Source organism: Pseudomonas citronellolis, from assembly GCF_900112375.1.
Taxonomy (GTDB): domain Bacteria; phylum Pseudomonadota; class Gammaproteobacteria; order Pseudomonadales; family Pseudomonadaceae; genus Pseudomonas; species Pseudomonas citronellolis.
The window spans coordinates 112,336-170,006 of the sequence record NZ_FOLS01000012.1 but is presented as its reverse complement, the minus strand read 5'-3'; the positions used below and the strand labels follow the sequence as shown (position 1 = coordinate 170,006).

Genomic DNA, 57,671 nt, shown 5'->3' with positions numbered 1-57,671 from the left:
ATGACGAATTCCTGCAACTGGATGTGTCAGTATGGGGCGCAAATCACCACCTGGGAACCGGCGGCTCTCGCCGCTTTCCTACAGACTCGGTAAGCTGGAGCGCCTCTTCCCGAGCGGAGCCTTGAAGTGACCTTGGGCAACCTTTTCGTATTCCTCCTGCTGGCCACGGCCGCCGCCTGGTGGTGGCGCGCCCACGGCATCCGCGAGCGCGCCCTGCAGCTGGCGCGCCAGCATTGCGCGCGGCAGGGGGTGGAGCTGCTCGACGAGAACGTCGCCCTGCGTCGCCTGCGCCTGCGCCGCGGCGCCAACGGCATGCTCTGCCTGGCCCGGGAATACGGCTTCGAGTTCACCGCCAGCGGCCAGGACCGCTACGACGGCAGCATCACCATGCTCGGCCAGCGCCCCGGCCCGATCGAGCTGGAGCCCTTCCGCTTCCACCCCGAGCCCCACGAGGTGCGCGCGGTGGTGGAGATCGCCCAGGCCCTGCCGGCGCCCGCGGCCGAGCCGCAGGCGCCGCGGCACAAGGCCGAGGTGGTGCGACTGGACGAGTGGCGGCGCAACCACGCCGACAAGAAGGTCGGCGACTAGCTACTCGTGCCCGAGCAGGAAGCGCGCCACCCGCTCGGCGCTGTCCTGTGGATATTCCTGCATGAAGCAATGCCCGCCGGCGACGCTCTGCCCGCCGACGTGGGTGTTCTGCGCGCACCAGCGGGCCACCGACCTGGGCACGAAGGGGTAGGTCTGCTCGCCGAACAGCACCAGGGTCGGCGTGCTCACTTTCGCCAGCGACGGCCACAGGCGCTTGGGGAAGGAGCTGAAGATTTCCGCCTCGCGGCTCGGCCGGCATTTCAGCTCGACGCCGTCGTCCACCGCCTTGATGGCGTTCTCCACATAGGCCCATAGCGCCTCGTCGGTCCAGCCCTTGAAGATGCCGCGGCCGTGCAGGCCGGCGTAGGCGGCGGCGCGGTCCGGCCACTGGCTGCGCCGCGCCCTGGCCTTCTGCACCATGGCCCTGCGCTCGTGCAGGCCGAGCACCTCGGACAGCGCCATCACGCCGATCATCGCCGGGGTGAACAGCACCGGGTCGAGCAACGCCGCGCGTTCGAACAGCTGCGGATGGCGCGCCAGGATCAGGCTGCTGAGCACCCCGCCGAAGCTGTGCCCGCAGGCGTAGCGCGGCACCTCGCCGTAGACCGCGCGGCCGGCCTCGAAGGCCTCCACGGCCATCTCGGCGTTGCGGTTCCAGCCATGGAAGCGCCCGCCGTGGTCGCTGTCGCCGTGGCCCTGGACGTCGCACAGCCAGAGGTCGAAGTCCCGCGCCAGGTGCTTGAGCATCGGCTCGTAGGCCCGCCCGCAGAAACCATTGCCATGCAGGAAGTGCAGCAACGGCTTGCCGCTGGGTTCGCTGCGCCAGCCACGCAGGGTGAAGCCGGCGGAACAGGAATGGGACCAGGCGATCAGCTGCATCGGACGTTCTCCTCGAGGGTCGCGCAGTGTAGCGACCCGCGGCCGCGCCGGACCAGTGCCCGGACGTGCTATGGTCGCGCTCCGCCAACCCGCACCGAGCGCCATGAGCCCGAGCCGTCCCCTGCGCCTGATCCTCGCCAGCCTGCTGGTGCTGGCCGGCCTGCTGCTGTCGGTGTACTGGGCCGGGGAGAAGGCGCGGCACCGCTCGCTGCTCGCCGAGGCCGAGGCGGCCCACGAGCAGCTGGGGCTGTACGTCAGCTCGCTGCGCACCCTGCTGGAACGCTACCGCAGCCTGCCGGCGGTGCTGGCCCTGGACCCGGAACTGCGCCAGGCCCTGGCCGGCCCGGTCGCGGGTGAACTGCAGCGGGCGCTGAACCTGAAGCTGGAGCGGATCAACGCCGCGGCGCGCTCCTCCACCCTGGAACTGCTCGACCGCGACGGCCTGGCCGTGGCCGCCAGCAACTGGCGCCTGCCGACCAGCTACGTCGGCCACAACTACGCCTTCCGCCCCTACTTCCGCCAGACCATCGCCCAGGGCACCGGGCGCTTCTACGCGGTGGGCGTGACCACCGGCATCCCCGGCTACTTCCTGGCCAACGCGGTGCGCGACGAGGCCGGGCGCTTCCTCGGCGCCATCGTGGTCAAGCTGGAGTTCCCCGACCTGGAACAGCAGTGGAGCCAGACCCCCGACCTGGTGCTGGTCAGCGACACCAAGGGCATCGTCTTCCTCGCCAACCACCCCGGCTGGCGCTACCGCGAGCTGCAGCCGCTGGACACTTTCGCCCGCCTGGAACTGGCGCAGACCCGCCAGTACGACCGCCAGCCGCTGAGCCCGCTGCGGCACCGCACCCTGCAGCCGCTGGGCGAGGACAGCCGCCTGGTGCGCGTCGGCGCCAAGGACGATGAAACCGACTACCTCTGGCAATCCCTGAGCCTGCCCGACGACGACTGGACCCTGCACCTGCTGCGCGACGCCCGCGGCGTGCAGAGCGACGTCGCCACCGCGCGCCTGGCCGCCGCCGGGGCCTGGCTGACGCTGGTGTTCCTGGCCCTGCTGCTGCAACAGCGCTGGCGCATCGCCCGCCTGCGCCAGCGCAGCCGCGAGGAACTGGAGCAACTGGTGGAACAGCGCACCGCCGCCCTGAAAACCGCCCAGGACGGCCTGGTGCAGGCCGCCAAGCTGGCGGCCCTGGGGCAGATGTCGGCGGCCCTGGCCCATGAGATCAACCAGCCGCTGACCGCCCAGCGCATGCACCTGGCCAGCGTGCGCTTGCTGCTGGACGCCGGGCGCAGCGACGAGGCGCGCGCCGCGCTGGCGCGCCTGGACGACCTGCTGGAACGCATGGCCGCGCTGACCGGCCACCTGAAGACCTTCGCCCGCAAGACCCCCGGCGGCCTGCGCGAACGCATCGAACTGGGCCACGTGCTGGACCAGGCCCTGCAATTGCTGACGCCGCGCATCCGCGCCGAGCAGGTGGAGATCAGCCAGGTGCTCAGCGTGCCGGCCTGGGTGCTGGGCGACGCCATCCGCCTGGAGCAGGTGCTGGTCAACCTGCTGCGCAACGCCCTGGACGCAGTGGCCGGCGCCGAGCGCCCGCACATCGGGGTGGCGCTGCGTCGCGAGGACCCGTACTGGATTCTGGAAGTCGCCGACAACGGCGCGGGCATCGCCGCCGAGCACCTGGGCAACGTCTTCGATCCCTTCTTCACCACCAAGCCGGTGGGCGAGGGACTCGGCCTGGGACTGGCGGTATCCTACGGCATCGTCCACGAACTCGGCGGCCGCCTCGAGGCCGCCAACCGTCCCGAAGGCGGCGCGCTGTTCCGCCTGGTGCTGCCCGCCGCGAGCGAAGAGACATGACCGAACACGTGATTTTCGTCGATGACGAAGCCGCCATCCGCGAAGCCGTGCAGCAGTGGCTGCAGCTGTCCGGCTTCACGGTGCGCCTGTGCAAGAGCGCCGAGGAGTGCCTGAAGAACCTGGAGCGCGGCTTCGCCGGCGTGGTGATCAGCGACGTGCGCATGCCCGGCACGGACGGCCTGGCCCTGCTCGAACGCCTGCAGCAGCTGGACCGCGACCTGCCGGTGATCATGGTCACCGGCCACGGCGACGTGCCCATGGCGGTGCAGGCCATGCGCGACGGCGCCTACGACTTCATCGAGAAGCCCTTCACCCCCGAGCGCCTGCTGGACAGCCTGCGCCGCGCCCTGGAAAAGCGCCGCCTGGTGCTGGAGAACCGCCAGTTGCGTGAACAGGCCACACTCAAGGACCAGGTGGAGTCGCGCCTGCTCGGCGTGTCGAAGCCGATGGAAGCCCTGCGCCGCCAGGTGCTGGCCCTGGCCGGCACGCCGGTGAACGTGCTGATCCGCGGCGAGACCGGCGCCGGCAAGGAGCTGGTCGCCCGCTGCCTGCACGACTTCGGCCCGCGCGCCGACAAGCCCTTCGTCGCGCTGAACTGCGCGGCCATCCCCGAGCAGCTGTTCGAGAGCGAGCTGTTCGGCCACGAGAGCGGCGCCTTCACCGGCGCCCAGGGCAAGCGCATCGGCAAGCTGGAGCACGCCAACGGCGGCAGCCTGTTCCTCGACGAGATCGAGAGCATGCCGCTGGCCCAGCAGGTCAAGCTGCTGCGCGTGCTGCAGGAGCAGCAACTGGAGCGCCTGGGCTCGAACCAGAGCATCCGCGTCGACCTGCGGGTGATCGCCGCGACCAAGCCGGACCTGCTGGAAGAGGCCCGCGCCGGGCGCTTCCGCGAGGACCTGGTGTACCGCCTGAACGTCGCCGAACTGCGCCTGCCGCCGCTGCGCGAAAGGCGCGAGGACATCCCGCTGCTGTTCGAGCATTTCGCCCAGTTGGCCAGCGAGAAGCTCGGCCGCGAGGCGCCGCCGCTGAGCACCGCGGAACTGGCGCGGCTACTGGCCCACGACTGGCCGGGCAACGTGCGCGAACTGGCCAACGCCGCCGAGCGCCACGTGCTCGGCCTGGACCGCGCCGCGCAACTGGAAGCGCCGGCCGGCAGCGGCCTGTTCGAACGCATGGAAGCCTACGAGGCCGAATGCATCCGCCAGGCCCTGAGCCAGTGCAAGGGCGACATCAAGGCGGTGATGGAACTGCTCGGCCTGCCACGCCGCACCCTCAACGAGAAGATGCAGCGGCATGGGTTGAGCCGGGGGGAGTTTCGCGGGGAGGGTTGACGATCGTAATTCCCCGGAACCGTAGGGACGGGAGACACCTCACCGTAGGATGGGTTGAGCGAAGCGATACCCATCGCCATGGCCGCATGGGTTTCGCCAAAGCTCAACCCATCCTACGAAGAGCCCCGCACCGGGGTGCTCTTCGTAGGAGCGAGCTTGCTCGCGAACCGCATGGCACCGCGTTTGTTCGCGAGCAAGCTCGCTCCTACGAGAAGCCATGCTCGCAGCGATCACAACCCTGTTGCCAGCTCGCCGGCCTTGCCGCGCTTGTGCAGCACCGCCAGGTACACCAGGCCCACGGCGATCCAGGCCAGGCCCAGGTACTGGGCGTCGGCGCTCATGCTGACCAGCACGTAGCCGATGATCGCCAGGCCCACCAGCGGGCACAGCAGGTGGCGCACCACCTTGCCGCTCTTCTGGCGGATGAAGTAGTGGTTGATCACCGCCAGGTGCAGCAGGCAGAAGCCGGTGAGCGCGCCGAAGTTGACCAGCGAGGTGAGCACGTCCGGCGCGTCGAGGAAGGCGATGCCGATGCCCAGCGACAGCACCGCCACCAGGTACAGGCTGACGTGGGGCGTCTGGTAGCGCGGGTGGACCTTGGCCAGTACCCGCGGCAGCTTGCCGTCGCGGGCCATCGAGTAGAGCAGTCGCGACACCGCCGCCTGGGAGGTGATCGATACCGTCACGCCCCAGGCCAGCGCGGTGGCCACCGCGGTCAGGGTCGACAGCCACTTGCCGCCGGCGGCCTCGGCTATCTCGTAGAAGGCGGTGTCGGCGGACTGGAAGGTCATGCCCGCGGCCAGGTCGGTGGCCAGCCAGGTCTGCAGGACGAAGATGCCGCCCATGACGAACAGCGCGATCAGCGAGGCGCGGCCGATCTGCTTGGCCGGGTCGCCCTTGACCTCTTCGGCGAGGGTGGAGATGGCGTCGAAGCCGAGGAACGACAGCACGGCGATGGACACCGCCTTCATCACCAGGCCGAGGTCGAAGTGCTCCGGCTGGTACAGCGGCGCCAGGGTCAGCCGGCCGCTGCCCATACCGCCTTCCAGGGCGTGGTAGCCGACCACCAGGAAGATCGCCAGGACGATCATCTCGGCGATCAGGAACAGCAGGTTGAAGCGCGCGGCGAAGGTGATGCCGCGCAGGTTCACCAGGGTCGCCGAGACCAGGAAGGCGAGCATCCACACCAGCTTCGGCACTTCCGGGAACAGGTGGTTGAGCGCCAGCGCGCTGAACACGTAGAGCAGCGGCGGGATCAGCAGGTAGTCCAGCAGCAGCACCCAGCCGGCGAGGAAGCCGACGTGCGGGTGGATGCCGCGCTGGGCGTAGGAATACACCGAGCCGGCGATGGGGAAGGCGCGGGCCATGGCGCCGTAGCTCAGGGCGGTGAAGAGCATCGCCAGCATGCCCACCAGGTAGGCCATGGGCACCATGCCCTGGGAGTCGGCGTGGACCCAGCCATACACGCCGAAGGGCGCGATGGGGATCATGAAGATCATCCCGTAGACGACAAGGTCGGTCAGGGAAAGACTGCGGCGGAGCTGTTGCTGGTAGCCAAACTGTTCGATGGCCATGGGGGAGTCCTCTCGATTCGGCAGCTTTGTCGTTGTTGTCTGCGCCGCGAGCGCGACGGCGTTTCTTGTTCTTGGGCTTACAGCCAGGGCGCCAGGCGCTCGGCCCAGGCCTGGACGGCGGCGGCTTCGCGCAGCCCGTCGTTGCGGATTTCCAGGAGCACGGCGTCGATGCCGCGCTCGTCGCCGTGCACCGGCACGGTCATGTCCTCGGCCGGGTCGATGTCGTAGGGCTGGTTGGCGCCGATCTCGCCGCCGCCCTGGCGCAGGCCGTCGACTATCCGCTGCGCATAGCCTTCGGCGCGGCCATAGAGCACGCCGGCGATCCACGGCCGCGGCACGCCGCGGTAGCTCGGGGTGAAGCTGTGCACGCCGACGATGCGCGTCGGTTGCCCGGCCGCCTGGCGCTGGTCGATCAGCTCGGCCAGGGCACGGTGGAAGGGTTCGAACAGGCGCGCCTGGCGTTCACGGCGGTTCGCCTCGCCCAGCCCCAGGTTGCCGGGGATGGGGTAGACCTCGCTGTGCTCGGGAATGCTGTCCGGCGCCGCCAGCGGGCGGTTCAGGTCGATCAGCAGGCGCGAGTAGCCGGCCGCCAGCAGCGGCGCGTCGAGGCGCTCGGCCAGTGCTTCGGCCAGGGCCAGGGCGCCGATGTCCCAGGCGATGTGCTCCTGCGCCGCGGCGTCGTCCAGGCCGAGCTGCGCCAGTTCCGCCGGGATGTAGCGGCTGGCGTGCTCGCAGACCAGCAGCACCGGGCTCTTGCCCTGCGGGTTGAGCAGGCGGAACGGCGGCTCGCGGTAGATCCCGCTTTCAGTAGAGGCTGGCATAGCGTTGGCACACCTGGTCGTCGGTGAGGTCGCGGGTCAGCGCCAGTTCCTGGCGCTTCATGGCGAAGTAGGTCTGCAGCAGCGCCGGCGGCAGCTGCGCGCAGAGCGTGTGATCGTCCATCAGCAGTTGCAGGGCTTCTTCCAGCGAGCCGGGCAGCGCGCGGATGCCGAGAGCTTCGCGCTCGGCAGCGCTCAGCGAGTCCGGGTCGACGTCGGTGACCGCGCTCAATGCCAGGCGCTCCTGCAGACCCAGGCGGCCGGCGATGAGCACCGCGGCCATGGCCAGGTGCGGCGAGGCGGTGGCGTCCATCGGGCGGAACTCCAGGTTGAACTGGCGCGCCAGCGGCTTGCCGCCGAGGCTCACCACCGGGCAGATGCGCAGCGCCGCCTCGCGGTTGCGCAGGCCCAGGCAGGCATAGGCGGCGCTCCAGTGGTGCGGCTTCAGGCGCAGGTAGGAAACTGCCGTCGGCGCGCTCAACGCGCACAGAGCCGGCAGGTGGCGCAGCACGCCGGCGGCCCAGTGGCGTGCGGTCTGCGAGAGGTTGTCCGGCTGCTCGGCATCGTAGAACAGCGGGGTGCCGTCGAGGCCCTGCAGGCTCAGGTGCAGGTGCACGCCGTTGGTGACCTCGCCCGGCGCGCGCAGCGGCGAGAAGCAGGTGCCCAGGCCCATCTGGCGGGCGATCTCGCGGGTCAGCTCGCGCACGTTCACCGCGCGGTCGGCGGCGGCCACGCCCTGGGTCGGGCGGCAGGTCACCTCGTACTGCAGGCGGCCGTATTCGGGGAGGAACATCTCCGGTTCGGCGCCGGCCTGCTCCAGCGCCGCCATCAGCCAGCCGGGGAAGTTGCCGGCGGCGCGCTGGGCCTGCAGCGAGAAGGCGCCGCCCGGGCCTTCGGGCAGGCCGAGCAGGGTGAATTCGTGTTCGAAGGCGGCGGTGACCTGCAGGCCCAGCGCGCGGTAGCGGGCGATCTCCTCGCGCAGCAGGGTGCGCGGGCACACCGGCCAGGGCGTGCCGTCGGTCTCCACCAGGTCGCCGTGGTAGTAGTCCAGCGGCGGCGCCAGCGGGTCCGGGCCCTGCTCCAGGTACAGGCGCGCCTGCGGGTCGGGCAGCAGGCGCAGGTCGCCGTGGCTGCCCCAGGGGTTGTCGTCGGCGATGATGTCCTGCGGCGTCAGCGCGCTGTTCGCCGGCACCCAGCCGCAGCCGCTGGCCAGTTGCTCGGCGACCGCGGCGGCCGGCAGCGAGCGGCCGCGGGTGACGCCGGCGAGGTCGGTGGTGACGAAGCTGCTCAGGTGCAGCGGCCCGGTGGCTTGGCTCATGGCGTGCTCCGCGGTCAGGCGAGGTCGGCGATACGCGCCAGCACCGCGTCGGTGTCGGCGATCCAGCAATAGCCCTTGATGGCTTCCAGGCAGGCCTGGTGGCGCTCGGCGGTGTGGGTGGCGCAGGCGTCCTCGACCAGGGTCACCAGGTAGCCGCGGTCGGCGGCGTCGCGCACGGCCATGTCCACGCACTGGTCGGTGACCACGCCGCAGACGATCAGGTGGCGCACGTTGAGGTTGCGCAGTACGTAGTCGATGGCGGTGGAGTTGAAGACCCCGGACGAGGTCTTGGGCAGGACGATTTCGTTCTCGGCCGGCGCCAGCGCATCGATCACCTGAGCGTCGGGGTGGCCCTTGGGCAGGTGCATGTCCGACAGCTTGTGGTCCAGGGAGCGGTCGCGGCCGTCGGCGGTGAGGCTTTCGATGATGGTGTGCAGCACGTTCTGCCCGGCGCCGCGCATGGCCGCCAGCAGGCGCTGCTGGTTGGGGATGACCTGACGCTCCACGCGCTCGTAGAAGTAGCGGGCCTTGTCCGCGTCGACGTGGGCGTCGCGGCCGGGGATGACCCAGGCGTTCTGCATGTCGACGAAGAGGATGGCGGTTTCGCCGCGGCGGTACGGCAGGTCGCGGGGCGACGGGTGGGGCAGGCTGAACATGGTCATTCCTCGAGCAGATGGGCGTTGAACGCGGCGCGCAGTTGGTCGATGCCGTCCAGGCGTTCGTCGAGCTGGCTGTCGCTGCGCGCTACCAGGCTGGCGATGAGCGCCTCGACCTGGGCCATGGCCGGCACCAGCGAGTCGAACGGCGAGGGAGATTCCACCGGCGCGCTGACGATCAGGTCGGCCAGCTCGCGCAGCGGCGAGGCGTAGATGTCGGTGAACAGCACCACCCGCGCGCCGCGGGCCTTGGCGGTCTGCGCGACGAGCTGGGCCTGGGCCTGGTAGCGGCGGTAGTCGAACAGCACCAGCAGCGACTGGCGGTCCATGTCGTGCAGCAGGTCGGGCAGCGCCATGCCGTCGTCCAGCCACAGGCAGCCGCCGCGCAGCAGGCGCAGGTGGGTGACCAGGTAGCCGGCGAGGAAGCGGCTGAAGCGCCCACCGTGGCAGAACAGGCGCAGGCGCGGGTCGAGCAGCCAGTCGCCGAGCAGGCGGATGTCATCGGCGCGGGTCAGGTTCAGGGTGTGCTGCAGCTTGTCCGAGGCGTCGGCCAGGTAGCTCGACCAGGGGTCGTCATGCTCCATGCGCTCGCGGCGTTCGGCGAGCAGCGTGCGCGGCGAGCGCAGGCGGTCGTCCACCTCGATCAGCAGGGCGTCCTGGAACTCGCCGTAGCCGGCGAAGCCGAGCTTCTTCACCAGGCGCAGGATGGTCGGGTCGCTGACCCCCGCCTGCCGCGCCAGGCGCGCCATGGGGCCCAGGCCCAGGCGCGGGTAGTCGTCGAGCAGGGCACGCAGCACCTTGCGTTCGGCCGGCGTCAGGGCGACGTCCGGCGCGGCCAGGCGGTCTTTGAGGCTGGACATGGCAGCTCCCTTGGAGGTTGTGCCTGGTCTTGTAGTGAATATTTCAAAGTATTGCAAATACTTTGTTTATGTTCGATTCACTACATTTACGCTGCGCCGACAACCCGGCCACTCTAGGGCGGGCCGTTGGGCAGGAAGGTTTTTTCCGGGCAAAAAAACGGCCGCTGAGTGCAGCGGCCGGAAAGAAGACGTCGATTGGAGCAATCGGATATCGGCGTCGGGAAGCAAGGCCAGTCGGCGTTGGAGGAACCGGCTGGCGTGAGGGGCGGAAGTTCGCAGTCACCGCCCCTCGGTGACACATCAGGCTGATCGTGTCGGGCCTGCCGGGAGAGCCCGGCAGATAAAGACAAGTTTATTGACCTATCTATTTCCAATAAAGCGCGAAGGCGGCGAAAGACTTTTTCATAAAATGAAAAGATCACCGCCCCCGCCGGGATAAAAAAACGCCGCATTTCGTATGCGGCGCAAGGCATTGGGAATACCGGCTCACGCTCCGGGCTTCCCGGGGGAAAGTAACGCCGATCAGGAATCGGCGTTGGACTGGGCAGCGGCCTTGCCGGCGGTACGCTCGGCGTCGGAGGCCTGCTGGGCAGCGGCGATGGCGGCCTCGTTGGCTTTCACCATCTTGTCGGTCATCAGTCGGGACTCTTCGGCGAAGCTCAGTTGCACGAAGGACAGCGAGCAAACGGACAGCAGGGCAGCAACAACAAGTTTACGGGACATGATTTTCGAACCTTTGATTAGCCCCGCTCAGTGGGGGCGATGCAAAGGTTACGACTCGGTGACAGGCGGAAAAATAGCTGGCTCACCAACAGACCATTGCCTGAAAAGCAACAATCCGTTTTCAGGCCCAGTGCGCGGGATCGTTCATCACCTGCTCGTCGGCGTCGAAGGCCTTGGGCAATTCTTCCTTGAGGAACTCCACCCAGGTGCGGATCTTCGCGTCGAGGAAGCGCCGCGACGGGTAGAGCGCGAAGATCTGCCGCACGTGCAGGCTGCGCTCGGGCAGCACGCGCACCAGTTCGCCCTGGCGCAGCGCCGGCGCGGCCACGTAGCTGGGCAGCAGGCAGATGCCCATGCCGGCGCGGGCGGCCCCGGCCAGGGCCTCTGCGACGTTGACCATGAAGGTGTCGCGCGGGCGGATCACGCTCGACTCGTCGTCTTCCTCGAAGGCCCAGCCTTCCGGGAAAGTCGGGTCCTGCAGGCGCAGGCAGCGGTGCTCGCGCAGGTCCTCGATGGCGCGCGGGGTGCCGCGTTCGGCCAGGTAGCCGGGGCTGGCGCAGAGCACGCTGTAGATGGTGCCGAGGGTCTGGGCGACGTACTCGGAGTCGGGCAGCTCGCGGTCGCGGGTGATGACCACGTCCTGGCCTTCTTCGAGGATGTCCGGCTGGCGCTGGGCCAGGGTCAGCTCGATGTAGACCTCGGGGTGCTGCTGGCAGTAGCGCGAGATCAGCGGGATCAGGTGCTGCTGGCCGAGCCCGGTCAGCGAGTGCACGCGCAGCCGGCCGCGCGGGCGCAGGTGCGCGCCGTTGGCCTCGGCTTCGGCTTCTTCGACATCAAGGAGGATTTCCCGGCAGCGCTGCAGGTAGCGCTCGCCGGTCTCGGTCAGGGCCAGGCGCCGCGTGGTGCGGTGCAACAGGCGCGCCTGCAGGAAAGCCTCCAGGTCCGAGACCACGCGGGAGACCTGGGCGGTCGACAGGCCCAGGGCATTGGCGGCGGCGGTGAAGCTGCCGGCATCGACCACGCGGGCGAAGACCCGCATCGCATGAAAAGTGTCCACTGTTGCCCCGTCTGCAAAACTGAATCGCAGTATAGGGTCATTTTCCCGGAACAGTTGCCGGGTATAGTGGCAACCAGGTCGCTGCAGCAGCGATGGGTCCATCAGGCCCATCGTTTGGCACCCGGCACACCAGCCGCTTGCCAACACTCCCCCGCGCATACCCGGCTGCAGCGGCTGCCCTTTTCCTCCAAAGGCGCACGTCTTGATTGATGTGCGCCTTTTTTCGTTTGGGGTGAGTGCATCGAACCGTAGGAGCGAGCTTGCTCGCGAACCCTGGAGCGCCGCATCCCTATCCCGTCATCCCCGCGAACGCGGGGAACCAGCGACTTCCAGCGCGAACATCAGCCACTGGGTTCCCGCGTTCGCGGGAATGACGAGGTTTCAGTACGGTGCCGACGCGCCGCTCAGCGCGGCAGCGGGTAGAGGCGTTCGTCGAACTGTTCCAGGCGCGGGAATTCCAGGGGCTGGTCCTGATCCAGATGCTGCAGGCGGTCCTGGTACTGGCGCAGGAAGTCCTGGCGCGCGTCGTTGCTGATGTAGGGCACGTGCCAGGCGACGAAGGGCGGCAGGACGGTCATGCCGGTGTAGGCCAGGGTGCCGCGCAGGATCGGCCGCAGCATGTCTTCCAGCGGGCCGTGGATGGCGCCTTCGCCGAACATGTGCTCGCGCCCGCCGAGGGTCACCGTCACCAGCGCCTTCTTGCCGGCCAGGCCGCCCTGGTCGTAGAAGCGCTTGCCGCCGTAGCAGATGCCCGAGACCAGCACGCGGTCGAACCAGCCCTTGAGGATGGCCGGGGCGGAGAACCAGTAGATCGGGAAGTTGAAGATCACCAGGTCCGCCCAGAGCAGCTTGTCCAGCTCGGCCTGGATGTCGGCGGCGATGGTCTGGTGCTTGGCGCCTTCGCGCTGTTCCAGGGCGTAGACCAGGTAGTCCGGATTGGCGCGGGCGCCGAAGTCGGCGGCGCTGGCCACCGGGTTCCAGTTCATCGCGTAGAGGTCGGAGACCTGTACTTCGTGGCCCTGGCCCATGAGGGTTTCCTCGGCCAGTTGGTAGAGCGCGGTGCTGAAGGACTGGGGTTCGTTGTGGGCGTGGATGATCAGTACGTTCATGTGGATTCCTGGCTAGAAAAGCGCTACTTGGCGGATTGGCGTACTGGCTCAGCACCCTCTCCCCAGCCCTCTCCCTGAAGGGAGAGGGGGCGTTCGTGTTCATCCTGCAGCGCCCTCTCCCGCCGGTAGCACCGAAGCGCTTTTGCCCCCTCTCCCGCTTGCGGGAGAGGGCTGGGGAGAGGGCGCTCTTCAGACGGTGCTCAGAGTTGAATGGCCTTGTGTTCGACGAACTCCGCCAAACCCTCCTCGCCCCACTCACGGCCGTTGCCGGACTGCTTGTAGCCGCCGAAGGGCGCGCGGTAGTTGAACGCGCCGCCGTTGACGAAGCATTGGCCGGCGCGCATCTGCCGGGCGAGGCGCAGGCCATCCTCGCGATCGCCCGCCCAGACCGCGCTGGACAGGCCGAACGGCGAGTCGTTGGCGATCTGCAGCGCTTCGGCCTCGTCGGCATACGGGATCAGGCACAGCACCGGGCCGAAGATTTCCTCGCGGGCGATGCGCATCGAATTGTTCACGTCGGCGAACAGCGTCGGCTGCACGTAGTGGCCGCGCTCCAGGCCGAACGGCCGTTCCGCGCCGCCGCAGAGCAGGCGCGCACCCTCCTCCTGGCCGACGCGGATGTAATCCAGCACGGTGCGGCGCTGGCCGGCCGAGCACATCGGGCCGAGGAAGCTGTCGGCGTCGAGCGGGTCGCCCAGCTTCAGCGCCTCGGTCTCGGCGCGGGCGATCTCCAGCGCCTCGGCGTAGCGGCTGGCCGGCAGCAGCATGCGCGTCAGCGCGGTGCAAGTCTGCCCGGAGTTGATCATCACGTCCTGCACGCCGTGGCGCACGGCGGCCGCCAGGTCGGCGTCGGCTGTGATCAGGAACGGCGACTTGCCGCCCAGCTCCAGGCACACGCGCTTGACCGTCGGCGCCGCCGCTTCGGAAACGCGGATGCCCGCCGTGGTCGAGCCGGTGAACGAGACCATGTCCACGTCCGGATGCCACGCCAGCGCCTCGCCGACTTTCGAGCCGGGGCCGCTGACCAGGTTGAAGACGCCGGCCGGCAGGCCGATGGCGTCGATCATCTCGGCCAGCAGGAAGGCGTGCAGCGGGGTGTCCTGGCTCGGCTTGACCACCACCGTGCAGCCGGCGGCCAGGGCCGGGGCGAGCTTGCCGATGAGCTGGTGCAGCGGGTAGTTCCAGGGGTTGATGAAGGCGCACACGCCCACCGCTTCCTTCACCACCAGCGAGTTGCCGACCTCGCGCACCTCGTCCATGTGCGCGGCCAGAGGGGCGTAGCTTTCCAGGCCCTCGATCGGTCCGTCGACCTGGACCATGCGGCACCACTGCACCGGCATGCCCAGCTCGGCGGTGATCAGCGCGGCCATCTCGTCGGCGCGCGCCCGCAGCTGCTCGGCCAGGGCGCGGATGTAGCCGGCGCGCACGCTGGAAGGTGTTTGCGACCAGGCCGGGAAGGCGCGCCGCGCGGCTTCCACCGCGCGGTTCACGTCGGCCTCGGCGCCCAGCGGCACGCGGCCGATGGTCTGTTCCGTGGCCGGGTTCTGCACCTCGGCCAGGCCCTGCCCTTGCGGCGCTACCCAGGCGCCGTCGATGTACAGCTGCAGGCGGTCATGCATAGCGCTTCTCCTTGAGCAGTTCGGCGGCGCACAGGGCAATGCGTCGGCAGGCTTCGCGCAGCGGCTCGGCGCCGAGCACCAGGCCCAGGCGGATGTGCCCGGCGGCGCTGGGGCCGAAGGCTTCGCCGGCCAGCACCGAGACGCCGTGGCGGTCCAGCAGCAGGTCGGCGAAGTCCTGGGCGGAGAGGCCGGTGGGGCGGATGTCGACCATCACGAACATGCCGCCGTCCGGGCGCAGCGCGCGCAGGCCGACGCAATCGGCGAGGCAGTCGAGCACCAGGTCGCGGCGCTGGCGGTAGGCCTCGCGCATGGCTTCCAGCTCCGGCAGCTGGGCTTCCAGCGCGGTGCAGGCGGCGTCCTGGACGAAGTCCGGCGAGCCGTAGAGCATGCACAACGCGAGGTTTTCCAGGTGGCCGCAGAGCGCCGGCGGGCCGACTACCCAGCCCACCCGCCAGCCGGTCATGGCGTGGGACTTGGACAGGCTGTTGAGGGTCGCGGTGCGCTCGGCCATGCCCGGCAGGCTGGCCGGGCTGATGTGCTCACCGTCGAAGATCAGTTCGCTGTAGACCTCGTCGGAAATCATCCACAGGTCGTGTTCGATGCACAGCTCGGCCAGCGCCTCCCAGGTAGCGCGCGGCAGGCTGGCGCCGGAGGGGTTGTGCGGGCTGTTGATGGCGATGGCGCGGGTACGCGGCGTGACCAGCTTCGCCACGTCCTCGGCCTGCACGCGGAAGCCGTGCTCGGAGCGCACCGACACCGGCACCACCTTGGCCCCGCAGGCGCCGAACACCGCCTCGTAGGTGACATACATCGGCTCGGCGACTATCACCTCGTCGCCCGGGTTGAGCACGCACTGCGCCACGGCGTAGAGCGCGCACTGCGCGCCGGCCAGCACCACGACGTCGTTCGCGTCCACCGCCTGGCCGCTGCGTTGCGTGTGGCGGCGGGCGATGGCCTCGCGCAGGTTGCGCTTGCCGCGCACGTCGGAATAGTGGGTGTTGCCGGCCAGCAGGCTGTCGATGGCCGACTGCACGATGGGCGCCGGGGTGTCGAAGTCGGGGTCGCCCACAGACAGCAGCAGAATGTCGTCGCCCTGCTCCAGGCGCGCCAGGGCGCGGTAGTGGATGTCCCAGGCGGCCGCGCCGTCGCCGGCGATGCGTTGGGTGAGGTTCGAGAAGCGCATGACGGGGAGTCCTTCAATGCGCCGGGGCCTGCGCCCCGGCGGGTGCAACGGGGCCTACTTCGCGCAGGCGTGTTTCAGCTCGATCAGGGTCACGCCGGGGTGGGCGAAGCCTTCGCGCAGGTCGCGCTCCAGCTCGTCCAGGCTCTGCGGCTGGCGCATCTCGCAGCCGTAGGCGCGGCCGAGCAGGGCGAAGTCCGGGTTGCGCGGCAGCACGCCGACCGGCTCGATATCCAGGCCGAGCATGTCGTCGCGGATCTGCCCGAGGGCGTCGTTGTTCCACAGCACCACCACCAGCGGGCTGTCCAGCTCCTCGGTGGCAGTGGCCAGTTCCTGCGCGGTGTAGAGGAAGCCGCCGTCGCCCACCAGCACCAGGCCGGGGCGCTCCGGCGCGCCGAACTTGGCGCCGATGCCGGCCGGCACGCCGTAGCCGAGGGTGCCGTAGCCGGTGGGGTGCAGCCAGCCGCGCGGCGCCTGACTGGGGTACAGGTAGTTGGCGGTGTAGGCCAGCTGGGTCATGTCGCTGGCGATGAAGGCGTTGGCCGGCAGCGCCTTGGCGATGCGTTCGAGGATCGCCTTGTGGATAAGCTGCAGCGGCGCGTGGCTGGCATCGAGTTGCTGGCGCAGCTGGGCGACGCGGTCGATGGCGCTGCCGGCGTCGCGCTTGGCGACCGGCAGCGCGGCGAGCAGCGCTTCTGCGGTGGCTTTCGAATCGCCCAGCAGGGCCACGGCGCTGGGGTAGAAGTCGTTGAACTTGCGCGAGTCGAGGTCGACGCGGATCAGTTCGCCGTTCAGCGGCAGGCGCTCGCGCCAGTAGTCGGTGTCGGCCATCTCGGTGCCGATGGCCAGCACCACGTCGGCCTCGGCGATCATGTCCCAGCCGGCCTGGGTGCACAGAGTGGCGCCGGCGGACAGCGGCGCTTCCGGGGCCAGCAGGCCCTTGCCGGCGACGCTGGTGAACAGCGGCGCGGCCAGGCGCTCGCTGAGCGCGGCCAGGGCGTCGGCGGCATGCAGCGCGCCGCCGCCGGCGATGATCATCGGCCGCTTGGCCGCGGCGAGTTTATCCACAGCCTGGCGCAGCGCGGCGGCGGCGGGCTGGCCACGGCCGGCGCGGCGCACCACTTCGTGGGTCCAGTCGCGGGCGATGGGCGCGGCGAGCACGTCCAGCGGCACCGAGATGTGCACCGGGCGCGGACGCTCGCTGTCGAACACGGCGTAGGCGCGGGCGATCAGCTCGGGCAGGTCTTCCGGGGTCAAGGCAACCGCCGAGAACGCGGTGATCGGCGCGGTCATGGCGCGCTGGTCCTGGGTCTCGTGCAGGCAGCCCCAGCCCTTGCCCAGGCTGGCGGTGTGGTTGACGCTGGAGATCACCAGCAGCGGGATGGAATCGGCGTAGGCCTGGCCGATGGCGGTGGCGGCGTTGGTCACCCCCGGGCCGGTGATGATGAAGGCCACGCCGGGCTTGCCGCTGACGCGCGCGTAGCCGTCGGCCATGAAGCCGGCACCCTGCTCGTGGCGGGTGAGCACATGGCGGATGCCGCTGCCGGGCAGGCCGCGGTACAGCTCCAGGGTGTGCACGCCGGGGATGCCGAACACGGTGTCGACGCCGTAGTTGGCCAGCAGGCGGACCAGGGCCTGGCCGCCGGTGAGGGTCTTCTGTTGTTGCATGGGCAAATCCTCGTCTGTCCGGCGACGTGTGTGATCGCCGTTCGCGCCGTAGCGCTCTTGCCCCCTCTCCCGCTTGCGGGAGAGGGCTGGGGAGAGGGGCTCTTCGCCGGCCGCATCGGTGCGTCGGCCCGCCACCCTCTCCCCCAGCCCCTCTCCCTGAAGGGAGAGGGGAGCGTTCGTGTTCCCCTTCAGGTCCTCAGGCGTCGGCCAGCCGTATGAGCGCATCCACCGCCACGGCGCCTTCGGCGTTGACCAGCAGCGGGTTGACGTCCAGTTCCAGCAGGCCGTCGGCGTGCTCGCAGGCGTAGTCGGCGACCGCGCGGATGGCGTCCACCAGCTTGTCCATGTCCACCGCCGGGCGGCCGCGGAAGCCGCTGAGCAGCGGTGCGCTGCGCAGGCTCAGCAGGGCGTCGCGGATGGCCGCGTCGGTGGTCGGCAGCAGCAGGCTGCGGCTGTCCTTGAGCAGCTCGACGAGGATGCCGCCGGCGCCCAGCACCAGGGCCAGGCCGAAGCCGACCTCGCGCTTGATGCCGACGATCAGCTCGGCCAGTGGCGGGCTGGCCATGCGTTCCAGCAGCACTTGCTCGAACTTCAGCTGCGGTGCGTGCTTCGCCAGGTTCTCGCGCATGTCGAACAGCGCCGCTTCCAGGGCCGCTTCGTTGCGCAGGTTGAGCGCCACGCCGCCGGCCTCGGTCTTGTGCGGCAGCTCGGCGCTGACCGCCTTGAGCACCAGCGGATAGCCCAGGTCGGCGGCGGCCTCGCGGGCCTGGCCGGGGGTGCTGAGCACGGCGGCCGGCAGCGGCAGGCCGAAGGGTTTCAGCGCCTGCTTGGACTGCCACTCGTCGAGCAGCCGGCCCTGGCCGTCGATGGCCTGCGGGCACAGCGGCACCAGCGCCGCTTCACCGCGCGCCAGCAACGCGTCGCGGCGCTGGCGGTAGTGGGCGATGCGGCCCCAGGCGGCGAGGCCATCTTCCACACCCTGCAACGCCGCCACGCCGTGGCCGTGCAGCAGTTCGCGGGCGTGGGCCGGCAGCAGTTCGGGCAGCGCCGAGGCGATGAAGCCGACCTTGTCGTGGCGTTTCAGCGCCGCACAGTAGAGTTCCAGCAGCAGGTCGCACTGCGGACGTTCGCCGGTTTCCTCGCCGGGGTAGTCGAGTACCAGCAACGCAGCGTCGGCCGGCGTGCGCAGGGCGCTGTCGAGCATCCGCTCCAGCGCCGGGCCGTCGCCCCAGATGGCGGTGGTGAAGTCCAGCGGGTTGGCGATGTTGGCGTAGTCCGGCAGCACCTGGGCCAGTTCGGCGCGCTGCGCGTCGACCAGCCTGGGCAACGGCAGGCCGTTGCGTTCGGCGTAGTCGGCGATCAGCCCGGCGTCGCCGCCGGAGCAGGCCAGCGCGGCCAGGCTCGGGCCGGCCGGCAGGTTGCCGCAGGCGGCGGCCTTGAGGGTTTCGATGAAGCTCACCGGGCCACTGACGCGGATCACCCCGAGGCGGTCGAAGAGCGCGTCGTACAGCGCGTCGGAGCCGGCCAGCGAGCTGGTGTGGCTGAGCGCCAGTTCCGCGCCGATCTGCGATACGCCAGTCTTCAGCGCGATCACCGGGATGCCTTTCTGCAGCGCCTTGTAGGCGGCGCGGGCGAAGCCGGGGACGTTCTTCAGGCCTTCCAGGTGCAGGCCGATGGCGGTGACGCGCGGCTCGTCGAGCAGCACGTCCATCAGCTCGGCCACGCCCAGCTGGGCCTGGTTGCCCACCGAGGCCATGTAGGCGATCGGCAGCGAGCGGTCGCTCATCGACAGGTTGTAGGCGAAGTTGCCGCTCTGCGTCAGCACCGCCACGCCCTTCTCGACGATGTGCCCGCCGTGGGCCACCGGCCACAGCGCGGCGCCGTGCAGGTAGTCGAGCAGGCCGTAGCAGTTGGGACCGAGCAGGGCCATGTCGCCGGCCACATCGAGCAGGCGCTGTTGCAGGGCCTGGCCCTCGGCGCCGGTTTCGGCGAAGCCGGAGGCGTAGCAGATGGCGCCGCCGGCGCCCTTGGCGGCCAACTCCGCGACCGCGTTCAGGGTCAGGTCGCGGTTGGTGGCGACGAACACCGCGTCCGGGCCTTCGGGCAGCTCGGCGATGCTGCGCACGCAGGGCACGCCTTCCAGCTCGTCGTATTGCGGGTTGACCAGCCACAGCGGCCCGGCGAAACCGCCCTCGGCGCAGCGCTTGAGCGCGCGGGCCATGCTGCGGCCGCCGATGAAGGCCAGGTGACGGGGCGCCAGCAGGCGCTTGAGGTTTTCGCGTTGCATGGTCCGGACCTCAGCGCAGCAGCGGCCGCAGCAGTTCGCGGGAGATGATGTGGCGCTGGATTTCCGAGGTGCCTTCCCAGATGCGCTCGATGCGCGCGTTGCGCCAGATGCGTTCCACCGGGCCTTCGTCCATCAGGCCCATGCCGCCGAAGATCTGCACGGTCTCGTCGGCGACCTTGCCGAGCACTTCGCTGGCGAACAGCTTGGCCATGCCGGCCTCGCCGTCGGTCATGCTGCCCTGGTCCATCTTCCACGCGGTGTGCAGGGTCATCAGCTCGGCGGCGCGGATCTGCGTGGCCATGTCGGCCAGCTTGAAGGAAATGCCCTGGTAGCTGCCGATAGCCTGGCCGAACTGCTTGCGGTCGGCCGACCATTGCAGGGCCAGGTCCATGGCGCGCTGGGCCTGGCCGACGCAGTTGGCGGCGACCATCACGCGGCCGGCGGTGAGCCAGGCGTTGGCCACTTCCCAGCCCTTGTCGACTTCGCCGAGGACCTTGGAGGCCGGCACGCGGCAGTCGTCGAAGAAGATTTCGTAGGTGTGGTAGCCCTTGTTGCTGACGCATTTCGGGCCGCGGCGCACGGTCATGCCGGCGGTGCCCTTGTCGACCAGGAAGGCGGTCACGGCGTTGCGCTTCTTGCCGTTGCGCTCGTAGGTGTCGGTGACGGCGAAGACGATGGCGAAGTCGGCGTGCCCGGCGTGGCTGATGAAGTGCTTGGCGCCGTTGATGACGAAGTCGTCGCCGTCGCGCACGGCGCGGGTCTTGATCGAGTTGGCGTCGGAGCCGGCGCCCGGCTCGGTGAGGGCGAAGCAGTCGATCTTCTCGCCGTTCACGCAGGGCAGCAGGTAGTCCTGCACCTGCTGGCCCTTGCAGGCCATGAGGATTTTCGACGGCCGCGCGACGAACACGTGCAGCGCCCAGGAGACCTTGGACAGCTCGCGCTCGACCAGCGCCTGGGACAGGTAGTCGAGGCCGCCGCCGCCGACTTCCTCGGGCATGTTGAAGGCATAGAAACCGGCGGCCAGCGCCTTGCCGCGAATCTGCGCGGCGAGCTCCGGCGACACCGCGTCGGCGCGGTCGACTTCTTCCTCGTGGGGCAGCAGCTCTTTCTCGACGAAAGCCTTGACCGCCTCGACGAGCATTTCCTGTTCCTGGGTCAGTTTGAAATCCATGGGGAATACCTCGCCGCTCAACGGCCTTGGAAGTGGGGGGAACGTTTCTCGGCCACGGCGCGCAGGGCTTCGGCGGCGTCCTCGCTGCGGCCGCAGAGCAGCCCGGCGGCCTGCTCGGCCTCCAGTTGCTGGGCCAGCGTGCGGTTCGCGCCGTCGCGGATCAGGCGCTTGGTCTGGGCGAAGGCGAAGGTCGGGCCGGCGGCCAGGCGCGCGGCGAATTCGCCGACCTGGGCCTGCAGTTGGTCATCGGCGACCACTTCGCCGACCAGCCCGGCGTTCAGCGCGCGCTCGGCGTTCCACAGTTCGTCGAGGAACAGCAGGCGCTTGGCCGCTTCGGCGCCGATCAGCCGCGGCAGGTGCCAGCTGGCGCCGGCATCCGGGCAGTAGGCCATGCCGGTGTAGCCGGCCTTGAAGCGCGCCGAGGCGCCGGCGATGCGGAAGTCGCAGCACAGGGTGAGGTCCATGCCGGCGCCGACGGCGGTGCCGTTGACCGCGGCGATGGTCGGCTTGTCCAGGCCGTGCAGGCGACTCATCAGGGCGTGGGCGGTTTCGGTCCAGCCGTAGGTTTCCAGCTCGCCGCGGGCTTCGGCCTCGGCCCATTCGGCGAGGTCGGCGCCGGCGCAGAAGCTGCGGCCCTCGCCGGTCAGCACGATGACGCGCACGGCCGGGTCGACGGCGCAGGCGTCGAGCAGCGCGTGCAGGTTCTTCAGCGTGGGAACGTCCAGCGCGTTGCGCTGTTCGGGGCGGTTCAGGGTGATCCAGGCGATGCCGTCCTGGACCCGGCTGAGCGGGGATGCGTGAGTCATGCTGGCCTCGTTGTTGTTGTCGCATGAGGGCGGTGTTGGCCACCATACTAAACAAGTGTTCAACAAGACGGCAATGCACCCGTTCGGGGGGCTTGTAACGCCCCGCCGGACGGCGGGAAGGCCGCGCGGTGCGGGGGCTGTGGGGATTCGGAAGGGTTTTCCCCGGGACCTTGTTACAACTTCGCACAAACGGCCCTGCGGGCTCTTCGTAGGAGCGAGCTTGCTCGCGAACCGCATGGCAGCGGAGCCGCTGGGAAATCCGTTCGCGAGCAAGCTCGCTCCTACGAGAAGCCGAAAAGCGAAAAGCCCCGCAGGGCGGGGCTTCGTGGGTTCAGCCGATACTGGGCACCGCCTCGCTGACCCCCTGCGGGCGCTTGCGCTTGAGCACGTAGTAGGCCAGGTAGCAGGCGGCGATGAAGCCGAAGCCCCAGTACAGCGACGGGCGCTGGGTCGGGTCCATGGCCAGGAACACGAACAGCGAGCAGCAGATGGCGATGCAGGCCAGGGGGATCAGCGGGAACAGCGGCGCGGCGTATTTCAGGTCGGCCACGCTGCCGCCCTTGGCCATGTGTTCGCGGCGGAAACGGTACTGGGCGTAGGCGATGACGATCCAGGTCACGGTGCCGGCCATCCCGCTCACCGCCATCAGCACCATGAACAGGGTGTCGGCGGCGACCACGCTGGTCAGCAGCGAGAGCAGGGCGAAGGCCAGGCTGATCAGCAGCGCGTACAGCGGCACGCCGCGGGAACTGAGCTTGGACAGGCCCTTGGGCGCCATGCCGGTCTTGGACATGGCCCAGAGGATGCGGGTGGAGGCGTACAGGCCGGAGTTGCCCACCGAGAGGATGGCGGTGAGGATGACGAAGTTCATCAGGTCCGCCGCGTAGGGGATGCCGACCATGTCGAACACCTGCACGAACGGGCTTTCCACCAGCCCGGCCTTCTGCCAGGGGACGATGGCGGCCAGCACGATGATCGCCAGCACGTAGAAGATCAGCACGCGGAACACCACGTTGCGCACGGCGCGGGGGATGCTCTTCTCCGGCTGGTCGGTCTCGCCGGCGGCCACACCCATGATCTCGCAGCCCTGGAAGGCGTAGACCACCGTCATCATCACCGCGAACACCGCCGACAGGCCGTTGGGGAACAGCTGGTCGCCGACCAGGTTGTTGAGCATGGGGGCCGGTGCGCCGTCGTTCAGGTGGATGCCGCCGAAGATCACCAGCACGCCAACGATGATGAAGGCGAGGATGGCCGCCACCTTGATCCCGGCGAACCAGTACTCGGCCTCGCCGAAGGCGCGGGTGGCCAGAGCGTTGAGGGAGAACAGCACGACCACGAAGAAGCCCGACCAGAGCCAGATCGGCACTTCGGGGAACCAGCGCGTCATCAGCATGCCGGCGGCGGTGAATTCCAGGCCGACGGTGGAGGCCCAGCTCATCCAGTACACCCAGCCGATCATGAACCCGGTGGCCGGGCCGATGAAGCGCGTGGCGTGGGCCTGGAAGGAGCCGGAGACGGGCATCTGCACCGACAGCTCGCCCAGGCAGACCATCACCAGGTACATCAGCAGCCCGGCCACCAGGTAGGCCAGCACGGCGCCGGCCGGGCCGCCCTGGTTGATGGTGACGCCGGCGCCCATGAACAGCCCGGTACCGATTACTCCGCCGAGGGACAGCATGAAGATGTGGCGGCTCTTGAGCGCGCGGGTGAGCTGGATCTTCGAATCAGACATGGCGCACCCCCGCTGAACGGCGGGCGCGGCGAAGCGGAACTCTACGTTGGATCATTGTTGTTATCTCCAATCAGTCAGAGGCCGTGGCTCGTGGCACGGATACCGCCGGATTATTCGAAGGGGATGTAAGGTCGCGTTGAACGGCGGGATCGAAGATGTAAAAAGCTGTAAGGAATTTGTAGCGGGCTAGTCCCCACGCCCTCGGGATAACGTCCGGCTAACTCCGAAACATCCAAGCCTGCCGAACGGCCCCCTCTCCCTTCAGGGCGGGGCGCGCAGCCGAGGGCTGGGGAGAGGGGACGGAGTCAGCCGAACGCACGGAGTTCATCTGGGAGCCCGCAACCCTCTCCCTAACCCTCTCCCTGAAGGGAGAGGGGACTGTCCGTGCCAGCGGGAAATGCGTGCCTCCCGGTAAGCCATGCGGCTATGCATGCTTTTCGTAGGAGCGAGCTTGCTCGCGAACCGCATGGCACCGCAGCCGCCGGGGAGTCTGTTCGCGAGCAAGCTCGCTCCTACAGGAGGTGCGTCCTGGCGGTGCTGAGTTGCGTGTCGAGTCTTTCGCTCCAGGCTTGCAGCGGTTCGCCGGCCAGGGCCGCTTCTTCCAGGCCGTGCAGGCATTCGCCCAGGCCGCGCAGGCCCATGGAATGGCAACTGCCGGCCAGGCGGTGGGCCAGGCCGGCGGCCTCGCTGGCATCGCCGGCGCGGATGGCTTCGTGCAGCAGCGGCAGTTGCTGTGCCAGCAAGTCGCGCAGCACGCCCAGCAATTCGCTCACCCGGTGCTCACCCAGCAGTTCGCGGTGAGTCGCCAGCACCTGCTCGTCGATCACCCCATCCGCCTCGCGCTCGGGCACAGGCGCGTGCAGGCTGGCCAGCGCACGGCGCAAATCATCGACCCGCAACGGCTTGGCCAGCACGCCTTGCATGCCGGCTTCGAAGTAGGTGCGCACCAGCGCCGGCTGCACGCTGGCGGTGAAGGCGAGGATCGGCGTTTCCCGGTTGCGCCCGCCCTCCTGGCCGCGAATCGCCTGGCACAGTTCGATGCCGCCCAGGCCTGGCAAGTGCATGTCCAGCAGGATCAGGTCGAAGGCCTGCTCGCGACAGGCGACCAGCGCCGGTTCGGCATCCTCGGCCAGGCGCACGGCGTGACCGTCTCGCTCCAGCAGCCCCTGGGCCACTTCGCGATTGAGCGGCACGTCCTCCACCAGCAGCACGCTCAGGGCACGTTCGCCGCGCGGGGCCGCCTGCGGTTCCACCACGGGAGCCAGCGCGGCTTGCAGCTCGACCTCGAACCAGAAGGTGCTGCCCTGCCCTTCCCGGCTGCGCACGCCGATGCGCCCGCCCATGGCTTCCACCAGGCGCTTGCTGATGGCCAGGCCCAGGCCGCTGCCGCCGTAGCGGCGGGTGACTTCCTCGCTGGCCTGGGTGAAGCGCTCGAAGATGCGCGCCTGCACCGCCTCGGGAATGCCGATGCCGTCGTCGACCACCGCAAAGCGCAGGCGCTGGCTTTCACCTTGCTGCGCCAGCAGTTCCACCTCCACGCGCACTTCGCCGCCCTCGGTGAACTTCACCGCGTTGGCCACCAGGTTGCTCAGCACCTGGCGGAGGAACTGCTCGGCGCCGCGGCAACGGCGGCGCACATCGTCGTCCAGGTGCAGCGACAGGCGCGTGGCGTTGGCCGCCGCGCGGGGTTCCAGCAGCGTCAGCACTTCGTCGAGCAGTTCGCCGAGGTCGAAGTCCACCGGCTCCGGCAGGCTGGCGCCGTCCTCCAGCTTGGCGAAGTGCAGCACTTCGTTGAGCACCGCCAGCAGGCCCTCGCCGGCCTTGTGCAGGGCGTGCAGGCGCTTGCGTTCCAGCTCGCCGAGGGGCGCGTCGCGCAGCAGTTCGGCCATGCCGAGGATGCCGTTGAGCGGGGTGCGGATTTCGTGGCTCATGGTGGCCAGGAAGCGGCTCTTCGCCTCGTTGGCCGCCTCGGCCTCGTCCTTGGCCCGGCGCAGGCTGGCGGTGCGCCGCTCGACCTGGCGCTGCAGTTCGTCGCGCTCTTCGCGCAGGGCCTGGCGCATGTCGTCCAGGGAATGGGCCACGGTGTCGAGTTCGTCGTCTTCGGCGCGGATGCGCTTGTCCAGGCGCAGCGGCTGTTGCAGGTCGCCGCCGGCCATGCGCCCGGCGAACTCGGCCATGCGCTCCAGGTGGCGCGTCACCAGCTTGTGGAACAGCCAGCTCAGGGCCACCGCCAGGCCGCAGAGGAACAGACCCATCCACAGCAGGTTGCTCAGCCCGCCGTGCCACAGGCGGCGGTAGACGGCGCCCTGGTCGATGGCCACGGCCAGCTCGCCAAGGGCGCGCAGCTCGCCGTCCGGCGGCTGGTAGCTGAGCGGGAAGTGTTCGACGCGCAGCGGGCCGGGGGCCTGGATGTCGCCCTGGATCAGGTTGAAGTCGGCGCTGGCGAGGCTCGCCCAGGCGATATCGGGGAAGTCCACCAGGCCGTGCAACTGCACGTTGAGCTGGGCCTGGTTGAGGTCCCACAGGCTGCGCTCGAAGCTGGCCAGGTAGCCGCTGCGGATCAGCTCCAGGCGGGTTTCGATGTCGCGCATCTCGCGGCGGTATTCCAGGTACAGCTGCAGCGCGCCGGCCAGCAGGGTGAAGCACAGGCTGAAGCCCAGCACCCGCAGCAGCAGGCGCCGCGCCAGCGGGCCGGGGGCGCGCAGGGCCCTCATGGTTGCGCCCCGGCGGCGAGCATGGCGCGGTAGTCGCGCTCGCTCTCATCCAGCCAGCGCGCCAGGCTGCCATCGGCCTGCAGGCGTTGCAGGGCCTTGTCGATCTCGCCCAGGCGCGCCTGCAACGGCGAATGCCGCGACACCGCCAGGCGCAGGTAGTCGACGGTGATCGGTTGCGGCGCGTCCACGATGTCCTCCCCGCCGGGCAGGCGCTCGACCAGCAGCCGCCCGGTGCGCCGCTCGTAGGGGATGAAGTCGATGCGCTGGCGGATCAGCTTGCCGAAGTTCTGCGTGCTGTCGGAGACGTACTCGATGTTGTCGTGGCTGGCGACGAAGCGGTCGAACGCGGCGCCGTAGCTCTCGCCGAAGAGCAGGCCGCCGCGGTAGCGGGAGAGGTCGTCAAGCGTCTGGAAGCGCACCGGTTTGCGGCGGTTGTAGAACAGCGCCACTTCCTCGCGCAGCACCGGCGCCTCGGCGAAGGCCAGGCCCTGGTCGCGTTGCGCCGTGCGGTAGGCCAGGACCACGTCGACGCGGCCGGCGGCGGCGTCCATCAGGCAGCGTTTCCAGTTGCCCAGCACCACCACCTGCACGTCGTAGCCGAGCCCGCCGAGCACGCTCTTCACCACCTGCGGCGCCAGCCCGCGCACTTCATGGCCGTCGCTCCAGGACACCGGCGGGTACACCGGATAGTCGCAGTAGCGCACGCGCTCGGCGGCCGGCGCCAAACCACACAGGGTCAGGGCGAGCAGGGCCAGCCAGCGCACGTTCAGGCGTCGCTGGGGGCGGCGGTGAACAGGTAGCCGGCGCCGTGGATGGTGATGATCAGCTCGGGTTCGGCCGGGTCGTCGCGCAGCTTGCGGCGCAGGCGGCCGACCAGCACGTCGATGGAGCGGTCGTTGGGCAGCCACTCGCGGTTGCGGATCTGGTCCATCAGCTGGTCGCGGCTGAGGGTGTGGCCACTGTTGCGCAGGAACACGCTGAGCAGCTGGAACTCGCCGTGGGTGAGCAGGGTTTCGCCGCCGTCGCGGTCGACCAGGCGCCGCCGGTCCGGGTCCAGGCGCCACTGGGCGAAGCGCTTGAGCGGCTGGCGCGCCGGCGTTGCCGTGGCCGGCGCGCGGGCATGGCGCACGCGGCGGATCAGGTTCTTCGCCCGCGACACCAGCTCGCGCGGGTTCGGCGGCTTGATCACGTAGTCGTCGGCGCCGCATTCCAGGCCGACGATGCGGTCAATGTCGTCGTTGCGCCCGGTGATCAGGATGATGCCCACCTCCGAGCGCACGCGCAGTTCGCGGGTGAGGGTCAGGCCGTCCTTGCCGGGCAGGCGGATGTCCAGCAGCACCAGGTCGAAGGGCGGGCCGCCCTGCTCGGCTTCGGCCAGGCTGGCCTCGGCCTGTTCGGCGGTGCTGGCGCAGGCCACCTCGTAGCCCTCCCCGGCGAGGTAGGACTGGAGGAGTTCGCGGATCAGCGGATCGTCGTCGACGATCAGTACACGGGGAGCCATCGCCAATACCCTGCTGCGGCCGCCGGCGAGGTCGCGGCGGATTTCTTATTAGAGGATGGACGCCCGTGGGAAATTTCCCAGGGGCCGGCGCAGAGTAGCGATTGCTGAACGGCCGATCAACAGTCCGCCGGCCGACGGCTGAAGCGCTGCCGCCCGCCGGCCTGCAGGCCGTCGACCCAGGCCTCGCAGACCTGGATGCCCTGTTCCGCGGTGAAGGTGTTGGGGTTCAGCCCGGATTCCAGCCACAGGCCGTCGAGCATGGCGGACAGGGCGATGGCGGCGAGATCGGAATCGAAGTCGGCCCAGCCTTCCTCTTCGGCCAATTGGTTCAGCGCCTGGGCCAGCAAGGCGCGGTACTCGCCGTAGGAATGGTCGTGGGCGCGGTTGATCGCCTCGGCGGTCTTCACCGCGCCCCAGAACGCCAGCCAGGCGTCGAGCAGTTGCGGGTCGAGCAGTTCGGCGCTGAAGGAAGCGCGGAAGAACGCCGACAGGCGCGCGCGAGGGTCCGGCGCGGCCTGGTCGATGGCCTCGCGCAGCAACTGCATGACGCGCCCGGTGACCGTCAGGTAGGCCTCGGCCACCAGCTCGTCCTTGCCCGCGTAGTGGTGGTTGATCAGCCCCACCGAAACCCCGGCCTCGGCGCAGATCTTGCGGATCGACGCACCCTGGAAGCCGTGCTGCTTCAGGCACGCCAGGGTGGCCTCGATCAGCAGCGCCTTGCGCTGTTCGGGTTCCAGCCGGGAAAAGCGCACTGCCTGGTTCATCGCCTGCCGCTCCTGTGTCCAAGGCCGCCAATCTGAACGAATGTGCAACAGCATACCAGCCCCACCCACCCATTCGGGGAATGGCCCGGCGACGGCTGGCGGCGGACAGTGGCCACAGCCGACACGACCCTCGAAAACAACCACAGGTGGGAGTGACATGTACAAATCCTTCGCAGCGATCCTGGGCACGGCCCTGCTGCTGAGCCCCTTGCTCGGCCAGGCCGCGGACGCCGACGGCGCCAAAACGCTGAGGCTGTACAACTGGACCGACTACATCGGCGAGCACACCATCGCCGACTTCGAGAAGGCCACCGGGATCAAGGTGGTCTACGACACCTTCGACTCCTACGAGACGGTGCAGGGCAAGCTGCTGCCCGGCCGCTCCGGCTACGACCTGGTGGTGCTCAACGCCGCGCTGGTGCCGCCGCTGCTCAAGGCCGGGGTGTTCCAACCGCTGGACAAGAGCAAGCTGCCCAGCTGGAGCAACCTCGACGCCGAGGTGCTCAAGCACCTGGAGCACTACGACCCGGGCGTGCAGTACTCGGCGCCCTACACCTGGGGCAGCAACGGCATCACCTACAACATCGAGAAGATCAAGCAGCGCATGCCCGACGCGCCCATCGGCTCGCTGGCGATGCTGTTCGATCCCAAGGTGGTGTCGAAATTCGCCGACTGCGGGGTGACCATCATCGATTCGCCCACCGACGTCATCCCGCTGGCCCTGGCCTACCTCAAGCGCGACCCGAACAGCGCCAACCCCGAGGACCTCAAGGCCGCCCAGGACCTGCTGCAGTCGATCCGCCCGTACATCCGCAAGTTCGACTCCACCAGCTACCTCAACGGCCTGGCCAACGGCGACCAGTGCATGGCCATGACCTGGTCCGGCGACTACGCCACCGCCCAGGCCCGCGCCGACGAGGCGGGGGCCAAGGTCAAGCTGGGCTACTTCGTGCCCAAGGAAGGCTCGCTGATCTGGTTCGACGACTTCTACATCCCGGCCGACGCGCCGCACGTGGCCAACGCCCACAAGTTCATCGAGTACATGCTGCAGCCGAAGGTGGCCGCCGACGTCAGCGACTACATCCGCTACGCCACCAGCAACGGCGCGGCCAAGCCGCTGCTGGCCGCCGAGGTGCGCGACGACCCGGCGATCTACCCGGATGCCGAGACGCGTTCGCGGCTGTTCACCCAGAAGGTCCAGGGGCCCAAGGCTACGCGGCTGATCACCCGGACGTGGAATGCGGTGAAGACGGGGACCTGAGTTTTCGTGACTGACTACTGACTTAAGAGCCCCCTCTCCCCAGCCCTCTCCCTGAAGGGAGAGGGGGCCGATAGTGCCGAGATGACTGATGGCGCCCTCCTGAAACGCTCAGGCGACGCCAGATCCGGCAAGGAAGTTCGGAGCCTCAGCCCGCTCCGAACGATCCCCTCTCCCTTCAGGGAGCGGGTCAGGGAGAGGGAAACGGAATTAACGAGTTGAAACCGCAATATCGAGGTACTGCCATGACCACCCCATCCGCCGCCTTCTTCGCCCAGTTCGATGACGAAAAGCTGGTCGCCGCCGACAAGGCCCACTACGTGCACGGCTACCACGTGTTCGACGACCACCGCGAGAACGGCGCGCTGAACATCGCCGCAGGCCAGGGCGCCTACATCTACGACACCAAGGGCAACCGCTACCTGGACGCCGTGGGCGGCATGTGGTGCACCAACATCGGCCTGGGCCGCGAGGAAATGGCCGAGGCCATCGCCGAGCAGGTGCGCCAGCTGGCCTACTCCAACCCCTTCTGCGACATGGCCAACGTCACCGCCATCCAGCTCTGCGAGAAGCTCGCCGAACTGGCCCCGGGCGACCTCGACCACGTGTTCCTCACCACCGGCGGCTCCACCGCCGTGGACACTGCCTACCGGCTGATCCAGTACTACCAGAACTGCCGCGGCAAGCATGCCAAGAAGCACATCATCAGCCGCGTCAACGCCTACCACGGCTCGACTTTCCTGACCATGTCGCTCGGCGGCAAGGTGGCCGACCACCCGGCCGAGTTCGACTTCCTCAAGGACTTCATCCACCACATCTCCTGCCCCAACCCCTACCGCGCGCCGACGGGCATGACCGAGGGCGATTTCCTGGAATTCCTGGTCAAGGAATTCGAAGACAAGATCCTGGAACTGGGCGCGGACAACGTGGCGGCCTTCTTCGCCGAGCCGATCATGGGCTCGGGCGGCGTGATCATCCCGCCCAAGGGCTACCACAAGCGCATGTGGGAGGTGTGCCGGAAGTACGACCTGCTCTACGTCGCCGACGAGGTGGTGACCTCCTTCGGCCGCCTGGGCGCGTTCTTCGCCTCCGAGGACGTGTTCGGCATGCAGCCGGACATCATCACCACCGCCAAGGGCCTGACTTCCGGCTACCTGCCGCTGGGCGCGTGCATCTTCTCGGACCGCATCTGGAAGGTGATCGCCGAGCCGAACCAGGGCCGCTGCTTCAGCCACGGCTTCACCTACAGCGGGCACCCGGTGAGCTGCATCTCGGCGCTGAAGAACATCGAGATCATTCAGCGCGAGAACCTGCTGGAGCACGTCAAGGACGTCGGCGCCTACCTGGAGCAGCGCCTGCAGGAGCTGGCCGACCTGCCGCTGGTGGGCGACGTCCGCTGCCAGAAGCTGATGGCCTGCGTCGAGTTCGTCGCCGACAAGCGCAGCAAGACGCTGTTCCCCGAGGAGCTGAACATCGGCGAGAAGATCCACCTGCGGGCGCAGAAGCGCGGCCTGCTGGTGCGCCCCATCGTGCACCTGAATGTGATGTCGCCGCCGCTGACCATCACCCGCGAGCAGGTCGACGAGGTGGTCGACACCCTGCGCGAGGCGATTCTCGAAACCGCCGAGGACCTCAAGCGCAGCGGCGACTACGCGGGGCACTGATGCGCGGACGCGGCGCTTTGCACCTGGTCGGCGGCGGCCGTATGCTGCCGACCATGAGCACACCGGCCACCCCACTCGACACCCCACCCAACAGCCCGGCCCTGCATGCCTGGCATGCGGGGCTGGCGCGCGCCATGGCCGCGGTGGCCACGGCGGAATTCCCGGCGCGGCTGGTGGAGGCACTCGGCGCGCTGGTGCCCATCGAGTCCTCGCTGTTCGGCCTGGAGCGCAAGGGCCAGCCGCCGCGCCACCTGTTCCAGCACGGCATCCCCACGGAATACCGCGAGCCGCTGACCGAGCGCTACTACGCCCGCGGCTACCTGCTCGACCCCTTCTGCCTGGCCATGGAAGGCGGCCTGGCCGAAGGCTTCTACCCGCTGGCGGAAATCGCCCCGGACGACTTCTTCGCCAGCGAGTACTACAAGACCTACTACCTCAAGTGCGGCTCGGTGGAAGACAGCCACTACATCGTCGACCTCGACGCCCAGCGCAAGCTTTCCCTGTGCGTGTACCAGGGCCGCAGCGGCGCGCGCTTCAGCGAGGAACAGACCGAGCTGCTGCGCGCCGCGCTGCCGCTGGTGCGCGAGCTGTGCCGGCAGTTCGAGAGCCGCGGCGGCCTCGACCTGCTGCTGGCCGGCGGCGACGCCGGCGCGCAACCGGCGGCGGCGCTGAACCGGCACATCCGCGAAGCCTTCATGAACTTCGGCGGCGACTGCCTGACCGAGCGCGAACGGGAAATCGCCCACCTGCTGCTGCGCGGCCATTCGGTGAAGTCCAGCGCGCGGGTGCTGGACATCTCGCCGGAGACAGTGCGCATGCACCGCAAGCACCTCTACACCAAGCTGGAGATCAATTCCCAGGCGGAGCTGTTCTCGCTGTTCATCGACTGGCTGACGCGCGACGGGCCTGCCTGAACATCGATCGCCCCATGTAGGAGCGCGCCCTGCGCGCGATTCGCGGGCAGGGCCCGCTCCTACAATGCGGATATACCGCGGACGGAGTCCGCTTACGCTGTTTTCTGGGTTCCCGCGAACGCGGGAACCCAGCGACTTCGACGCCGTGCCTCGTCCGCGATTCGCCTGGCGCGATGGCGCCCACGCCCTTCCCAGCCCGGGCCCTCCCCAGGCATGCTAGAGCATTCCCCCGCCCTCCCGAGGAAACCCCATGTTCCGACGCTGGCTCCCCGCCCTGCTGCTGGCCGCCGCCCTGCCGCTGCAGGCCGCCGAATCCCGGCCGACCTACGGCCCCGAACTGGAACGCTTCAACTACGCCTACCCGGTGGGACACTTCAGCTTCGCCTCCCAGGGCAAGCACGTGCACATGGCCTACATCGACGTGAAGCCGGCCAAGCCCAACGGCCGCACGGTGGTGCTGCTGCACGGCAAGAACTTCTGCGCCGGCACCTGGGAGGCCAGCATCGCCGCCCTCAGCGCCGCCGGCTACCGGGTGGTGGCGCCGGACCAGATCGGCTTCTGCAAGTCGACCAAGCCGGAGCACTACCAGTACAGCTTCCAGCAACTGGCCAGCAACACCCACGCCCTGCTGGACAAGCTCAGGCTGCACAAGGTGACCATGCTCGGCCACTCTACCGGCGGCATGCTCGCCGCGCGCTACGCGCTGATGTACCCGCAGCAGGTCGAGCAGCTGGTGCTGGTCAACCCCATCGGCCTTGAGGACTGGAAGGCCCTGGGCGTGCCCTACCGCACCCCGGACCAGTGGTACGAGCGCGAGCTGAAGACCAGCGCGGAAAGCATCCGCAAGTACGAGCAGGCCACCTACTACGCCGGCCAGTGGAAGCCGGAGTACGACAAGTGGGTGAACATGCTCGCCGGCCTGAACAACGGCTCCGGCCACGAGCGTGTGGCGTGGAACTCGGCGCTGCAGTACGACATGATCTTCACCCAGCCGGTGGTCTACGAGTTCGGCCAGATCCAGGCGCCCACCCTGCTGATGATCGGCACCCAGGACAACACCGCGATCGGCAAGGACGTCGCCCCCGAGCCGCTGCGCGCCAAGCTGGGCAACTACGCCGAGCTGGGCAAGCGCACCGCCCAGGCCATCCCCCACGCCACCCTGGTGGAGTTCGACAAGCTCGGCCACGCGCCGCAGATCCAGGACCCGCAGGCGTTCCACGCGGCGCTGCTCAAGGGTCTGGCCGAGCTCAAGCATTGAGTCCGGTTTCCCGAATGCGGGCCGCGCCAACGCGCTCTTCGTAGGAGCGAGCTTGCTCGCGAACGGATTCCCCGGCGGCTGCGGTGCCGTGCGGTTCGCGAGCAAGCTCGCTCCTACGAGAAGCCATGCCCGCCTCGCGAACGGTTACGCAAAACGAAAACGCCGGGCATCTGCCCGGCGTTTTCGTTGCCTCGGCCCGTCAGCCCAGGTTCTTGCCCAGCAGCGCGTGGTACAGCTCGCTGTCGCCGAGCACGCCGACCACGCGGCTCTGCTCCTGCAGGACCAGCTTGTGGCCGGTCTGGTAGCGGATTTGCAGCGCGTCGCGCATGCGGATGCTGACGTCCACCAGGGTCGGCTCGTGCTTGAGCTTTTCCACCGGGTCGCCCGGGCGCCATTGCTGCAGGTCGATGATGTTGCTGCCCTGGCGCGCGGTCTTGATCTGGTTGGTCTCGGTGAGGCCGATCCAGCAGTCGCGGCCCTGGTCGAAGCACACCTCGCCGTCCTGCCGGCGGCACTGGTCCAGGCCGCGCATCAGGCTGGAGCCGCACAGCACGTTGAGCGGGTTGGTGTGGGCGACGAAGGTGCGCACGTAGTCGTCCGCCGGGTTCAGCACGATCTCCTCGGGCTTGCTGTGCTGGATGATGCGGCCGTCCTTCATGATGGCGATGCGCGAGCCGATCTTCAGCGCCTCGTCGAGGTCGTGGCTGACGAAGACGATGGTCTTGTGCAGTTGCCGTTGCAGCACCAGCAGTTCGTCCTGCAGCTGCTGGCGGATCAGCGGGTCCAGCGCCGAGAAGGGCTCGTCCATCAGCAGGATGTCGCCGTCCATGGCCAGCGCGCGGGCCAGGCCGACACGCTGCTGCATGCCGCCGGAGAGTTCGTCCGGGCGCTTGTCGCGCCACTGCGACAGGCCCACCAGTTCGAGCTTCTCGTCGATCACCTTCTTCCGCTCGGCGGCCGGGCGGCCCTGCATCTCCAGGCCGAAGCCGATGTTCTCGGCCACGGTCAGCCAGGGCATCAGGGCGAACTTCTGGAACACCATGGCGATGCGCTTGGTGCGCATGGTCTTGAGCGTCGCCGGCGAGCAGTTGGCGACGTCCACCTGCTGGCCCTCGTGCTCGATCAGCAGCTTGCCGCGGCTGACCGTGTTGAGGCCGTTGATGCAGCGCAGCAGGCTCGACTTGCCCGAGCCGGACAGGCCCATCATCACGCAGATTTCACCGCGCTCGACGTCCAGGTTGGCATCCTCCACGCCCAGCACCTGGCCGGTGCGCTTGAGGATTTCCTGGCGGCCCAGGCCTTCGTCGAGCAGGCGCAGGGCTTCCTTGGTGTTCTTGCCGAAGATGACATCGACGTTCTTGAATTCAATCGCAGCCATGGTTGCTTACCTCCCCCGCAGCGAGCGTTGCTTGCACACCCGGTCGAGCAGGATGGCGAGCAGGACGATGGCCAGGCCTGCCTCGAAGCCCAGGGAGATGTCCGCGGTGTTCAGCGCGTTCACCACCGGCTTGCCGAGGCCGTCGGCGCCTACCAGCGCGGAAATCACCACCATCGACAGCGACAGCATGATGCACTGGGTGATGCCGGCGCCGATGCTAGGCATGGCGTGCGGCAGTTCGATACGGGTCAGCAGCTGCCAACGCGAGCAGCCGAAGGCCTTGCCGGCGTCCATCAGCTCCGCCGGCACGTCCTGGATGCCCAGGCAGGTGAGGCGGATGGGCGCGGCGATGGCGAAGATCACGGTGGAGATCAGCCCCGGCACCACACCCAGGCCGAACAGCGTCAGGGTGGGGATCAGGTAGACGAAGGTGGGCACCGTCTGCATCAGGTCCAGCAGCGGGCGCAGGGCGGTGTAGAACCAGGGCTTGTGCGCCGCGACGATGCCCAGGGGCACGCCGATGGCGACGCACACCAGGGTGGCGAAGATGACCTGGGCCAGGGTCTCCATGGTTTCCTGCCAGTAGCCCAGGTTGAGGATCAGCAGCAGCGAGGCCAGGGCGAACAGCGTCAGGCCGATGCTGCGCTGGATGAAGTGCACCAGGCCCACCAGGATGGCGGTGAGCAGCAGCGGGTGGAACCACAGCAACCCGCCGGTGACACCGTGGATGAGGAACTCGAGGACATCCGAGATCTTGTCGAAGACCGCCGAACCATGGCGGGTGAGCCAGTCGACGAAGGCGGCGATGTGCTCACCGAGGGGGATCTTGTGTTCAGTCAGAAACATAGTGCGGGCCCATCAAGCAAGGTGGAAGCGACCGGCCAGGGTCACTTGGCGAAAGCGACCTTGGCCGCGGCGAGCGCCGGCTTGCCGTCACGCGTGGTGACGCCAGCCAGCCAGGCATCGAGCAGTTCCGGGTGATCCTTCAACCAGGCCTTGGCCGCGTCCTCGGGCTTCTTGCCCTCGTTGAGCACGGCGTCCATCAGTTTGTTTTCCATGTCCAGGGTGAAAGTGAGGTTGGTCAGCAGCTTGCCGACGTTCGGGCACTCCTGGGCGTAGCCCTTGCGCACGTTGGTGTAGATGGTCGCGCCGCCGTAGTTGGGGCCGAACACGTCATCGCCACCCTGCAGGTACTGCATCTTGAAGCGGGTGTTCATCGGGTGCGGTTCCCAGCCGAGGAACACGATCCACTGGCTGCGGCGGTCGGCGCGGCCCACCTGCGAGAGCATGCCGGCCTCGCTGGACTCCACCAGCTTGAACTTGCCCAGGTCGAACTGGTTCTTGTCGATCATGCCCTGGACCAGGCGGTTGCCGTCGTTGCCCGGCTCGATGCCGTAGATCTTGCCGCCGAGCTTGTCGGAGAACTTGGCGATGTCGGCGAAGGTCTTCAGCCCGCCGTCGTAGGCCGCCTGGGTGACCGCCAGGGTGTACTTGGCGCCCTCCAGGTTGGCCCGCACGGTTTCCACCGAGCCGTTGTCGGCGTAGGGCTTGATGTCGTTGGCCATGCTCGGCATCCAGTTGCCGAGGAAGACGTCGAGGTCCTTGTTCGCCAGCGAGCGGTAGGTCACCGGCACGGAAAGCATGTTCACCTTGGTGGTGTAGCCGAGCGACTCCAGCACCTGGCGAGTGGTCGCGGTGGTAACGGTGATGTCGGTCCAGCCGACGTCGGAGAAGCGAACCGTGCCGCACGACTCAGGTTCAGCGGCCTGAACCACCAGCGGCGTACTCAGGGACACAGCCAGTAGCAAAGACTTGCAACCTTTCATGAGCGTACTCCTCTACGGGATGGGGCGATCTGCGTGGGTTTCTAGGTGGGCCGCGCCGGGACGCGGGCCCTTTCTTCGTCGATTCGGAAACGATCATGGAACAGGAAAAATCCGCCGCATACCGGGTGCGTCGCAACCAGTGCAGGCGAAGTCGCAATCAGCACCAGGGGTGTCGCATCCAGTTCCACGGCCCTGTTCCGGCAGCCCGGAGACGTCGCCCTCACTGCTGGGCGACGGCCTTGGACTGGGCCTGGGCGCGCGGCTGCACGCCCTTGAGCCAGGCATCGCGCACCTGCGGGTTGGCCTGCAACCAGTCCTTGGCGGCCTGGCGCGGATTGCTCCGTTCATTGAGCACCGCGTCCATCAGGCGGTTCTCCATGGCCAGGTCGAATTTCAGGTTGCGCAGCAGCTGCGCGACGTTCGGGCATTCATCAAGATAGCCGGCCCTGACGTTGGTGTAGACGGTGGCGCCGCCGTAGTTCGGGCCGAAATAGGCATCGCCGCCTTCCAGGTAGCGCATCTGCAGGCGGGTGTTCATCGGGTGCGGTTCCCAGCCGAGGAACACGATCGGCTGCTTGAGGGCGCCGGCGCGGCGCACCGAGGCGAGCATGTCGGCCTCGCTGGACTCCACCAGCTTGAAGTCGCCCAGGCCGAAGGCCTTCTCGGCGATCATCCTGCGGATCAGCTGGTTGCCGTCGTTGCCCGGCTCGATGCCGTAGATCTTGCCGCCCAGCTGCTCCTTGAACTTGGCGATGTCGGCGAAGCTCTTCAGGCCGGCGTCGTAGGCGTACTGGGGAACGGCGAGGGTGTACTTGGCGCCCTCCAGGTTGGCGCGCACGGTCTGCACCCGGCCGTCGTCGGCGTAGGGCTTGATGTCCGCGGCCATGCTCGGCATCCAGTTGCCGAGGAAGACGTCGATGCGCTTCTCGGCCATGGCCTTGTAGGTATCGGGAACGGAGAGACGCTCGACCTTGGTGCGGTAGCCCTGTTCACTGAGCACCAGGCGGGTGACGGCGGTGGTGACGGTGATGTCGGTCCAGCCGACATCGGCGAAACGGACCAGCGAGCAGGACTGTGGTTCGGCGGCCTGGGCCAGGCCAGAGCAAAGAACGGGTAACGCCAACAGCGACAACAGAAGACACTTCATGAGGTCAGCCTCTAGCAATTACGGGGAGGGGTCAAGCGCAGGTCCGAAGGCGAAACCATAGCCGTTCGTCGACCGCTAATCATGAAACACCCCGAAATATGGGGCTGTCGACTGATTGATGTTGTCTATCGACTGCGTCTCAAATTCGTAATTATTTGTCGCATAAGCGACATCGATTGGCACGATTCTTCCCATGTCGCACGCCGCGGCGCTTTTGGATAAGGCCAAGTCGGTGCCGGACGCCGGCCTAGCCGGCCGAGGGCCGATGATGCCCCGCATCAGGGGTGCCCGCGGGCGCTCCGCATCACGCCCAGTTCCTGCGGAGGCCGGCATGGCTATCAGTGTGTTCGACCTGTTCAAGATCGGTATCGGCCCCTCCAGCTCGCATACCGTCGGCCCCATGCGCGCCGCCGCCCTGTTCGTCGGCGCCCTGCGCGAGCGCCAGCTGTTGTCGCGCGTCGACCGCGTCGAAGTGAAGCTCTACGGCTCGCTCTCCGCCACCGGCGTCGGCCACGGCACCGACCGCGCCGTGATCATGGGCCTGATGGGCGAATGGCCCGACCGCATCGACCCCAGCCAGATCGCCCCGCGCATGGCCGAGCTGCTCGGCAGCGGCGAGCTGATCCTGGCCGGCGAGCGGCGCATTGCCTTCGACTGGGTGCGCGACATGCGCCTGCTCGAGGAGAACCTGCCCTACCACCCCAATGCCATGAGCCTGATCGCCTACGAGAGCGACGCCGAGCTGTACGCCGACACCTACTACTCCATCGGCGGCGGCTTCGTCGTCGATGCCGAGCAGGCCGCCGCCGGTTCCCTCGACCAGGACGCCACCCGCCTGCCCTACGACTTCAACAGCGCCGCCGAACTGCTGCAGCTGTGCCGCCGCCACAACCTGCGCGTGTCCCAGCTGATGCTGGCCAACGAGCGCATGTGGCGCAGCGACACCGACACCCGCGAGGGCCTGATGCGCATCTGGCGCGCCATGCAGGACTGCGTGAACAACGGCCTCAAGGCCGAGGGCATCCTCCCCGGCGGCCTCAACGTGCAGCGCCGCGCCGCCCGCCTGCATCGCAACCTGCTGGAGATCGGCAAGCCCAACGTCATCGGCTCCACCCTCAGCGCCATGGAGTGGGTCAACCTCTACGCCCTGGCGGTGAACGAGGAGAACGCCGCCGGCGGGCGCATGGTCACCGCGCCCACCAACGGCGCGGCCGGGATCGTCCCGGCGGTGCTGCACTACTACATGCGCTTCAACCCCGATGCCAGCGAGCAGGACGTCGTGGACTTCTTCCTCGCCGCCGCCGCGGTGGGCATCCTGTGCAAGAAGAACGCCTCCATCTCCGGCGCCGAGGTGGGCTGCCAGGGTGAGGTCGGCTCAGCCTGCGCCATGGCCGCCGCCGGCCTGGCCGAAGTGCTCGGCGCCAGCCCCGAGCAGGTGGAGAACGCCGCCGAGATAGGCCTGGAACACAACCTCGGCCTGACCTGCGACCCGGTCGGCGGCCTGGTCCAGGTGCCCTGCATCGAGCGCAACGCCATCGCCGCGGTGAAGGCCATCAACGCCGCGCAGATGGCCCTGCGTGGCGACGGCCAGCACTTCATCAGCCTCGACCAGGCCATCCGCACCATGCGCGACACCGGCGCCGACATGCACGACAAGTACAAGGAAACCTCCCGCGGCGGCCTGGCCGTCAGCATCATCGAGTGCTGACCCTCTTTTGCTCACTCCGCGCGCCCGGCGCCACCTTTTGGCGCAGCGTCGCGTCGTTATCGGACAGGTCTGACAAGCGTTACTTTCGGAAAATGCTGGCACCCGGCAGCCACGGGCCGAGTGCTACCAAATGCCCCAGAGGCCACGCCCCATAGGCATTTGCGACATGCCAGGCGTCGCATCCAAGCTCCCAAAAGCGCCGTTCCCAGGCGCTTTTCTTTTTTTATTGAACGCTCAATCAATATAGGCACGGCATTTGCCTTGCTCTTGGAAGCGGTGGTGACCTGCGGGTCACCCAGGCAGAAAACAAGCATAAGAAAGCCCCTCAGGGGCAACCGTGACTAGCGTGAGGAGATCGAGCATCATGAATGCTTTCAACCCCGGAGTTCCCCCGCAAAACCGAGCTCCGCAGTCCATCGGCTTCCTGCTGCTGGACAACTTCACCCTGATCTCCCTGGCCTCGGCGGTGGAACCGCTGCGCATGGCCAACCAGCTCTCCGGCAGGGAGCTGTACCGCTGGCACACCCTCACCCTCGACGGCCGCCAGGTGTGGGCCAGCGACGGCCTGCAGATCACCCCCGACGCCAGCACCGACGGCGCCCCGCCGATGGATTCGCTGATCGTGGTCGGCGGCGTGGGCATCCAGCGCAGCGTCACCCGCGAGCACGTAAGCTTCCTGCAGACCCAGGCGCGCCTGGGCCGCCGCCTCGGCGCGGTGTGCACCGGCAGCTGGGCGCTGGCCCGAGCCGGCCTGCTCGACGGCTACGACTGCAGCGTGCACTGGGAATGCCTGGCGGCGATGCAGGAGGCCTTCCCGCGGGTGGCCATGAGCACCCGCCTGTTCTCCATCGACCGCAACCGCTACACCTCCTCCGGCGGCACCGCGCCGATGGACATGATGCTGCACCTGATCGGCCGCGAGCACGGCCGCGAGCTGTCGGCGGCGATCTCCGAGATGTTCATCTACGAGCGCATCCGCAACGAGCAGGACCACCAGCGCGTGCCGCTCAAGCACATGCTCGGCACCAACCAGCCGAAGCTGCAGGAAATAGTCGCGCTGATGGAAGCCAACCTGGAAGAGCCGATCGACCTCGACGAGCTGGCGGTCTACGTCAACGTCTCGCGGCGCCAGCTGGAGCGGCTGTTCCAGAAGTACCTGCACTGCTCGCCGTCGCGCTACTACCTGAAGCTGCGCCTGATCCGCGCGCGCCAACTGCTCAAGCAGACCTCCATGTCGATCATCGAGGTGGCCTCGGTGTGCGGCTTCGTCTCCACCCCGCACTTCTCCAAGTGCTACCGCGAATACTTCGGCATCCCACCGCGCGACGAACGCCAGGGCCAGCCGATCGGCCAGCCGGTGATGGTCATGCCGATACCCCAGGACCTGGCGCTGATGCCGCACTCCTCGGCGATCTCGGCGCTGAGCCAGGCGCAGGGGGAGTCGACCTTTGCCAGTGTGAGGGTTTGAGGGGGCTTTTTGCTCCGACGGCGTATAACCGCGAACGGTTATACGCCCTACGTTCTTTACCTGTGACGGCGGTGTCTCGGTTTGGCTCCGCCCCTCTCCCTAACCCTCTCCCTGAAGGGAGAGGGGACCGTTCGGTGCGCTTGGATACTTCAGAGTCAGCCGGCTACTCCACAGGTATCAGGACGAAACCATACCTTCTCTCGGCACGGACAAGCCCCCTCTCCCTTCAGGGAGAGGGCTGGGGAGAGGGTGCGGAGGAGACCTGAAACACCCATGCAACCGGCAAACACCGTTCGCGAGCAAGCTCGCTCCTACAAGTCAGTGCCACCGACCAACTGTGGATAACCGCGAACGGTTATGCGCCCTACGTCCTTCACCTGTGGCGTTGGTGTCTCGGTTTGGCTCCGCCCCTCTCCCTAACCCTCTCCCTGAAGGGAGAGGGGACCGTTGGGCAGACACGGATGTTTTGGAGTCAGCCGGCAACACCGAAGGCTCCCAGCTGGAACCATACCTTCTCTCGGCACGGACAAGCCCCCTCTCCCTTCAGGGCGGGGCGCGCAGTCGAGGGCTGGGGAGAGGGTACGGAGGTGACCTGAAACACCCATGCCGCCGGCCAGCACCATTCGCGAGCAAGCTCGCTCCTACGAACAGCCGTCAGGCCACAGGACGTAGCTCAACCACTCGCCACAGCACTCGCCACGCACTTGTCCCGCCCACTGCGCTTGGCCTCCAGCAAGGCCGCATCAGCACGGCTGAGTGTCTGCGAGTAGCTCTCGCCCAGGCGGTATTCGGCCACGCCGAAGCTGGCGGTCACCGACAGCGCCTCGGTGCCCACGCGCACGGCCAGCGAGCGGATGTCCTGGCGCACCCGGTCGATCACCTGGTCGGCGTCGGCCATGGCGGTTTCCGGCAGCAGCAGGAGGAACTCCTCGCCGCCCCAGCGCCCGCACAGGTCGTACTGGCGCAGCGCGGCCTGCATGGTGCAGCCGATCTCCACCAGCACGCGGTCGCCCACCTCGTGGCCCCAGTTGTCGTTGACCTGCTTGAAGTGGTCGATGTCGAGGATCACCAGCACGTAGGGCTTGCCGCTGCGCTGGGCGCGCTCGCTTTCCTCGCGCAGGCGCTCCATCAGCAGGCGGCGGTTGCCGATGCCGGTCAGCGGGTCGTGGGTGGAGGCCTCGCGCAGCGCCACGTTGAGGTCGCGCATCATGTTCTGGTAGCGGTCGGAGATGCGCGCCACCTTCTCCAGCTGGCGCAACTGCTTGTGGTAGCGCTCGGACAGCGTCGAGTTCTGCGCCCGCGCCATCGACTGGAAACCGTCGGAAATCCGCGCGATGCGCTCCAGGCGCGCGAGCTGGTCGAGGGACTGCTGGTGCTTCAGGAACAGCGCCTCGCGCAGCGGATGGTCGAAATACTGCGGGTCGGCCAGCAGCTCCTCGATCAACAGGTCCAGCTCGCGTTCGCTGTTCATGGCATCACTCGTCGTAGGGCTGTATGACGAACGGGAAGCTACAGTCTTCGCGGAATTCCTCGGCCAGTTCGGCGACGCGCTCGTTGCGGCGGTCGTAGTGCCAGCTCACCTGGGTCTTGCGGCCGCCGGTGTGGGCCTCTTCGAGCAGGTCGAAGATATCCATCATCGCCTTGATCGAACTGGTATTGAGGTATAGCAGACGCAGGTCCAGGGCCAGCGGGCGCTGTTCCTCGGCGAGGAAGCGCTGCACCCATTCGATCACCTGGCCGAAGAGTTCGTAGGAGTTCTCGGGATAGGAGTCGCCCTGCATGGCCAGGACGCCGGCTTCCCAGTCACCGTGGATCGACGGGGTGGACTGGGTGCCGCTGATGTGAAGGTCACTCATACCTTTGTATTCCTGAAACGCGTGGTCAGATCACGGCGCGCAGACTGAAGAACGCGCGCCCATCGGGTTGTTCGGTAAGGGAGGTCTGCAAGGGCATGCCGGACTTGCGGGCGATGTCCAGCAGGCCCAGGCCGGCACCGCTGCTGACCCCGGAATCGCGCGGGCGGCGCAGCTGCTCCTTGTAGGCCGCCTTGAGCTGGGCCTTGTCGAGCCCGGCGATGGCCTCGATGTTGCGCACCAGCTCGCGGCCGTCCGCCAGCTCCACCAGGTTGCCGGCGGACACCACGTAGTGGCCGTCGTCGTCGCGGGCGATGGCCACGGTGGCCGAGGCGTCCTGGTCACCGTAGCCACGCTGGGTGGCGTAGTGGCGGATGTTCTGGGTCATCTCGATGTAGACCGCGAAGACGTCCATGGCCTCGCTGGGGTGCGCCTGCTCGGCCTGCATGTAGTTGCGCAGGGCGTGGCCGATCTCCTCGATCAGGCTGCGCGAGATCGGGCCGTTGAAGCACAGCAGGATGCGTTGTCGGGTGTAGCTTTCACGCATGGCCAACAGGTCTAGTGTCTCCATGGCGTACTCCTACTCGAATCGGAAGGACAGGATGGTGATGTCGTCGCGTTGCGGCCGTTCGCCCTGATAGTCCGCCAGGGTAGCGGCAAACACCCGCGCCTGCTCGGCCAATGGCAGACGTGAATGACGGCGCAGCAGTTCGGCGAAGCGGCTGTTGCCGAAACCGAAGCCGTGCTCGCCACCGGCCTGGTCGAGGAAGCCGTCGGTGCACAGGTAGAAGGTCCAGCCCGGCTCCAGCGGCAGCTGGATATTCTCGTACTCTCCCTGGCGCTTGTCGCCGATGGCGCGTCGGCCGCCCTTGTATTCGCGAACCTCGTCACCATTGCTGGCGAACAGCGAGATCTTCGCCCCGGAGAAATGCAGCAGCCGGCGGCCGTGGTCGACGCGCACGAAACCGGCGTCCATGTTGGTGGCCAGGGCCTGGGTCACCCGCTCCTGGCTGATCATGCCGCGCATCACCTGGTCGGTCTCGCGCAGGATCGACGCGGGGTCGTGGCTCTGCACGCTGTCGATGGCGTGGTCGATGGCGGCCAGCGCCAGCATGGTCATGAGCGCGCCGGGCACGCCGTGGCCGGCACAGTCGACCACGCCGATCAGGCTGTCCTCGCTGCCTTCGCGGTAGATGTAGAAGTCGCCGCCGACCACGTCGCGCGGCTTCCACAGCACGAAGTGGTGCTGGCCGAGGGACGACTGCAGTTGGCGGTCGGGCAGGATGGCGCGCTGGATCAGGCTGGCGTAGTCGATGGAGTCGCCGATCTTCTTCTGCGCCGCGGCCATCTCGCGGTTGGCCTGCTCCAGGGCCTGGGTGCGCTGGCGCACCTTGTCCTCCAGGTCCTCGGTGTGCCGGCGGACCTGGTTGGCCATGCTGGCGAAGGCGTCGGACAGCTCGCCGATCTCGTCGCCGCGGGACTTGGGCAGCGGGTTGTCGTACTGCCCGGCGGCGATCGCCTTGGCCGACTGGCGCAGCCCGCGCAGCGGCTTGAGCAGCAGCAGCTCGACGGTGTAGGCGAAGCCGATCAGCAGCAGCGCCAGCAGGCCCAGCAGGGTGCCCGCCAGCGGCCAGATCCAGCGGCTGTCGAGCACCTGCGCGGCGTGCAGGTCGACGGCGCTGAGCACGTGCCAGCGCAGCTCGGGAATGTACGCGGTGGCCAGCAGCTGCCGCTTGCCGTCGAGGGTGGCCCAGAAGGTGCGCACCTCGCCCGGGTGCGCCTGGGCGTCGTCCAGCACCTGGCGCAGGCCCTTGCGTTCCTCGTCGCTGGCCAGCAGGTCGAAGACCCGGTGGCCGCCGTTGTCGGCGGTGCCGGCGCCGGAACTCAGGGCGATCAGCTTGCGGTCCGGGTGCGCCTGGATGGCGCCGTCGGCGTCGACGATCATCGGCGTCACCCCGGGCTCGCGGCGCGAGATGAACTGGTCGAGGAAGGCGGTCAGGTCCAGCCCGCCGCCGGCCAGGCCGACCTTGTGGTTGCCGGCGATGACCTGGACGTTGAACCAGACCTTGGTGGCGCGCAGCTTGGCGTCGTAGTTGACGTTGATGTTGTAGGGGCTGTCGCTGGCCATGGTCGCGAAGTACCAGGCGTCCTGCGGGTCGTCGCGGCTGAGGGTGTAGCGCGGTGCGTTGGACAGCGGCGAGGTGGAGTCGTTGAAGTAGTAGTGCAGCGAGGAGTCGACGATGACGAAGTAGGAATACTCGCCCTGGTCGCCGCGGTAACCGTCGGCCTCACGGAAGAAGCGCGTGCGCCGCTCGGAACTGCTCTCGTCCAGCAGCCAGTCCTGGGTCACCACCGACTCGGCCAGGCGCCGCGACAGCGACAGCTCGCGGATCACCGGGGCGAGGATCTTCTGCTGGTTGAGCAGGGTGAAGTTCTTCGCATAGGCCAGGCCGAAGTGCGTACGGATGTCCTCCATCGCCTTCCAGCCGAGCAGCACCGCGGGAACCAACGCCAGAACGCAGGCCAGTAACAGCGCTACCACCGATTTGCCGCGCAATCCCCATCGTGCCGCCATGGCTGTCCCCAGAAATCCCGTTCGCCGAGTCAGTGTCGTTCTTTTGGCGAAAGCGCAATTGTGCAGGCGAGCCTTTCCCCAGGCAATGCAAATTAATGGCTATTTGCCATATTTTTGACGTCATCCGACTGACTCATTCTAGACGCGATTTCCCCCACCGCCACGGCGCCCCCGCAGCGGCACGGGGAGGCGGTCCTCCCGGGGTCTTGCGCCTCAGCCGGAGGCGAAGGCCGCGCGCAGTTCGCCCAGGTTGGCGAAGTAGTGCGCCGGGCTTTCGGCCAGCAGCTCCTCGCGGCTGCCGAAGCCATAGCCGACGCCGGCGGCGCTCAGGCCGTTGCGGTGCGCGCCGATCAGGTCGTGCTTGCGGTCGCCGATCATCAGCGTCTGCGCCGGGTCCAGGCCTTCGAGGCGCAGCAGGTGCTCGATCAGCTCCACCTTGTTGGTGCGGCTGCCGTCCAGCTCGCTGCCGTAGATCACCTTGAAGTGCCGGGCGAAGTCGAAGTGCCGGGCGATCTCGGCGGCGAACACGGTGGGCTTGCTGGTGGCGATGAACAGCGTGCGGCCCTGGCCGCCGAGCAGCGCCAGCAACTCGCCGACGCCATCGAACACCCGGTTCTCGTACAACCCGGTGTCCTTGAAACGCACCCGGTAATGGTTCACCGCCTCCCAGGCCCGCGCCTCTTCGAAGCCATAGGTGCTCATGAAGCACTGCAGCAGCGGCGGACCGATGAAGTGCTCGAGCCGGCGCAGGTCCGGCTCGTCGATGCCCAGCTGTGCCAGGGCGTACTGGATCGAACGGGTGATGCCCTCGCGCGGGTCGGTGAGGGTGCCGTCGAGGTCGAAGAGGATGTTCTGGTAGTGCATGGGCGAGGCTGCGGCAGGAAGAATCGAACCGGAAGCATACAACTGGCCTCCGTACCGACCAAACGCCCATGCAATGACTTCCTGCCCTTTTTCTGGAGCCTCTTGCGAGTCCCATGAAAGTCAATGGCTTGGAGAGGCCCCTGAAAAAAGGGTTATGCGTGTGTATAGGGTGCTTTCTCGTGGGAAGTCAGGGGGTTGAGGAGTAACATCTCTACTTCACTGCCGTATAGGCAGCTAAGAAATGGGCGACCGGGTGCAGCGGGATGACAACCAGCTTCACTGCCGTGTAGGCAGCTAAGAAAAAGCACGCCGGCCTGATCACCGACCTGCGCGACTTCACTGCCGTGTAGGCAGCTAAGAAATACCGGCCGGGCCGTTCCATTTGCTTCGTCGTCTTCACTGCCGTGTAGGCAGCTAAGAAACAGCCCAGCGAGGTATCCAGTACCGGCTGCCCCTTCACTGCCGTGTAGGCAGCTAAGAAAAACCCCGAGCTGGTCAAGACGGGACTGGACCGCTTCACTGCCGTGTAGGCAGCTAAAAAGCATCGCCCCCTCGGAAGAGCATTCCTGCGCGCCTCATTGCCGTACAAGCAGAGGCGCCCAGTCGCCCCCGCGCCGCCTGTTGCCTTATTCGGCATAGCCCTCGGCGATGTGCTGGTCCTTCAGCTTCACATAATTGCCAGCGGTATAGGCGAAGAAGGACCTTTCCTTGTCGCTCAGCGGGCGGGCCTTCTTCGCCGGGCTGCCGACGTAGAGGAAGCCGCTCTCCAGCACCTTGCCCGGCGGCACCAGGCTGCCGGCGCCGAGGATGACTTCGTCCTCTATTACCGCGCCGTCCATGACGATGCAGCCCATGCCGACCAATACGCGGTTGCCGACGCTGCAGCCATGCAGCAAGACCTTGTGGCCGACGGTCACCTCGTCACCGATGGTCAGCGGGAAGCCGTCGGGGTTGTAGGGGCCGGCGTGGGTGATGTGCAGCACGCTGCCGTCCTGGATGCTGGTCCGGTTGCCGATGCGGATGCGGTGCATGTCGCCGCGGATGGTCACCTGCGGCCACACCGAGCTATCGGCGCCGATTTCGATGTCGCCGATGAGCACGGCGCTGGGGTCGACGAAGACGCGTTCGCCGAGTTTCGGCGTTTTACCCTGATACGAACGTATGGCCACGATAGTTTTCCTTCAGGCTGCGGATGCCGTCGATTGTATTTAAGATGGCCGGGTGTTTCCTCAGCCAAGGTTGCCACCGTGAGCGCGAATCCCCTTCTGCAGTCCTACGACCTGCCGCCCTTCTCCGCCATCCGCCCCGAGCACGTGAAGCCGGCCATCGAGCAGATCCTCGCCGACAACCGCGCCGGCATTGCGCGCATTCTCGCCGAACAGGGCGCCAACCCCAGCTGGGACGGCCTGGTGCTGGCCATGGACGAACTGCACGCGCGCCTGGGCGCGGCCTGGAGCCCGGTGAGCCACCTCAACGCCGTGTGCAACAGCGCCGAGCTGCGCGAGGCCTATGAAGGCTGCCTGCCGCTGCTCTCGGCCTACTGGACCGAACTGGGCCAGAACCGCGAGCTGTTCAAGGCCTACGAGGCCCTGGCCGCCAACCCCGCCGCGGCGAACTTCGACGTGGCGCAGAAGACCATCCTCGAGCACGCCCTGCGCGATTTCCGCCTGTCGGGCATCGATCTGCCGGCCGAGCAGCAGAAGCGCTACGCGGAAATCCAGGCGCGCCTGTCCGAGCTGGGCAGCCGCTTCTCCAACCAGCTGCTGGACGCCACCCAGGCCTGGACCAAGCACGTCACCGACGAGGCGGCGCTGGCCGGCCTGACCGACTCGGCCAAGGCGCAGATGCAGCAGGCCGCGCAGGCCAAGGGCCTGGACGGCTGGCTGATCAGCCTGGAATTCCCCAGCTATTTCGCGGTGATGACCTACGCCGACGACCGCGCCCTGCGCGAAGAGGTCTACGCCGCCTACTGCACCCGCGCCTCCGACCAGGGCCCCAACGCCGGGCAGAATGACAACGGCCCGGTGATGCAGGAAATCCTCGACCTGCGCCAGGAGCTGGCGCGCCTGCTGGGCTACGCCAACTTCTCGGCGCTGTCGCTGGCGACCAAGATGGCCGAATCCCCGGAGCAGGTGCTGCACTTCCTGCGCGACCTGGCGGTGCGCAGCAAGCCCTACGCGCAGCAGGACCTCGACCAGCTCAAGGCCTACGCCGCCGAGCAGGGCTGCGCGCAGCTGCAGAGCTGGGACTCCGGCTACTACGGCGAGAAGCTGCGCGAGGCGCGCTACAGCGTGTCGCAGGAAGCGCTGCGCGCGTACTTCCCGGTGGACAAGGTGCTGTCCGGCCTGTTCGCCATCGTGCAGAAGCTCTACGGCATCCAGATCCGCGAGCTGCATGACTTCGAGCGCTGGCACCCGGACGTGCGCCTGTTCGAGATCGAGGAGAACGGCCAGCACGTCGGGCGCTTCTACTTCGACCTCTATGCCCGCGCCAACAAGCGCGGCGGCGCCTGGATGGACGGCGCCCGCGACCGCCGCCGCGACGCCGCCGGCCAGCTGATCGCCCCGGTCGCCTACCTGGTGTGCAACTTCACCCCGGCGGTGAACGGCAAGCCGGCGCTGCTGACCCACGACGAAGTGACCACGCTGTTCCACGAATTCGGCCACGGCCTGCACCACCTGCTGACCCGCGTCGAGCATGCCGGCGCCTCGGGCATCAACGGCGTGGCCTGGGACGCGGTGGAGCTGCCCAGCCAGTTCATGGAGAACTGGTGCTGGGAGCCCGAGGGCCTGGCGCTGATCTCCGGCCACTACGAGAGCGGCGCGCCGCTGCCCCAGGACATCCTGGAGAAGATGCTGGCGGCGAAGAACTTCCAGTCCGGCCTGATGATGGTGCGCCAGCTGGAGTTCTCGCTGTTCGACTTCGAGCTGCACACCAGCCACGGCGACGGCCGCAGCGTGCTCGACGTGCTCAACGGCGTGCGCGACGAGGTGGCGGTGATGCGCCCGCCGGCGTACAACCGCTTCGCCAACAGCTTCGCGCACATCTTCGCCGGCGGTTACGCGGCCGGTTACTACAGCTACAAGTGGGCCGAAGTGCTGTCGGCCGACGCCTTCTCGCGCTTCGAGGAAGAGGGCGTGTTCAACCCGCAGACCGGCGCGGCCTTCCGCGAGGCCATCCTGGCCAAGGGCGGCTCCCAGGAGCCGATGGCGCTGTTCGTCGCCTTCCGCGGCCGCGAGCCGTCGATCGACGCGCTGCTGCGCCATTCCGGCCTGACCGGGGAGGCTGCGTGATGGCCGAGGTGAAGAAGCGCTTCATCGCCGGCGCGGTATGCCCGGCCTGCAGCGAGCAGGACAAGATCCTGATGTGGGACGAGGACGGCGTGCCGCACCGCGAGTGCGTGGCCTGCGGCTACGCCGACACGCTGAATGCCCAGGGGCAGTCGGTGCCGAAGGAGTTGGCTACGCGGGTCAATACCAGTGGGTTGAAGAAGCCGGATGATCCGAAGGTGCAGGGGGTGCAGTTCTTTCCTAATCCGAAGCTGAAGAAGAAGGATTGAGGTTGCTGGGGGGATTGGTGCTGGGGGTTTAGAGCGCCCTCTCCCTAACCCTCTCCCTGAAGGGAGAGGGGACCGTTCGGCGTGTTCGGGGGTTTCGGCGTTAGCCGGCAAGCTCAGCGACATCCGGCTGAAACCATTTCCTCTCTCGGCACGGACTAGCCCCCTCTCCCTTCAGGGCGGGGCGCGCAGCCGAGGGCTGGGGAGAGGGAGCGGAGTCAACCCGACACACCAGAGCCACCGGCAAACCAGATTCGCGAGCAAGCTCGCTCCTACAACCCCCTCCCCCTCCTCACCAACCACTCCTCCAGCGCCGCCGCCGGCAAGGGCCGCGAGAACAGGTAACCCTGGGCCACCGGGTAGCCCTGCTGGCGCAACAGCTCCAGTTGCGCCTCGTCCTCCACCCCTTCGGCGACCACCATCAGCTCCAGGCTGCGGCCGATGTTCATCACCGCGTCGGTCAGCGCCTGCGCCGCTGCGCCGGCGTTCAGCTCGGCGACGAAGCTGCGGTCGAGCTTCAGTTCGCTGATCGGCAGGCGGTGCAGGTAGCCGAGACTGGAATAGCCGGTGCCGAAGTCGTCCATCGACAGGCGCACGCCCAGGCCATGCACGGCGCGGAGGATGTCGAGGGTCGCCGGGTGGTTGTCCAGCAGCATGCCTTCGGTGATTTCCACCACCAGGTCGGTGCCGGCCAGGCCGTTGCGCTGCAGCAAGTCCTGCAGGCGCACCGGCAGGTCGGGGTCGCGGAAGTCGGCGGGGGACAGGTTGACCGCCACCGCCGGAACGTGGATGCCGCGCCGGCGCCAGTCGGCCAGTTGCCGGCAGGCCTCGCGCAGCACCCACTGGCTGAGTTCGCCGATGATGCCGCACTCCTCGGCCAGGGGGATGAAGCGGTTCGGCGCCACCGCGCCGAGTTGCGGGTGGCGCCAGCGGGCCAGGGCTTCCACCGCGTGCACGCGGCCGTCGTCCAGGCGCACCTGGGGCTGGTAGTGCAGGCTCAGCGCCTGGCGCTGCACGGCCTCGCGCAGCGCGCTTTCCAGGGCCAGGCGTTCCTGGGCGCGCTGGTTCATCTCTTCGCTGAAGAAGCGGTAGCTGCCGCGCCCACCGTTCTTCGCCTGGTACATGGCGATGTCGGCGCGGTGCAGCAGCGTCTCCATGTCCCGGCCGTTGCTGGGGAACAGGCTGATACCGATGCTCGCCAGGGTGATCAGGCTGACGCCGCCCACCCGGTGCGCCAGGGCCAGGCGGGCGAGGATGCGCTCGGCGATCTGCGAGGCGAGCAGGCCGCCGCAGTACGGCAGCACCACCACGAACTCGTCGCCCGACAGGCGCCCCACCAGGCCCTGCTCGCGCACCACTTCCTGCAGGCGCGCCGCCACCAGGCGCAGCAGCTCGTCGCCGGCCGGGTGGCCGAGGGAATCGTTGATCTGCTTGAAGCGGTCCAGGTCGATGAACAGCACCGCCATTTCCGCCTCGTCACTCTCGATGCGCGTCATCGCCTGCTCGGCCTCGGCCAGCAGCAGGCTGCGGTTGGGCAGGCCGGTGAGGGTGTCGTAGAAGGCCAGTTGGCGGATGTGCGCGCGGGCTTCCTCGCGCTCCAGGGCCAGGGCGCAGAGCGGCAGGCTGACGTCCACCAGGCGCAGGTGCAGCTCGTCCGGGCCGCGGCACTGCTCGTAGTAGAAGGCGAAGGTGCCGATGACGCGGCCCTCGCTGTTCTTGATCGGGCTCGACCAGCAGGCCTTCAGGCCCAGGGGCAGCGCCAGATGGCGGTAGTCGTCCCACAACGGGTCGCTGGCGATGTCGCTGACCATCACCGTCTTGCCCCGGTAAGCCGCGGTGCCGCAGCTGCCGGCGCGGGGGCCCATGCGCGCGCCCTCGATGGACTGCGAGAAGGTCTCCGGCAGGCTCGGCGCAGCCAGCGGGTGCATGCGCCCCTGGGCGTCCACGCGCAGGATCGAGGCCTTGACCTCCGGGGCGATGCGCTCCACCTCGCGGCATACCAGGTCCATCACGTCCACCAGCGGGCGCTCGCGCACCAGGGCGTCGAGCACCTTGTTCTGCAGCACTTCATGCAGCTTGGTGTGGGTGATGTCGGTGAGCAGCATCACCGAGTTCACCGGCTGGCCGCGGGCGTCGAGGATGGGGTTGGCCACCACCGAGCACCACAGCGGCCGGCCGATCAGGTCGCGCACCAGCTCTTCGCTGCGGAACAGCCCGGCGCCGGCCTGGCGCCAGCGCCGCACGCTGGCCTGGGGCACCTGCAACAGCTCCGAGGGATAGCGCCCCTGGGCCTGCTCGGCGTTCCAGCCGAACATGCGGCTGAAGCCGGCGTTGACGTAGAGGATGCGCCCCTCGCGGCCGGTGACGATGACCGCGTTGTCGGTCTCGTTGGCGGCCAGCGACAGCACGTCCATCTGCTCGCGCTGGCGGCGCTGCAGGGTGCAGTCCTTGACGAAGGCGGTGAGCAGGCGCTTGCCGTCGAACTCGATGTGCGAGATCGACATCGAGCCCCACAGCCGGCTGCCGTCGCGGCAGCGCATCGGCACCTCGCTGCGGCTGCCGACGATGCCCTCGGTCTCCAGGCTGGCGTCCAGGCGCGGGCGCACCTCCTGGGGCAGCAGCAGGCCGACGTCCTGGCCCAGCACCGCCTCGCGGGAATAGCCCCACAGGCGCTCGGCGGCGGCGTTGAACAGCAGCACGCGGTTGTGCTCGTCCAGCACCACCACGCCATCGATGGCCTGTTCGAGAATCTGCGCGAAGACATCCGGGAGCTGGTCGTAGGGCATGGCTGGCATCCATCTCGGAAACGCACTTGGGCTTTCTTCCTGCATGACAGTGCCCTCGGGTGGCCCACCAGGAAAGCGTAGTGGCTGAAATACTGGCACGGCTAATAGCCATTTGACATATCGCCTGGACCGCCTATCTCGGAAACATTGGAGAACCGCAGCGCCGCCCGGCGGACTAGGCTATTAGGCATTTGCAGGAAGGAGCCGCCAGTGCCCCCTCGCCCCTCCCCCGACACCACAGTCTCCGACAGGGAGCACAGCGGACGTGCTTGACCGTTACCACCTGCTCCAGTCCCTGCGCGCCACGCGCGTCTCGCGCATGCCGGTGAACCCGGTGCTGCAGGAGGTGGCCACGCCCACCGGGCAGGTGCTGTTCTTCCTCCTGCTCGGCGGCGGCCTGGTCTACACCTTCGGCAACCTGGCCCTGGACATCCTCGCCCAGGGCGGCCAGCTGCGCCCCAGCGGCACCCTGCTGGTGCTGGCCCTGGCGCTGCTGATCGCCCTGGGCTTCGAGTTCATCAACGGCTTCCACGACACCGCCAACGCGGTGGCCACGGTGATCTACACCAACGCCCTGCCGCCGCAGGTAGCGGTGGGCTGGTCGGGGCTGTGGAACCTGCTCGGCGTACTCTTCTCCAGCGGCGCGGTGGCCTTCGGCATCGTCACCCTGCTGCCGCTGGACCTGCTGTTGCGGGTGGACAGCGCCGCCGGCCTGGCAATGATCTTCGCCCTGCTCGGCGCCTCCATCCTGTGGAACCTCGGCACCTGGTGGCTGGGCCTGCCGGTGTCGTCGTCGCACACCCTGATCGGCTCCATCGTCGGCGTGAGCCTGGCCCACGGCGTGCTGAGCGGCACGCTGGGCATCGACGGCAGCGCCTGGGAGCAGCTGCAGAAAGTCGGCTACGCCCTGCTGCTGTCGCCGCTGCTGGGCTTCCTCGGCGCCGGCCTGCTACTGCTGGGTATGCGCGCGGTGGCGCGGCGCAAGACGCTGTTCAGCGCCCCCCAGGGGCGCCAGCCGCCGCCGCTGGGCATCCGCGCGCTGCTGGTGCTGACCTGCACCGGGGTGTCCTTCGCCCACGGTTCCAACGACGGGCAGAAGGGCATCGGCCTGATCATGCTGATCCTCGCCGCGCTGATGCCGCTGAGCTTCGCCGTCGACCGCGGCCAGGCGCCGGCCCAGGTGCAGCAGCTGCGCGAACTGGCGCACCGGGCCGAACTGCAGCTGCGCCGGCTGGCCCCGGAAGATATCCCCATGGCCCCGCTCCGGGTGCTGCTGGACTACCAGAGCGAACAGCGCCTGACCCCCGAGGTGCTGCCGGCGCTGGCCGCGCAACTGCACAACATAGGCGCGCGCCTGCGCGGCCACGACGACCTGAGCGGGCTGCCCGACGACGAGGTGCTGGCGCTGCACAACGAGCTGTACCTGAGCGTGGAGACCATCCGCCAGCTCGACCGCACCGAGCAGGTCTTCGACGTCGACACCTGGAGCACCCTGCAGGCCCTGCGCGACCGCAGCCTGGACACCGTCCAGTTCATCCCGCCGTGGGTCAAGGTGGCGGTGGCCCTGGCCCTCGGCCTGGGCACCCTGGTGGGCTGGCGGCGCATCGTCACCACCGTCGGCGAGGGCATCGGCAAGCAGCCGCTGACCTACGCCCAGGGCGCCAGCGCGCAGCTCACCGCGATGCTCACCATAGGCGCGGCGGACATCTATGGCCTGCCGGTGTCCACCACCCAGGTGCTCTCCTCCGGCGTCGCCGGGACCATGACCGCCAACGGCAGCGGCCTGCAATGGCAGACCATCCGCAACATGCTGCTGGCCTGGGTGCTGACGCTGCCGGCGGCGATCTGCCTGGCGGCGCTGCTGTACTGGTTGTTGCGGGTGTTGATCTGAGGTCGGCAATGGCATGAGCGCCGGCCCTGCCGGCGGAATCGCGGATGAATCCGCTCCTACGGGGTGCGGGAGAAACACTCTCGTAGGATGGGTTGAGCGAAGCGATACCCATCACCATTCGTAGGGCGTACAACCGCGAACGGTTGTGCGCCGTTGCCCAACCCGATGTCGGGTTCGGAGCGCCTTGAGGCGGGGCTTCGGGTTTGGCTCCGCAGGGGGCCTGGAGCCATGGTCAAACGGCGGATAACCGCGAACGGTTATCCGCCCTACGCCCGGCCATCCATCGGCAGGGGCTGTCATTCGCATGGGAATACTGTATTTATATACAGTACTTTCTGGAGTCAGCCCATGTCCTCTCCCCTGCCGCCGCGTGGCCGCGGCACCGCCAGCAATCCGCACAACCGCTTCGCGCCGACCCGCAGCGAGGCCGAGGACGACGGCTGGTACCAGGACGAGGCGCCGCCCTGCCGCGCCACCGAGGTGCGGATGGAGCAGGCGAAGACGGTGATCAGCCGCAACCAGTCGCCGGACGTCGGCTTCGACCGCTCGATCAACCCCTACCGCGGCTGCGAGCATGGCTGGATATGTTCAGCGATAGGTGCCAACGTCAAAAGCGGGTTTCCGGTTGCTAGACGCCCGGCAAACGGTGCGTTTAAGTCGACTTTCGGAGCCATTGGCTAAATCCCTCGAAGCATGGATGATGCCTAGACATTCCCGGCGACCTGACCACCGGGTAAACGATCAAAATGCTCAAGGATTCGACGATGCTACAAAGCTATGCTTTCCGTAATCGCGATGGTCTATTAGGGATTTTTCAAAAAGAGGACGACATAGTTCACCTGTATGTTGATAGCCAGTTCTACACATACGAATGCCGAAATTGGAAGGAATGGACTCAACAAGCTGAAAGTGATTACGATAAAAGATTTGCCGGTGGTGACACTTCAAAACCAACAGAAAAGTCAATTTATTTTTATCTACTTAGATTTTGCGAAGGTATTAATATCGACGTGCTCGACTTGGTTGAAGTCGCCAATCCCGGATTTTTCTTCTCGCGAATCAGCAGAGGAAATTTTCAATTCAATTACGTGGGCGATAGCTACTACCAAGAAATTAGAGCCTACCAAGCGATTCAGGATTCACTAGATTCACTCCTTTACGTCGTTGAACCGTCAGAAACAAATTTCGATTCTTACGGCCATAAGATACGTGAGCTTTTGATTTTGGCATGTACTGAGGTCGAATACCTTTTGCTTAGGGTATTGATGGAAAATGGATACCCGCAACAGAAAACCTATAAAACTACCGACTACATTCACTGCTTACCAATACTCAAGCTAAATGAATACAAGGTGGTATTGGGTCAATATCCGAATTTAAAAGTTTTCCAGCCATTTGCGAACTGGAACAAGCAATCACCGACGCAAACGCTTGAATGGTATGACGCATATAACTCAGTGAAGCATAATCGAGGTGGAAGCCTGAAAAATGCCAACTTCAAGAATTTACTTGACGCGATTGCTGCCATTCATATTTTGCTAGAAGCTCAATATGGTAAAAATATTTTCCACAAATGGACTCAATACAAAGACGCCAAGAGTGTGTTTGAGAGCATTTCAAGACCTACATGGCAGCCCTCAGAGATTTCGGTACCAATTTTCGAAGGTTATGAAATAAATCCTAAATGGGTCGGTGCTCTACAATATTTTGCCTGTAACCCGATTCCTAGCAAACCGCCGAAACCGAAATGCGGAACGTGTGGTAAATGACCTTATGGATAAAAGCGGGGTTTACCGGTTGCTATACGCCCGGCAAACGGTGCGTTTTAGATCGAGGTGGTTTTGAGTGCAGGGACTTGTACCTGTGCGAAAAATCACCGGATACGCGGTGTATGGCCGCTACGCGGTGCGGTGCAGTGGCCCCGCTATTCTGGTGGTCGCTTCGCTTCCTAAAAAGAAAGTTCAAAGGCGAAATAAACCGCCAAGGTATCAAGATTATTCCGCTTGTGGATAAAACGGAAAATTGACACAAGAAACGAAAAAAGCCCTTTATTGGGCCTTTTGTTTTTGACTAGCTTTAATATTTGAGCATATCAACTAAAACTTTATAATGCGGTATTTTTTCATTAAATACGGCCATAAACTCAACGCCGCCGAACTCAAAGCATGGGTGAAAAAGTGATTGCCTTGTTGCTTTCTTTTCTTCACTTTCTAGCTCTTGATAGTCATAAGGCTTGCTACCAGCAATCAAAGTAAAGTAACCAATGTTGCATTTTATTTTTTTAAAAACTCGTCCGTTTTTTACAAGTGATATTCTTACAACGTATTCTTTTCTAACTTCTTGAAATTTGAAAAAGTCAGTTTCAGGTTTTTCTATAAATACTTCCCACACTGCCGGGTCAAAATCAACTTTATTGGTCGCTTTCTTCTCAACGTCAGAGGCGAGATAATCAGTATATTTTTTTATTTGAGAAAGCGAAGAAACTGATTTGTATGTTTTCGCAACGCAAAGTTTTATCGCCGCAAAATCATAGTCATGCTCATCAAGGTCAATAATATGGATCTTTTTAGATCTCGCCTCTGTGTATTCATCGGACTTGAAATAGTCCTTAAATACAGCATTTGCGACATTTATACCAGTCGCGTAATTGCTCACAATGAAATACTTGTTTGATCTGTGGTTTGTGTATGTTGTGTCTTTGCTGAGCACGGCAGCAGAACGAAAAGCATCGTAAGCTAATTGTCTAACGTCGAATTTCTTTGGTTTAGTGATAATTGTATTTAGCATAAATCTCCTTTTTTGATTTCATACTTTTATTAAATCATATTAAAAAACCTTGTCAAATTAAACCGCCAAACTTTTTGATAGTTAAATGGTTATTGTCAAACCCTATTTGAAATTAAGGTTCAACGTTAAATATATTTTCAACCTGCTATTGACACGAAGTTAATGGCTTATTTAAGCCATAAATCGACTGTCGTAAAAATGGTAACTTCGAAAAATATCGGAAATTTCTTAAAATAATTTTGGCGATATTTTCATAAAAATATTTTTGCGGAATAAACCGCCAAGAACTCACTGGCATAAAAAAAGCCCCGGTGAAGGGGCTTCATGGTGTCGCTAGATTTTAGATCTTTTCGGCTTTCAGTTTGTCGATCAAAGCTTCAAACGTATCAACCTCGTTTTTCTTCATCAAGTCAGCTAAGAACAAAGCATAAGTCTTAAATCCTTTGTCTTTCATTGCTTGACTAGCAATGCCTTGCTTAGCTTTCTTCAAAATGAACTCAACGCCATCAATCGTAACTT

46 protein-coding genes, 2 pseudogenes and 1 CRISPR repeat array (2 of these 49 only partly in view) are annotated in these 57,671 nt (G+C 66.8%); of the genes and pseudogenes, 14 read left to right on the top strand and 34 right to left on the bottom strand.

What is annotated here, in order from left to right; genetic code table 11:
- Positions 1–2, bottom strand: a 2-nt sliver of a protein-coding gene (gene pdxY, locus BM060_RS13755; RefSeq protein ID WP_074980592.1) for a pyridoxal kinase PdxY. 868 nt of this gene lie to the left of the window's left edge; a 2-nt sliver of its 870-nt coding sequence is all that appears in the window; the start codon is cut by the window's left edge — 2 of its three bases fall inside, at positions 1–2; its stop codon lies beyond the left edge, outside the window.
- Positions 3–126: 124 nt separating this feature from the next.
- Between pdxY and BM060_RS13750 the strand changes: the two genes are divergently transcribed.
- The gene (locus tag BM060_RS13750) at positions 127–588 is read left to right on the top strand and encodes a DUF3301 domain-containing protein (protein ID WP_074980591.1); all 462 of its coding nucleotides are present in this window, start codon (positions 127–129) and stop codon (positions 586–588) included.
- On the opposite strand, the gene BM060_RS13745 is transcribed toward BM060_RS13750, so the two are convergent.
- Positions 589–1,467 (bottom strand): alpha/beta fold hydrolase, encoded by an 879-nt coding sequence (locus BM060_RS13745; protein WP_074980590.1) that lies wholly within the window; start codon positions 1,465–1,467, stop codon positions 589–591. It abuts the gene before it with no gap.
- Positions 1,468–1,570: 103 nt separating this feature from the next.
- On the opposite strand from BM060_RS13745, the gene BM060_RS13740 reads away from it, so the two are divergent.
- Complete coding sequence (locus BM060_RS13740) at positions 1,571–3,328, top strand: sensor histidine kinase (protein WP_074980589.1); 1,758 nt, start codon at positions 1,571–1,573, stop codon at positions 3,326–3,328.
- Entirely contained in the window at positions 3,325–4,659 is a 1,335-nt protein-coding gene (mifR, locus tag BM060_RS13735) for a sigma-54-dependent transcriptional regulator (protein ID WP_043269838.1), read from the top strand. Before BM060_RS13740 ends, mifR begins: the two co-directional genes overlap by 4 nt.
- Positions 4,660–4,889: 230 nt before the next feature.
- Here mifR and BM060_RS13730 read toward each other — a convergent pair whose 3' ends face one another.
- The 19 genes and pseudogenes from BM060_RS13730 to BM060_RS13640 all read right to left on the bottom strand — a co-directional run bounded on the left by BM060_RS13730 (position 4,890) and on the right by BM060_RS13640 (position 28,219).
- Positions 4,890–6,233 carry an APC family permease gene (locus BM060_RS13730; protein WP_074980588.1) on the bottom strand — a complete coding sequence of 448 codons (1,344 nt, stop codon included), beginning with the start codon at positions 6,231–6,233 and terminating at the stop codon, positions 4,890–4,892.
- Positions 6,234–6,310: 77 nt separating this feature from the next.
- A complete protein-coding gene (locus BM060_RS13725) occupies positions 6,311–7,054 on the bottom strand; it encodes an N-formylglutamate amidohydrolase (protein ID WP_074980587.1) in 744 nt (247 codons plus the stop codon).
- Positions 7,038–8,369, bottom strand: coding sequence for a glutamine synthetase family protein (locus BM060_RS13720; RefSeq protein ID WP_074980586.1), 1,332 nt, complete (start codon positions 8,367–8,369; stop codon positions 7,038–7,040). Before BM060_RS13720 ends, BM060_RS13725 begins: the two co-directional genes overlap by 17 nt.
- 14 nt (positions 8,370–8,383) lie before the next feature.
- Complete coding sequence (locus BM060_RS13715) at positions 8,384–9,025, bottom strand: cysteine hydrolase family protein (RefSeq protein ID WP_074980585.1); 642 nt, start codon at positions 9,023–9,025, stop codon at positions 8,384–8,386.
- Between the two features lie 2 nt (positions 9,026–9,027).
- Complete coding sequence (locus tag BM060_RS13710) at positions 9,028–9,885, bottom strand: MurR/RpiR family transcriptional regulator (RefSeq protein ID WP_043269847.1); 858 nt, start codon at positions 9,883–9,885, stop codon at positions 9,028–9,030.
- Between the two features lie 522 nt (positions 9,886–10,407).
- Positions 10,408–10,608 carry a hypothetical protein gene (locus BM060_RS13705; RefSeq protein ID WP_009614826.1) on the bottom strand — a complete coding sequence of 67 codons (201 nt, stop codon included), beginning with the start codon at positions 10,606–10,608 and terminating at the stop codon, positions 10,408–10,410.
- A gap of 121 nt (positions 10,609–10,729) precedes the next feature.
- Positions 10,730–11,665 (bottom strand): LysR family transcriptional regulator, encoded by a 936-nt coding sequence (locus BM060_RS13700; protein ID WP_074980584.1) that lies wholly within the window; start codon positions 11,663–11,665, stop codon positions 10,730–10,732.
- Between the two features lie 404 nt (positions 11,666–12,069).
- Positions 12,070–12,774, bottom strand: a complete 705-nt coding sequence (locus tag BM060_RS13695; protein ID WP_074980583.1) for an NAD(P)H-dependent oxidoreductase — start codon at positions 12,772–12,774, stop codon at positions 12,070–12,072.
- Between the two features lie 200 nt (positions 12,775–12,974).
- On the bottom strand, positions 12,975–14,393 hold the full coding sequence (locus BM060_RS13690; protein ID WP_074980582.1) for an aldehyde dehydrogenase family protein: 1,419 nt from the start codon (positions 14,391–14,393) through the stop codon (positions 12,975–12,977).
- A complete protein-coding gene (locus BM060_RS13685) occupies positions 14,386–15,576 on the bottom strand; it encodes a pyridoxal phosphate-dependent aminotransferase (RefSeq protein WP_074980581.1) in 1,191 nt (396 codons plus the stop codon). Before BM060_RS13685 ends, BM060_RS13690 begins: the two co-directional genes overlap by 8 nt.
- A 54-nt stretch (positions 15,577–15,630) precedes the next feature.
- Positions 15,631–17,305: pseudogene (locus tag BM060_RS13680) on the bottom strand (5-guanidino-2-oxopentanoate decarboxylase); the annotation flags it as partial.
- A 132-nt stretch (positions 17,306–17,437) separates the two neighbouring features.
- Positions 17,438–19,528: an acetate--CoA ligase family protein gene (locus BM060_RS13675; RefSeq protein WP_074980579.1), complete on the bottom strand. Its 2,091-nt coding sequence runs from the start codon at positions 19,526–19,528 to the stop codon at positions 17,438–17,440.
- Between the two features lie 10 nt (positions 19,529–19,538).
- Complete coding sequence (locus tag BM060_RS13670; protein ID WP_074980578.1) at positions 19,539–20,699, bottom strand: acyl-CoA dehydrogenase family protein; 1,161 nt, start codon at positions 20,697–20,699, stop codon at positions 19,539–19,541.
- Positions 20,700–20,716: 17 nt separating this feature from the next.
- Entirely contained in the window at positions 20,717–21,505 is a 789-nt protein-coding gene (locus BM060_RS13665) for an enoyl-CoA hydratase/isomerase family protein (protein WP_074980577.1), read from the bottom strand.
- 331 nt (positions 21,506–21,836) lie between these two features.
- A complete protein-coding gene (locus BM060_RS13660) occupies positions 21,837–23,240 on the bottom strand; it encodes an amino acid permease (RefSeq protein WP_074980576.1) in 1,404 nt (467 codons plus the stop codon).
- 512 nt (positions 23,241–23,752) lie between these two features.
- Positions 23,753–25,954: an ATP-binding protein gene (locus BM060_RS13655; RefSeq protein ID WP_074980575.1), complete on the bottom strand. Its 2,202-nt coding sequence runs from the start codon at positions 25,952–25,954 to the stop codon at positions 23,753–23,755.
- On the bottom strand, positions 25,951–26,724 hold the full coding sequence (locus tag BM060_RS13650) for a substrate-binding periplasmic protein (protein ID WP_135499891.1): 774 nt from the start codon (positions 26,722–26,724) through the stop codon (positions 25,951–25,953). Before BM060_RS13650 ends, BM060_RS13655 begins: the two co-directional genes overlap by 4 nt.
- Positions 26,721–27,461, bottom strand: a complete 741-nt coding sequence (locus BM060_RS13645) for a response regulator transcription factor (protein ID WP_135499876.1) — start codon at positions 27,459–27,461, stop codon at positions 26,721–26,723. The genes BM060_RS13650 and BM060_RS13645 overlap by 4 nt, the downstream gene beginning before the upstream one ends.
- Before the next feature lie 110 nt (positions 27,462–27,571).
- Positions 27,572–28,219 (bottom strand): TetR family transcriptional regulator C-terminal domain-containing protein, encoded by a 648-nt coding sequence (locus tag BM060_RS13640; RefSeq protein ID WP_074980572.1) that lies wholly within the window; start codon positions 28,217–28,219, stop codon positions 27,572–27,574.
- Between the two features lie 157 nt (positions 28,220–28,376).
- Between BM060_RS13640 and BM060_RS13635 the strand changes: the two genes are divergently transcribed.
- The 4 genes from BM060_RS13635 to BM060_RS13620 all read left to right on the top strand — a co-directional run bounded on the left by BM060_RS13635 (position 28,377) and on the right by BM060_RS13620 (position 33,313).
- Positions 28,377–29,480 carry a polyamine ABC transporter substrate-binding protein gene (locus BM060_RS13635; RefSeq protein ID WP_074980571.1) on the top strand — a complete coding sequence of 368 codons (1,104 nt, stop codon included), beginning with the start codon at positions 28,377–28,379 and terminating at the stop codon, positions 29,478–29,480.
- Positions 29,481–29,722: 242 nt separating this feature from the next.
- A complete protein-coding gene (locus BM060_RS13630; RefSeq protein WP_074980570.1) occupies positions 29,723–31,141 on the top strand; it encodes an aminotransferase in 1,419 nt (472 codons plus the stop codon).
- Between the two features lie 53 nt (positions 31,142–31,194).
- Positions 31,195–32,055 (top strand): helix-turn-helix transcriptional regulator, encoded by an 861-nt coding sequence (locus BM060_RS13625; RefSeq protein ID WP_074980600.1) that lies wholly within the window; start codon positions 31,195–31,197, stop codon positions 32,053–32,055.
- 250 nt (positions 32,056–32,305) lie between these two features.
- Positions 32,306–33,313: an alpha/beta fold hydrolase gene (locus BM060_RS13620; protein WP_074980569.1), complete on the top strand. Its 1,008-nt coding sequence runs from the start codon at positions 32,306–32,308 to the stop codon at positions 33,311–33,313.
- Between the two features lie 199 nt (positions 33,314–33,512).
- Here the strand turns inward: BM060_RS13620 and choV are convergent, their stop codons facing one another.
- From choV to BM060_RS13600, 4 genes are all read right to left on the bottom strand, one after another.
- Positions 33,513–34,691 (bottom strand): choline ABC transporter ATP-binding protein, encoded by a 1,179-nt coding sequence (gene choV, locus BM060_RS13615; RefSeq protein WP_009614797.1) that lies wholly within the window; start codon positions 34,689–34,691, stop codon positions 33,513–33,515.
- Positions 34,692–34,697: 6 nt separating this feature from the next.
- A complete protein-coding gene (gene choW / locus BM060_RS13610; RefSeq protein WP_074980568.1) occupies positions 34,698–35,537 on the bottom strand; it encodes a choline ABC transporter permease subunit in 840 nt (279 codons plus the stop codon).
- A gap of 41 nt (positions 35,538–35,578) precedes the next feature.
- The gene (locus tag BM060_RS13605) at positions 35,579–36,517 is read right to left on the bottom strand and encodes a choline ABC transporter substrate-binding protein (protein WP_074980567.1); all 939 of its coding nucleotides are present in this window, start codon (positions 36,515–36,517) and stop codon (positions 35,579–35,581) included.
- Positions 36,518–36,737: 220 nt separating this feature from the next.
- On the bottom strand, positions 36,738–37,613 hold the full coding sequence (locus tag BM060_RS13600; RefSeq protein WP_371857846.1) for a choline ABC transporter substrate-binding protein: 876 nt from the start codon (positions 37,611–37,613) through the stop codon (positions 36,738–36,740).
- A gap of 382 nt (positions 37,614–37,995) precedes the next feature.
- Between BM060_RS13600 and BM060_RS13595 the strand changes: the two genes are divergently transcribed.
- Complete coding sequence (locus BM060_RS13595; protein WP_074980565.1) at positions 37,996–39,372, top strand: L-serine ammonia-lyase; 1,377 nt, start codon at positions 37,996–37,998, stop codon at positions 39,370–39,372.
- A 364-nt stretch (positions 39,373–39,736) separates the two neighbouring features.
- Complete coding sequence (gene gbdR, locus BM060_RS13590; RefSeq protein WP_009614790.1) at positions 39,737–40,840, top strand: choline metabolism transcriptional regulator GbdR; 1,104 nt, start codon at positions 39,737–39,739, stop codon at positions 40,838–40,840.
- 673 nt (positions 40,841–41,513) lie between these two features.
- On the opposite strand, the gene siaD is transcribed toward gbdR, so the two are convergent.
- From siaD to BM060_RS13560, 6 genes are all read right to left on the bottom strand, one after another.
- Complete coding sequence (gene siaD / locus BM060_RS13585; RefSeq protein WP_074980564.1) at positions 41,514–42,311, bottom strand: biofilm regulation diguanylate cyclase SiaD; 798 nt, start codon at positions 42,309–42,311, stop codon at positions 41,514–41,516.
- 4 nt (positions 42,312–42,315) lie between these two features.
- The gene (gene siaC / locus BM060_RS13580; RefSeq protein ID WP_074980563.1) at positions 42,316–42,696 is read right to left on the bottom strand and encodes a biofilm regulation phosphoprotein SiaC; all 381 of its coding nucleotides are present in this window, start codon (positions 42,694–42,696) and stop codon (positions 42,316–42,318) included.
- A gap of 25 nt (positions 42,697–42,721) precedes the next feature.
- Complete coding sequence (siaB, locus tag BM060_RS13575) at positions 42,722–43,264, bottom strand: biofilm regulation protein kinase SiaB (protein ID WP_074980562.1); 543 nt, start codon at positions 43,262–43,264, stop codon at positions 42,722–42,724.
- 9 nt (positions 43,265–43,273) lie between these two features.
- Entirely contained in the window at positions 43,274–45,268 is a 1,995-nt protein-coding gene (siaA, locus tag BM060_RS13570; RefSeq protein ID WP_074980561.1) for a biofilm regulation protein phosphatase SiaA, read from the bottom strand.
- Between the two features lie 213 nt (positions 45,269–45,481).
- A complete protein-coding gene (locus BM060_RS13565; RefSeq protein ID WP_074980560.1) occupies positions 45,482–46,132 on the bottom strand; it encodes an HAD family hydrolase in 651 nt (216 codons plus the stop codon).
- A gap of 214 nt (positions 46,133–46,346) precedes the next feature.
- A CRISPR array of direct repeats spans positions 46,347–46,674; the repeat unit is 28 nt; unit sequence CTTCACTGCCGTGTAGGCAGCTAAGAAA.
- An 84-nt stretch (positions 46,675–46,758) separates the two neighbouring features.
- The gene (locus tag BM060_RS13560) at positions 46,759–47,301 is read right to left on the bottom strand and encodes a gamma carbonic anhydrase family protein (RefSeq protein ID WP_074980559.1); all 543 of its coding nucleotides are present in this window, start codon (positions 47,299–47,301) and stop codon (positions 46,759–46,761) included.
- 78 nt (positions 47,302–47,379) lie between these two features.
- Here BM060_RS13560 and prlC point away from each other — a divergent pair, with 78 nt between their 5' ends.
- Together prlC and BM060_RS13550 are read left to right on the top strand one after the other, a co-directional pair.
- The gene (gene prlC / locus BM060_RS13555; RefSeq protein WP_074980558.1) at positions 47,380–49,425 is read left to right on the top strand and encodes an oligopeptidase A; all 2,046 of its coding nucleotides are present in this window, start codon (positions 47,380–47,382) and stop codon (positions 49,423–49,425) included.
- Complete coding sequence (locus BM060_RS13550) at positions 49,425–49,691, top strand: YheV family putative zinc ribbon protein (protein ID WP_009614774.1); 267 nt, start codon at positions 49,425–49,427, stop codon at positions 49,689–49,691. The genes prlC and BM060_RS13550 overlap by 1 nt, the downstream gene beginning before the upstream one ends.
- Positions 49,692–49,960: 269 nt before the next feature.
- On the opposite strand, the gene BM060_RS13545 is transcribed toward BM060_RS13550, so the two are convergent.
- A complete protein-coding gene (locus tag BM060_RS13545; RefSeq protein WP_074980557.1) occupies positions 49,961–52,474 on the bottom strand; it encodes an EAL domain-containing protein in 2,514 nt (837 codons plus the stop codon).
- Between the two features lie 319 nt (positions 52,475–52,793).
- Between BM060_RS13545 and BM060_RS13540 the strand changes: the two genes are divergently transcribed.
- The 3 genes and pseudogenes from BM060_RS13540 (at position 52,794) to BM060_RS32460 (ending at position 56,134) form a co-directional block, all read left to right on the top strand.
- Positions 52,794–54,365: an inorganic phosphate transporter gene (locus tag BM060_RS13540; protein WP_074980599.1), complete on the top strand. Its 1,572-nt coding sequence runs from the start codon at positions 52,794–52,796 to the stop codon at positions 54,363–54,365.
- Positions 54,366–54,713: 348 nt separating this feature from the next.
- Positions 54,714–54,950, top strand: a pseudogene (locus BM060_RS13535) (PA0069 family radical SAM protein); the annotation flags it as partial.
- Positions 54,951–55,111: 161 nt separating this feature from the next.
- Entirely contained in the window at positions 55,112–56,134 is a 1,023-nt protein-coding gene (locus BM060_RS32460; RefSeq protein ID WP_135499878.1) for a hypothetical protein, read from the top strand.
- A 307-nt stretch (positions 56,135–56,441) separates the two neighbouring features.
- Here the strand turns inward: BM060_RS32460 and BM060_RS32455 are convergent, their stop codons facing one another.
- A complete protein-coding gene (locus BM060_RS32455) occupies positions 56,442–57,152 on the bottom strand; it encodes a hypothetical protein (RefSeq protein ID WP_074980555.1) in 711 nt (236 codons plus the stop codon).
- A 340-nt stretch (positions 57,153–57,492) separates the two neighbouring features.
- On the bottom strand, positions 57,493–57,671 hold the end of the coding sequence (locus tag BM060_RS13520; protein WP_074980554.1) for a hypothetical protein. It continues 259 nt past the right edge of the window; only the last 179 of its 438 coding nucleotides appear in the window; the start codon falls outside the window, past its right edge — the gene reads right to left on this strand; its stop codon occupies positions 57,493–57,495.

Excerpts from the sequence above, each read along its gene's own strand:
- BM060_RS13745 (WP_074980590.1), bottom strand. The coding sequence starts at position 1,467 with ATGCAGCTGATCGCCTGGTCCCATTCCTGTTCCGCCGGCTTCACCCTG.
- BM060_RS13740 (WP_074980589.1), top strand. The coding sequence starts at position 1,571 with ATGAGCCCGAGCCGTCCCCTGCGCCTGATCCTCGCCAGCCTGCTGGTG.
- mifR (WP_043269838.1), top strand. The coding sequence starts at position 3,325 with ATGACCGAACACGTGATTTTCGTCGATGACGAAGCCGCCATCCGCGAA.
- BM060_RS13730 (WP_074980588.1), bottom strand. The coding sequence starts at position 6,233 with ATGGCCATCGAACAGTTTGGCTACCAGCAACAGCTCCGCCGCAGTCTT.
- BM060_RS13725 (WP_074980587.1), bottom strand. The coding sequence starts at position 7,054 with ATGCCAGCCTCTACTGAAAGCGGGATCTACCGCGAGCCGCCGTTCCGC.
- BM060_RS13720 (WP_074980586.1), bottom strand. The coding sequence starts at position 8,369 with ATGAGCCAAGCCACCGGGCCGCTGCACCTGAGCAGCTTCGTCACCACC.
- BM060_RS13715 (WP_074980585.1), bottom strand. The coding sequence starts at position 9,025 with ATGTTCAGCCTGCCCCACCCGTCGCCCCGCGACCTGCCGTACCGCCGC.
- BM060_RS13710 (WP_043269847.1), bottom strand. The coding sequence starts at position 9,885 with ATGTCCAGCCTCAAAGACCGCCTGGCCGCGCCGGACGTCGCCCTGACG.
- BM060_RS13705 (WP_009614826.1), bottom strand. The coding sequence starts at position 10,608 with ATGTCCCGTAAACTTGTTGTTGCTGCCCTGCTGTCCGTTTGCTCGCTG.
- BM060_RS13695 (WP_074980583.1), bottom strand. The coding sequence starts at position 12,774 with ATGAACGTACTGATCATCCACGCCCACAACGAACCCCAGTCCTTCAGC.
- BM060_RS13690 (WP_074980582.1), bottom strand. The coding sequence starts at position 14,393 with ATGCATGACCGCCTGCAGCTGTACATCGACGGCGCCTGGGTAGCGCCG.
- BM060_RS13685 (WP_074980581.1), bottom strand. The coding sequence starts at position 15,576 with ATGCGCTTCTCGAACCTCACCCAACGCATCGCCGGCGACGGCGCGGCC.
- BM060_RS13675 (WP_074980579.1), bottom strand. The coding sequence starts at position 19,528 with ATGCAACGCGAAAACCTCAAGCGCCTGCTGGCGCCCCGTCACCTGGCC.
- BM060_RS13670 (WP_074980578.1), bottom strand. The coding sequence starts at position 20,699 with ATGGATTTCAAACTGACCCAGGAACAGGAAATGCTCGTCGAGGCGGTC.
- BM060_RS13665 (WP_074980577.1), bottom strand. The coding sequence starts at position 21,505 with ATGACTCACGCATCCCCGCTCAGCCGGGTCCAGGACGGCATCGCCTGG.
- BM060_RS13660 (WP_074980576.1), bottom strand. The coding sequence starts at position 23,240 with ATGTCTGATTCGAAGATCCAGCTCACCCGCGCGCTCAAGAGCCGCCAC.
- BM060_RS13655 (WP_074980575.1), bottom strand. The coding sequence starts at position 25,954 with ATGAGGGCCCTGCGCGCCCCCGGCCCGCTGGCGCGGCGCCTGCTGCTG.
- BM060_RS13640 (WP_074980572.1), bottom strand. The coding sequence starts at position 28,219 with ATGAACCAGGCAGTGCGCTTTTCCCGGCTGGAACCCGAACAGCGCAAG.
- BM060_RS13635 (WP_074980571.1), top strand. The coding sequence starts at position 28,377 with ATGTACAAATCCTTCGCAGCGATCCTGGGCACGGCCCTGCTGCTGAGC.
- BM060_RS13630 (WP_074980570.1), top strand. The coding sequence starts at position 29,723 with ATGACCACCCCATCCGCCGCCTTCTTCGCCCAGTTCGATGACGAAAAG.
- BM060_RS13625 (WP_074980600.1), top strand. The coding sequence starts at position 31,195 with ATGAGCACACCGGCCACCCCACTCGACACCCCACCCAACAGCCCGGCC.
- BM060_RS13620 (WP_074980569.1), top strand. The coding sequence starts at position 32,306 with ATGTTCCGACGCTGGCTCCCCGCCCTGCTGCTGGCCGCCGCCCTGCCG.
- choV (WP_009614797.1), bottom strand. The coding sequence starts at position 34,691 with ATGGCTGCGATTGAATTCAAGAACGTCGATGTCATCTTCGGCAAGAAC.
- choW (WP_074980568.1), bottom strand. The coding sequence starts at position 35,537 with ATGTTTCTGACTGAACACAAGATCCCCCTCGGTGAGCACATCGCCGCC.
- BM060_RS13605 (WP_074980567.1), bottom strand. The coding sequence starts at position 36,517 with ATGAAAGGTTGCAAGTCTTTGCTACTGGCTGTGTCCCTGAGTACGCCG.
- BM060_RS13595 (WP_074980565.1), top strand. The coding sequence starts at position 37,996 with ATGGCTATCAGTGTGTTCGACCTGTTCAAGATCGGTATCGGCCCCTCC.
- gbdR (WP_009614790.1), top strand. The coding sequence starts at position 39,737 with ATGAATGCTTTCAACCCCGGAGTTCCCCCGCAAAACCGAGCTCCGCAG.
- siaD (WP_074980564.1), bottom strand. The coding sequence starts at position 42,311 with ATGAACAGCGAACGCGAGCTGGACCTGTTGATCGAGGAGCTGCTGGCC.
- siaC (WP_074980563.1), bottom strand. The coding sequence starts at position 42,696 with ATGAGTGACCTTCACATCAGCGGCACCCAGTCCACCCCGTCGATCCAC.
- siaB (WP_074980562.1), bottom strand. The coding sequence starts at position 43,264 with ATGGAGACACTAGACCTGTTGGCCATGCGTGAAAGCTACACCCGACAA.
- siaA (WP_074980561.1), bottom strand. The coding sequence starts at position 45,268 with ATGGCGGCACGATGGGGATTGCGCGGCAAATCGGTGGTAGCGCTGTTA.
- BM060_RS13565 (WP_074980560.1), bottom strand. The coding sequence starts at position 46,132 with ATGCACTACCAGAACATCCTCTTCGACCTCGACGGCACCCTCACCGAC.
- BM060_RS13550 (WP_009614774.1), top strand. The coding sequence starts at position 49,425 with ATGGCCGAGGTGAAGAAGCGCTTCATCGCCGGCGCGGTATGCCCGGCC.
- BM060_RS13545 (WP_074980557.1), bottom strand. The coding sequence starts at position 52,474 with ATGCCCTACGACCAGCTCCCGGATGTCTTCGCGCAGATTCTCGAACAG.
- BM060_RS13540 (WP_074980599.1), top strand. The coding sequence starts at position 52,794 with ATGCCGGTGAACCCGGTGCTGCAGGAGGTGGCCACGCCCACCGGGCAG.
- BM060_RS32460 (WP_135499878.1), top strand. The coding sequence starts at position 55,112 with ATGCTCAAGGATTCGACGATGCTACAAAGCTATGCTTTCCGTAATCGC.
- BM060_RS32455 (WP_074980555.1), bottom strand. The coding sequence starts at position 57,152 with ATGCTAAATACAATTATCACTAAACCAAAGAAATTCGACGTTAGACAA.